General features: G+C 44.8%; 40 protein-coding genes (1 of these 40 cut by a window edge). 16 read left to right on the top strand and 24 right to left on the bottom strand.

Annotated elements, in window-relative coordinates:
* On the top strand, positions 1–372 hold a 372-nt coding region (locus DDR33_RS12070; RefSeq protein WP_238387779.1), incomplete at its 5' end, for a GreA/GreB family elongation factor.
* Between the two features lie 100 nt (positions 373–472).
* Entirely contained in the window at positions 473–814 is a 342-nt protein-coding gene (locus DDR33_RS12065; protein ID WP_238387778.1) for a GreA/GreB family elongation factor, read from the top strand.
* Positions 815–898: 84 nt separating this feature from the next.
* Here the strand turns inward: DDR33_RS12065 and DDR33_RS12060 are convergent, their stop codons facing one another.
* The 9 genes from DDR33_RS12060 to DDR33_RS12025 all read right to left on the bottom strand — a co-directional run bounded on the left by DDR33_RS12060 (position 899) and on the right by DDR33_RS12025 (position 10,154).
* Positions 899–1,384 carry a c-type cytochrome gene (locus DDR33_RS12060; RefSeq protein WP_238387777.1) on the bottom strand — a complete coding sequence of 162 codons (486 nt, stop codon included), beginning with the start codon at positions 1,382–1,384 and terminating at the stop codon, positions 899–901.
* A 10-nt stretch (positions 1,385–1,394) separates the two neighbouring features.
* Positions 1,395–2,759 carry a cbb3-type cytochrome c oxidase subunit I gene (locus tag DDR33_RS12055; protein ID WP_109416048.1) on the bottom strand — a complete coding sequence of 455 codons (1,365 nt, stop codon included), beginning with the start codon at positions 2,757–2,759 and terminating at the stop codon, positions 1,395–1,397.
* A gap of 6 nt (positions 2,760–2,765) precedes the next feature.
* Positions 2,766–3,242: a c-type cytochrome gene (locus DDR33_RS12050; RefSeq protein ID WP_238387776.1), complete on the bottom strand. Its 477-nt coding sequence runs from the start codon at positions 3,240–3,242 to the stop codon at positions 2,766–2,768.
* A 79-nt stretch (positions 3,243–3,321) separates the two neighbouring features.
* Positions 3,322–4,494, bottom strand: coding sequence for a methionine aminotransferase (locus DDR33_RS12045; protein ID WP_109416047.1), 1,173 nt, complete (start codon positions 4,492–4,494; stop codon positions 3,322–3,324).
* A 139-nt stretch (positions 4,495–4,633) separates the two neighbouring features.
* Positions 4,634–5,443, bottom strand: coding sequence for a methionine ABC transporter substrate-binding lipoprotein MetQ (gene metQ, locus DDR33_RS12040; RefSeq protein WP_109416046.1), 810 nt, complete (start codon positions 5,441–5,443; stop codon positions 4,634–4,636).
* A 1-nt stretch (position 5,444) separates the two neighbouring features.
* Positions 5,445–6,101, bottom strand: a complete 657-nt coding sequence (metI, locus tag DDR33_RS12035; RefSeq protein ID WP_109416045.1) for a methionine ABC transporter permease MetI — start codon at positions 6,099–6,101, stop codon at positions 5,445–5,447.
* Positions 6,094–7,125, bottom strand: coding sequence for a methionine ABC transporter ATP-binding protein MetN (gene metN / locus DDR33_RS12030; RefSeq protein ID WP_109416044.1), 1,032 nt, complete (start codon positions 7,123–7,125; stop codon positions 6,094–6,096). Before metN ends, metI begins: the two co-directional genes overlap by 8 nt.
* Before the next feature lie 141 nt (positions 7,126–7,266).
* Positions 7,267–7,416 carry a hypothetical protein gene (locus DDR33_RS25840; RefSeq protein ID WP_158280731.1) on the bottom strand — a complete coding sequence of 50 codons (150 nt, stop codon included), beginning with the start codon at positions 7,414–7,416 and terminating at the stop codon, positions 7,267–7,269.
* A gap of 233 nt (positions 7,417–7,649) precedes the next feature.
* A complete protein-coding gene (locus DDR33_RS12025) occupies positions 7,650–10,154 on the bottom strand; it encodes a glutaminase family protein (RefSeq protein ID WP_109416043.1) in 2,505 nt (834 codons plus the stop codon).
* 405 nt (positions 10,155–10,559) lie between these two features.
* Between DDR33_RS12025 and DDR33_RS12015 the strand changes: the two genes are divergently transcribed.
* The 5 genes from DDR33_RS12015 (at position 10,560) to DDR33_RS12000 (ending at position 14,987) form a co-directional block, all read left to right on the top strand.
* Positions 10,560–11,540, top strand: coding sequence for a TolB family protein (locus DDR33_RS12015; protein WP_109416041.1), 981 nt, complete (start codon positions 10,560–10,562; stop codon positions 11,538–11,540).
* A 17-nt stretch (positions 11,541–11,557) separates the two neighbouring features.
* Positions 11,558–12,196 (top strand): hypothetical protein, encoded by a 639-nt coding sequence (locus tag DDR33_RS12010; RefSeq protein WP_109416040.1) that lies wholly within the window; start codon positions 11,558–11,560, stop codon positions 12,194–12,196.
* A gap of 4 nt (positions 12,197–12,200) precedes the next feature.
* On the top strand, positions 12,201–12,323 hold the full coding sequence (locus DDR33_RS26870; RefSeq protein ID WP_262509939.1) for a hypothetical protein: 123 nt from the start codon (positions 12,201–12,203) through the stop codon (positions 12,321–12,323).
* A 77-nt stretch (positions 12,324–12,400) separates the two neighbouring features.
* Positions 12,401–14,374, top strand: coding sequence for a tetratricopeptide repeat-containing sensor histidine kinase (locus DDR33_RS12005; RefSeq protein WP_158280730.1), 1,974 nt, complete (start codon positions 12,401–12,403; stop codon positions 14,372–14,374).
* A complete protein-coding gene (locus tag DDR33_RS12000) occupies positions 14,367–14,987 on the top strand; it encodes a response regulator transcription factor (protein ID WP_158280729.1) in 621 nt (206 codons plus the stop codon). Before DDR33_RS12005 ends, DDR33_RS12000 begins: the two co-directional genes overlap by 8 nt.
* 53 nt (positions 14,988–15,040) lie before the next feature.
* Here the strand turns inward: DDR33_RS12000 and DDR33_RS11995 are convergent, their stop codons facing one another.
* Both DDR33_RS11995 and DDR33_RS11990 read right to left on the bottom strand, forming a co-directional pair.
* Complete coding sequence (locus DDR33_RS11995) at positions 15,041–16,330, bottom strand: thioredoxin family protein (protein WP_109416037.1); 1,290 nt, start codon at positions 16,328–16,330, stop codon at positions 15,041–15,043.
* Between the two features lie 129 nt (positions 16,331–16,459).
* Complete coding sequence (locus DDR33_RS11990) at positions 16,460–18,676, bottom strand: helix-turn-helix domain-containing protein (RefSeq protein WP_109416036.1); 2,217 nt, start codon at positions 18,674–18,676, stop codon at positions 16,460–16,462.
* Between the two features lie 107 nt (positions 18,677–18,783).
* On the opposite strand from DDR33_RS11990, the gene DDR33_RS11985 reads away from it, so the two are divergent.
* Positions 18,784–19,590, top strand: coding sequence for a class I SAM-dependent methyltransferase (locus DDR33_RS11985; protein ID WP_109416035.1), 807 nt, complete (start codon positions 18,784–18,786; stop codon positions 19,588–19,590).
* Between the two features lie 18 nt (positions 19,591–19,608).
* On the opposite strand, the gene DDR33_RS11980 is transcribed toward DDR33_RS11985, so the two are convergent.
* The 4 genes from DDR33_RS11980 to DDR33_RS11965 form a co-directional block, all read right to left on the bottom strand.
* On the bottom strand, positions 19,609–21,048 hold the full coding sequence (locus DDR33_RS11980; protein ID WP_109416034.1) for an AcvB/VirJ family lysyl-phosphatidylglycerol hydrolase: 1,440 nt from the start codon (positions 21,046–21,048) through the stop codon (positions 19,609–19,611).
* Positions 21,049–21,068: 20 nt separating this feature from the next.
* Positions 21,069–21,788 carry a DUF1003 domain-containing protein gene (locus DDR33_RS11975; protein WP_109416033.1) on the bottom strand — a complete coding sequence of 240 codons (720 nt, stop codon included), beginning with the start codon at positions 21,786–21,788 and terminating at the stop codon, positions 21,069–21,071.
* 232 nt (positions 21,789–22,020) lie between these two features.
* Complete coding sequence (locus tag DDR33_RS11970; protein ID WP_202913728.1) at positions 22,021–23,481, bottom strand: alpha/beta fold hydrolase; 1,461 nt, start codon at positions 23,479–23,481, stop codon at positions 22,021–22,023.
* 60 nt (positions 23,482–23,541) lie between these two features.
* Entirely contained in the window at positions 23,542–24,348 is an 807-nt protein-coding gene (locus DDR33_RS11965) for a helix-turn-helix domain-containing protein (RefSeq protein ID WP_109416032.1), read from the bottom strand.
* 328 nt (positions 24,349–24,676) lie between these two features.
* Here DDR33_RS11965 and DDR33_RS25835 point away from each other — a divergent pair, with 328 nt between their 5' ends.
* From DDR33_RS25835 to gap, 3 genes are all read left to right on the top strand, one after another.
* Positions 24,677–24,844 (top strand): hypothetical protein, encoded by a 168-nt coding sequence (locus tag DDR33_RS25835; protein WP_158280728.1) that lies wholly within the window; start codon positions 24,677–24,679, stop codon positions 24,842–24,844.
* Between the two features lie 140 nt (positions 24,845–24,984).
* On the top strand, positions 24,985–26,016 hold the full coding sequence (locus tag DDR33_RS11960) for a GlxA family transcriptional regulator (RefSeq protein ID WP_109416031.1): 1,032 nt from the start codon (positions 24,985–24,987) through the stop codon (positions 26,014–26,016).
* Between the two features lie 27 nt (positions 26,017–26,043).
* The gene (gene gap, locus DDR33_RS11955) at positions 26,044–27,021 is read left to right on the top strand and encodes a type I glyceraldehyde-3-phosphate dehydrogenase (RefSeq protein ID WP_109416030.1); all 978 of its coding nucleotides are present in this window, start codon (positions 26,044–26,046) and stop codon (positions 27,019–27,021) included.
* Between the two features lie 114 nt (positions 27,022–27,135).
* On the opposite strand, the gene DDR33_RS11950 is transcribed toward gap, so the two are convergent.
* From DDR33_RS11950 to DDR33_RS11910, 9 genes are all read right to left on the bottom strand, one after another.
* Positions 27,136–27,924 carry a hypothetical protein gene (locus DDR33_RS11950; RefSeq protein WP_109416029.1) on the bottom strand — a complete coding sequence of 263 codons (789 nt, stop codon included), beginning with the start codon at positions 27,922–27,924 and terminating at the stop codon, positions 27,136–27,138.
* 6 nt (positions 27,925–27,930) lie between these two features.
* The gene (locus tag DDR33_RS11945; RefSeq protein ID WP_109416028.1) at positions 27,931–28,704 is read right to left on the bottom strand and encodes a hypothetical protein; all 774 of its coding nucleotides are present in this window, start codon (positions 28,702–28,704) and stop codon (positions 27,931–27,933) included.
* 17 nt (positions 28,705–28,721) lie between these two features.
* Positions 28,722–32,150 (bottom strand): TonB-dependent receptor domain-containing protein, encoded by a 3,429-nt coding sequence (locus DDR33_RS11940; RefSeq protein WP_109416185.1) that lies wholly within the window; start codon positions 32,148–32,150, stop codon positions 28,722–28,724.
* A 230-nt stretch (positions 32,151–32,380) separates the two neighbouring features.
* The gene (locus tag DDR33_RS11935; protein WP_109416027.1) at positions 32,381–33,502 is read right to left on the bottom strand and encodes a FecR family protein; all 1,122 of its coding nucleotides are present in this window, start codon (positions 33,500–33,502) and stop codon (positions 32,381–32,383) included.
* 79 nt (positions 33,503–33,581) lie between these two features.
* A complete protein-coding gene (locus DDR33_RS11930) occupies positions 33,582–34,187 on the bottom strand; it encodes an RNA polymerase sigma factor (protein ID WP_109416026.1) in 606 nt (201 codons plus the stop codon).
* A 220-nt stretch (positions 34,188–34,407) separates the two neighbouring features.
* Positions 34,408–34,749 carry a YciI family protein gene (locus DDR33_RS11925; protein ID WP_109416025.1) on the bottom strand — a complete coding sequence of 114 codons (342 nt, stop codon included), beginning with the start codon at positions 34,747–34,749 and terminating at the stop codon, positions 34,408–34,410.
* Positions 34,750–34,903: 154 nt separating this feature from the next.
* Positions 34,904–35,419 carry a type VI secretion system tube protein TssD gene (gene tssD, locus DDR33_RS11920; RefSeq protein WP_158280727.1) on the bottom strand — a complete coding sequence of 172 codons (516 nt, stop codon included), beginning with the start codon at positions 35,417–35,419 and terminating at the stop codon, positions 34,904–34,906.
* Between the two features lie 160 nt (positions 35,420–35,579).
* Entirely contained in the window at positions 35,580–36,149 is a 570-nt protein-coding gene (locus tag DDR33_RS11915; RefSeq protein WP_109416024.1) for an outer membrane beta-barrel protein, read from the bottom strand.
* 308 nt (positions 36,150–36,457) lie between these two features.
* Entirely contained in the window at positions 36,458–37,321 is an 864-nt protein-coding gene (locus tag DDR33_RS11910) for an alpha/beta hydrolase (RefSeq protein ID WP_109416023.1), read from the bottom strand.
* A gap of 402 nt (positions 37,322–37,723) precedes the next feature.
* Here DDR33_RS11910 and DDR33_RS11905 point away from each other — a divergent pair, with 402 nt between their 5' ends.
* The 5 genes from DDR33_RS11905 to DDR33_RS11885 form a co-directional block, all read left to right on the top strand.
* Positions 37,724–38,329, top strand: a complete 606-nt coding sequence (locus tag DDR33_RS11905; RefSeq protein ID WP_109416022.1) for a hypothetical protein — start codon at positions 37,724–37,726, stop codon at positions 38,327–38,329.
* Positions 38,330–38,374: 45 nt separating this feature from the next.
* Entirely contained in the window at positions 38,375–38,962 is a 588-nt protein-coding gene (locus DDR33_RS11900) for a Crp/Fnr family transcriptional regulator (protein WP_109416021.1), read from the top strand.
* 121 nt (positions 38,963–39,083) lie between these two features.
* Positions 39,084–39,701, top strand: a complete 618-nt coding sequence (locus tag DDR33_RS11895; RefSeq protein ID WP_109416020.1) for an RNA polymerase sigma factor — start codon at positions 39,084–39,086, stop codon at positions 39,699–39,701.
* Between the two features lie 84 nt (positions 39,702–39,785).
* A complete protein-coding gene (locus DDR33_RS11890; protein ID WP_146198756.1) occupies positions 39,786–40,970 on the top strand; it encodes a FecR family protein in 1,185 nt (394 codons plus the stop codon).
* Between the two features lie 274 nt (positions 40,971–41,244).
* A protein-coding gene (locus DDR33_RS11885; protein ID WP_158280726.1) for a TonB-dependent receptor crosses the window boundary here: on the top strand, positions 41,245–41,541 show its 5' portion. It continues 3,096 nt past the right edge of the window; only the first 297 of its 3,393 coding nucleotides appear in the window; its start codon is at positions 41,245–41,247; its stop codon lies beyond the right edge, outside the window.

Below are 41,541 nucleotides of genomic sequence, written 5' to 3'. Positions count from 1 at the left end.
GAGCTGGATATATTAAAGAAGCATCTTGAAGCATCAGATCTTTCGGATTTTAATAAAAAGAAGCTTAGACAGGAGCTTGACTCAGCCAAGGTGGTAGATGAGGATGAATTACCAGATGACGTGGTCAGGATCGATTCCCTGGTTGAAATTAAAGAAGAAGGGTCGGGACGGATCTATAAATTTCAGATCGTATTTCCCGCAGAAGCAAATATGAAAATGAACAGGATCTCCGTTTTTGCCCCGATTGGAATCGCTTTATTAGGATACAGAGCGGGCGCGACCGTGGAATGGGAAATGCCCGGTGGTTTAAGGGCTTTCCGGATCCTGAACGCCGTTCAGGCGCAAAAGAGCGCGCTTGTCGGAGATGTTTGAAAAAAAATAGAGAATTTACACAAAGAAAGGGAATGAGATGGTAAGAGAAACGCGATTGATATTAACAGAAACTGATTTCAGGTTACTTACAGAATTCTTAATGGAGGATCTGCATATGCCGGTTTACAACAGAAAAAAGCTTCAATGGAAACTGAAAACCGCCAGGATCGTAGATAAAGAATGGCTTCCTCTTAACGTGGTAACTACCAATAGCAATGTGCTGGTGTTGAATACCACGAAAAATCAAACATTCACAGTTCATATTGTGTCTCCCGAAGATTATGACGGAAGCAGTCATCAGATCCTGGTTTCTGACCCACTTGCGGTCGCCCTTCTCGGGTATTCCAGGGGAGAAGACGTTGAATGCGAACTACCTTCCGGAATAAACAGGCTTAAAGTGCTTTCTGTATGTCAGTTAAGCACCGGAGAGGTATTAGTTTAACTTCCAGGGTTACAGAACATGCAGGACACCTGAAGATGACATGTCCGGGTGTCACTGCTTTGTTCGCGTATTATTCAGCCCACATTATTTTTGATCGTTAGACCTTAAATATTCCAGAACTGCACGGCATTCTTCATCCGTAATTCCGCCGGAGATCATCATCGGAAGTTTATACTGATCTTTTAATGCCTTTGCCACAGGATCCTTTTTTACCATTTCTTCCGGATTATAAATCATGTTCATGATCCATTCGGGTGTCCGGATAGTGGTAATCCCTTTCAACCCGGGGCCAATACCCTTTTGATCTGTTAGAGTATGGCAAGAAATACATTTAGATTCAAATACCGAAGCCCCCTTTTCTGAAATCTTCTTATCGATGGCAGGTAAAGTTACCGCAGTGAATTTTCCGACACCTTTGCTGTCACTTTTAGCAGCAGGGTCAATCCCTGGTATACTTGTATTTTCAGATGCCGGAGCATTTTCATTCGCCGGAGGTCTCTGATTCGCGGAATTACAAGAGCTTAAAATAAAAAGGCTAATTAACAAACTTGATAATAGTGGAGATTTCATATTTATTTTACTATTCGGCATATACAGGAAGTTCGTCTCTCTCTGCAGCATTTGATGCTTTATCTTTTTGTTTCCCGGATTCTGCCGGTATCCTTATAAAGATAAATGCAATCAGTCCAAGTGAAGGAATTAACAATATGCCTGATATTGCCATAATCAGTATAAAGGGGGTTACATGCTGCATTACATCTGTAAAAGACATCTCCGGATGATTTATTATGAGATATCCTTTAAGGATCCCTGCAACAACAAGTGCCGACCAGAATACCCAAAGACTGGCGTTGGCAAACCACAACGAACGTTTGATTGTTCTTACAGATCTGTCACTCATATCGTCTGCATGCAGAATATAGCCAACGGCCGCCAGAAGAATCATGGTATTGATACCGATCGTTGTGCCCATCGCGTGTGCAACAGTAATATGAGTACCATGTGTATAACGGTTAATGGCAGGAATTGACATCAGTAAAGCTAAACCAAGATTAGCCAGGATCCAGGTCTGTGCAGAGCTGATGAACCGGTAAGAAAGACTATGCTTCAGCTTCCTGCCTTCCTGAATGTTTCTTTTAAAGTTTCTGATGAGAATAACCAGAATAACCCATTCAGTCATACTCACCCCATAAGCCACTCCGCGCATCCAGTTGGCGTTGGGTAAATTGTAAACATGATGCCCCCAGTTGAACATGAGGTTGAAAAGCCCCAGGAAGAAAAGGAAGAATGTCATTTTTGAGTAAGCGGTCTCCTTATTTCCGCTTATCCTGATGATAAGAAAAACTGAAAGCCCGTTAATCATCTGGTTCCAGGCTCCTACCATAGAACCATTGGCTTTCCATTGTACAGTCACTTCCCGGATATACGATTCTCTGAACCAGGATAAGTGCCATAAGTTTTGTTCCGTAAAGGTGATCAGAAAGAAGATTACGCCTGTTATCCACATCCATTCATAGGCAGGTGCGCTTTTTTTAAAAATAGCCAGCATGACGATGGCGAACAGTACCCATCCTGCGAGAAGCGGCAGGTTAAGAAAAGGTGGAAATTCCCAATACTCCCGTCCTCCGTAATCATTGATACAATAACATGCGAATACTACCATTATTACAAGCATCCAGGTTAGCTTAAAAGCTGACAATAATTGCCTGAGAGCACGGGCATCTAAGATATGTCTGCTTTGAAAATGGCAAACACAGGCAGCTGCACCCGAAATAATCCAGAATAAGGCGGCAGAGGTATGCATAGGCCTCATCTGCTGAAACGGGAGCCATTTATTAAAATGTTCAGGATAAAGAAATGCAAACGCGGCAGCAGTACCGAATAGGAGGGCTGCAATTAACATTGCAAGGGAGAACTTAATAAAGAACCTGTTGATTGAAAACATGTGATATTAGTTTATCAGGTAATTTCCTGTCCAGTGTACATTTGCCGGACTGACTATATTTTTTCCGCTTTTGTCAACCCAGGACAGAAAGCTCAGTATGTCGTTAATTTCTTTATCGCTCAGTTGAAACGAGGGCATACTATTGGTTCCATATTTTATAAATGCGCGCATATATTCCCGACCTTTTCTGGGATCAGAAGCAGCATTGGTAAGGTCTGGTCCCATATATCCGCCAAGCCCGTAAAGCTGATGGCAAGTGTGACAGTTATTTTTCTGCCAGGCTTGCCAGCCTCTATTCACGCTGGCAGAGGGGAGCGACTCGCGGTGTTGTCCATCACTGTAGATATATACAGCGACCGAATAGGCTGCAAATAGAACGAACAGTACTATCCAAATTCTCGTTATCATTGTCGAAAAAGGGCTTACTGCCGCAAATATATCTCTTACCCTGGTACCAAATAAATGATCCTGGTCACTTTGCATATTTAATCTATGAGCTATGTAGGGTAATTCTCAATTGCCTTTATTCGTCATTTTGAGCTTCTTTAATAATCAGGCATTTTTAGTCCACAACGTTTTTTAGCCTTTCTCCAGCACTTTTCAGCGTTTCATCTTTTTTGGCAAAACAGAACCTGATAATTTTATCATCTTTCCTGTTTCTGTAGAATGCACTGACTGGTATGGCCGCCACTCCGTGATTTTTGGTGAGCCATGCAGCGAACTCGTAGTCCGGGAGGTTACTTATCCTGCTGTATCCGGCCAGTTGAAAGTAACTGCCCGCAGAGGGCCGGTGAAAAGTAAATGGAGTGTCCCCTAATAATGAAAGGAAAAGGTCTCTTTTTTGTTGAAGTAATATGTTTGCAGGCTGAGAGGGCGGCTGTTGCAGCACTCGGGCCAAAGCGTACTGAGCGGGGGTATTAACAGAAAAGGAAAGGAACTGGTGTATTTTACGGAAGGCATTTGTCAAAACCGGGGGCGCAATACAATAGCCGATTTTCCATCCCGTGATATGAAATGTTTTGCCGAATGAATAAATTGCAAATGCGCGCCTGCGTAATTCCGGATGTTGCAGAACACCTGTATGTTTTTCGTTGTCATAAACCAGTTGCTCGTAAACTTCGTCTGATATAATGATAATCGATGTATTTCTTACCAACTCAGCCAAAGTGTTCCAGTCGTTTGGCTTTAGAGTTGCTCCGGTTGGGTTATGAGGAGTAGTCAGGATTATTGCTTTTGTTCGTGCTGAGATCGCATCTTTTACTAAATTCCAGTCTATAGAGAAATCGGGAGCCGACAATGGAATAGTGACAGCACGGGCGCCGTTAATTTCTATATTGGGAATGTAACTGTCATAAGCCGGTTCAAAAACAATTACTTCATCTCCCGGCTGTAATATAGACGTGAATGCTGTAAAAATTGCGCTGGTTGCTCCGGGAGTTATGGTTATTTCCGCATCCTCATCCACCCGAACCTCCTGTGTGCTGAAAATATATTCTGAAACTTCATTTCTGAGCATCGGAAGACCTGTCATGGGAGCATATTGATGGAATCCGTGAGAACATGCCTCCAGCAGAAACTCCCCAAGCCGTCCGTCTGCATCGAAATCCGGAAATCCCTGCGATAGATTGATAGCATTATATTGCTGGGCCATCGAACTCATGACGGTAAAAATAGTTGTTCCTGAATCCTTATATCTGGGTGCAGGGAAAATGCCGACAGGATTAATTTTCTCCATTTTTCTAAGATAGCGTTTTAATTAGTACAGGAAATTCAAACAATATCACGATACATTTCAGCGTGCCGAAGAGAATTTATAGAGGCTCAAATACAAGCCGAAGAAATCGGTAAAAACAATCACAAACAAGCTGGTGACATCACCAACCTTTAACAGCGCCGCCTTTGAACACTTTCTCAGCTGTTTTTGCAACTTCGTCTGATTGATACGACTCAACAAATTTCTTTAAGCGGGGATCTTCTTTATTGTCCTGCCTTGATACAATAATATTGACGTATGGCGAATCTTTATCTTCTACAAACAGGCCATCCCGGTTGGCAACTAGTCCCGCCGGTGCAGCAAAAGTGTTATTGATAACTGCTACATCCACATTGTTGTCATCGAGCGCTCTCGGCAATTGAGGAGCCTCAAGTTCCAGAATTTTTAAACCTTTGGGATTGCCGGCGATATCGTTAACTGTGGGCAATAAGCCAACTCCCGGTTTTAAATGGATAAGACCAGCATTTTGAAGCAGGAGCAGTGCCCGCCCGCCATTCGTAGGGTCGTTGGGAATAACGATTGTGCTCCCGTTTGCAAGCTCCGTAGTCTTTTTAATTTTTCGTGAATATCCGGCAAGGGGAAAAACAAACGTGTTGCCCAAGATAGCGAATTTGTAGTCTCTTTGCTTAGCCTGAACATCCAGATAGGGTTTGTTCTGAAATACATTAGCATCAATGTCTCCCTGGTGCAATGCTTCGTTAGGCATAACATAATCATTAAACGACACCAGTTCAACATCGAGGTCATACCGCTCTTTCGCTACTTTTTGTGCAGCAAGGGCTACTTCATATTCTGGTCCCGACTCGACTCCTATTCGGATAGCTTCTTTGTTTCTGCTTTGATTGCCTGTGCAGGCTGCTTGTACAAAGCCTATAACGGCCAGTACGAGGATTTTTATACTTATTCTCATGTTATTTTCTGTGATCAGTTTTTGCGGCAAGAAAATCTCCCGCCGTCTGAATGATAAAAACAATTATTACCAGTAGTACCAATACAACATTCATCACGACAAAGTCGTACCCGACATATCCATACTGGTAGCCTATCTGACCAAGTCCGCCGGCCCCAACCGCACCTCCCATTGCTGAGTAACCTACTAAAGCGATCAGGGTGATAGCGGCACTATTGATGATAGAAGGAAGCGCCTCGGGCAGTAAGACCTTTCTTACTATCTGCATAGGAGTAGCGCCCATAGCACGTGCGGCTTCAATCAAGCCATGAGGTACCTCAAGAAGGCTGTTTTCTATCATACGGGCAATGAAGGGAGCTGCCCCAACGCTCAAAGGCACAAGAGCTGCTTTTACGCCGATGGATGTTCCCACGATGGCCCTTGTGAAAGGAATCATCCACACGATCAGGATAATAAAAGGGATGGATCTGAAAATATTTACGAGCACAGACGCAGCCGTGTTCAGAAAACTATTCTCCATTATCTGCCCCTTCCTGGTCATAAAAAGAAATATGCCGGTGGGAAGCCCGATAACGAATCCGAAGAATCCAGATAAGAATGTCATCAGCAAAGTTTCGCCTGTACCACGTACAAGCATCCAGATCATTGGTTCAGACATATCCCAGCACCTCCGTTTGAATGTTATTGCTTTTGTAGTATTCTATAGCTTGCTGTACATTTTCCTGTGTGCCTTTCACCAGGATCAGAATAACTCCGAATTTTATCCCCTGGGCATAATCCATATTGGCCGCCACGATCTCATTATCTACTTCAAATAGCCTGCTGGTTTCCGAAAACACGGTTCCGGCATTTAATTTACCTGTAAACCTGAGCTTTACTAATGGATAATCTGTGCCATTCGAACTCTCTGTTAATACCTGTTCAAGCTCAAAAGGAACAGCTACATCATGAGAAGATGTGATAAACTCTCTTGTAACAGGAGAAGAAGGGTTAGAGAAAATATCACCAACACGTCCTTTCTCAATCAATTTACCATCGCTAATAACTGCCACTTCGTCGCAGATAGCTTTGATGACATCCATCTCATGAGTAATAAGGAGGATTGTTATACCGAATTTCCGGTTAATATTTTTTAGTAATGAAAGAATGGAACTGGTAGTTGCCGGGTCCAGGGCGCTGGTAGCTTCGTCACACAATAAGATCTTGGGTCTTGCGGCAAGAGCCCTGGCGATAGCTACCCGCTGTTTTTGGCCTCCGGAAAGATTGGAGGGAAAATCATTCCTCTTCTCTTCGAGTCCAACCAGGGCCAGGAGCTCGTCAACTCTGGTTTTAATTTGGCTGACTGGTGTTTTGTCCAGTTCAAGCGGCAGGGCGATATTTTCGTATACAGTTCGGGATGAAAGCAAATTAAAATGCTGGAAAATCATACCCATTTCCCGTCTCGAACGGGCAAGTTCAGATGATGAAAGATCCGGCAGATTTTTACCGTCTACTATCACCTTTCCGCTTCCGGGACGTTCCAGCAGGTTTACACACCTGATGAGTGTACTTTTTCCCGCTCCCGAGGCACCAATAACTCCGAAGATATTGCCTTTACCGACGGTAAATGATACATTATCAAGGGCTGTTACGCCGCCATTTTTTTTATGGAATGTTTTACTTACTTGTTGCAGTTCAATCATTAATGAGCTTTATGCAGGAGCGATAAACTTCGATGTCTCCTGGATGCTGCTGCAAAAATAGGAATGATTTTAAATAGTCTATTACTTAGGTAGTCTAATTTTCGTCAAAAAACAACATGATAATTTCACTGGACCGGAGTTTTAGCCCTCTGCTTCTTTAATGTCATTTGCAAATTCAACAAGAACAAAGCCCCTTAAGTTGCTGATATCAATTTTTCTGGTCAGCAAGAAATTTTTAGCATTCATATACCCTTCGAGGGAATAAGAAAAGAATGGTAGAACAGTTGCCATAATGTTATCAATTTATTTAGGTGTTTTTACGCTTAATAAATATCAGGGGTTACAACAAATTTATTCAAAGCTCTTGTATTCCGGACACTGCCGGTTCAGTTGTATGAAAGCCTCCCGGAAAAGGCACTCTGGTGTCCAGACCCTGGAAGGCTGCATGGTTGATCCGGCCCCAGGTATACGAAGCCTCGGGAAACTGCTTCGTATACCTGATATTGCGATCCGGACTATTTCATTTAATAATTTGAAGGGGCTTGGTGCATGGGGATACCCGCCTGATTCCCCTTTAGTTTGTCAGCGAAAAGCTTCATATAGAAACCGCCGACTACACTTCTCGCCTTAAAGTTTTCACGTATGCCGGTATTCGAATCGTAGAAATCGTTCAGGGGGACACGTGATTCTGTTTGGATAGCGTGGTTGTAAACGGGTTTTACAAAAGCCTCAAACTCTTCGCGGTTAGGAGCAAAAGTCGCGGTCCATAAAATCCAGTCATTTTTTGTGTAAGCTTTTCTGCTATCGAGGGGTAAACCAAACCTGTTCTGTTTCTTCAGATAAAAAGCAATCTCTGTATCGTAGATTTTCTGAGGAAATAGGTCTAACCCCAAAACCTTATCCCAAATAAGATTATACTTCTGGCTCCATGTGTTCTTATCATCGAAAGTTAAAGCATAATGATCACCGGCATCAGCCATTTCCATCCATTTCGGTACCATGCTTTCAGCTATCTGGCGATATTTCCTTGCGGTTTCTTTTTCACCCAGGGCTTCAGCTATTTGAGCATAGCAGGCTATCCCAACAATTGCTTTTACAGATAAATTGGCATTTCTCGCCAGGTGACCGGCAAAATCGTCTGTACATAGCTGTTTTTTAGGATCCAGACCCTCCTTTGTCAGGTAATCTGCCCAGGTAGTCAGGGTTTTCCAATGTTTCTTTGCATAATCAGCATTGCCCTGTGCTTTTGCAATTGCCGCTGTAAGAATAATCATATTGCCAGATTCTTCTACCGGCATTGGTTCACCATAAGTCTGTCCGTTAGCCAGGGGATAGGTACCCAGGTCATGAGCTGCCCATGGGTGCGGATATCTGCCGCTTTCACTAAAATAGAAAATGCCGTTCAGCATTCCTTGAAGTAACGAGGGATTATAGATCAGATAAAGCGGAGCAGAAGGATAGGTTACATCTACTGTATTAATGAACCCACCACTATTGTTTTCTTTGGATAACCATAAAATTTCCTGCTCCGGGCTTTTCACCAGCGTATGAGCTGCGATGCTTTGACGGTAGGCAAGCACACATAAATGTGCGTATTCTTTTCCGCCCGACTGCAGAGCCTCGGAATATACCGTTTTGTTGAAAGCATCACATTTCTTCATCACCTCTCTGTATTGAGTAGCGGCATCGGTTAGCTGACCTTCAATTGTTTCCCTGCCTGATGTATTCCACCAGGGCCTTAGGTTCCTTTTAAAATACTGGATAGAATAGATCTCGTCATAGCCCAGTTCAATAAAGCGTTCTACGGGTGTCTGTCCGACTGTTCCAAACGGAATAACGGTATTCAGTGCCAGTGATTTGCCGCGCGAAGCAGTAGATGCCGTTATCCCTTTTCTGAAAGCATCGGCAGCATTTTTACTACTGGTAATGAATTGAACCGCCTTGCTTGTCTTTGGAGCAGCTACATAGAAATATCCCCAGTCAATACGCATGTCATCAGCACCTTTTTCCAGTACAGGTTGTTCCACCGTTCCGGTTTTTAAAACAGATAATTTTGCAGTCGAATATTTCTGTGCAGTTACTTCCTGTGAAGGTTTGTATACTGCGATGTTAGACGAAGCACTCAGGAAGACCTTCACGGAATGAGTCTTTTTATCATTCGCTTTAATTGTGTAGGTGATATAAGAAACCGGCCTTGAAAGCAGGCCGAGATCGTTCATGAGCAGGGGAGAGGTAAATGAGAGTTTCAGGTCTACTTTACCGCAGGTAAAATCATAAACGGTCTGTGTTGCAGTTACCTCTACGCTTTTTTGCTTTGCCAGCCGGATACCGGCGCCGTTGCTCTTTTGTTTATCTACAAGGCCAAAGTCAAGGAACCTGCCTCCTGCGGTATTTGCCAGGTGGATAGCGATCACATTCTGACCGTTCTTCAAGTCACTTTTATTAATCGGATAATACTGAAAAGTACTGGTCCACCCTTCTTTCTCGAATACCCTTTTGCCATTCAGGTATACTTCGATGTTATCATCATGGTTCATTTTCAGAAACAGCTCGTTGATCCCTGCGGTGTTAGCAATATTGAATGACCGCCTTACCCAGATATCATTAGATTTCCAGAGAGTCTTTACCTGTTTTTCATCATCTCCTATGGGCGTACCTGCCGATTTCCAACCCTCGGCAGCATAAGTATTTGACGTCCATTCGCCTGATGGAGCAGATTCGGTATACTTTACAGTATAAGATGCTTCGTCTGACGTGCTCAGCACCGTTTTGTAATCAGGCTCTTCTTTCCCCAGAAAACGATAAATACTACCGTCTACATGGATCAGGCCCAGAAGTGAGTGGTCTGCACCTGTCCAGTGTGTAGTAGTCGACGAATGTAGTTCATCTGTGTTAGACCAGATGCTGAAATTAGGATTGTGTGTGATCAGCGGGTAGGATGGAGCCTTCCTGTCCTGAGCCTTGCTGTTTAGGAATCCTAAAAAGAAAGTCAGCAGGTACAGAAATTTTAATTTGTCGAATTTGTTCATCTTAAGTGTGTTTGATTAACATGTTCATTTACTCTTGGTTATTCGACGGTAAAATTAAGCCCTTAGCGATTATCGGATTTGAGATTTTGTATCAAGTTTTAGCATATGCGTCTCAATCTTTTGCAAAAACAGGACGTTTTAGGGAAAAGTGTAAAAAATGACTTTTACTTATTCATTTTAAGCCTGTCTAGTATCAGAACGATCTCCGTCCAGTGAAGGAATACTTAAAGCATCAGAAGGCAGGTCACTGTTGTCAGCTGATATAAGAAAACCGGACAGAACCTGAAAATTCATGGTTTTCGTGGATTGATGTGTTTCTGATTCCGGGATACCTTTGCATTTACAAATACCAGTCATTGTCTACTATCTGTAAGTAATAAGGTGTAAACTTAATAAGCAATAGATATGAAAACATTCAAAATATTATGGAGAACAGGTCTTATATTCTCCCTGTTTTTACTGGCCTGTTCAAAAGACCATGATACAGGCGAAGGTGATTCCGCTAATGGTCAATATCCATCCTCATTAACAGGAACGATCTACTACGATTGGGCTACGGAAGGTATTCTGCAGGTACAACTGCCTTCAGGAACTGGTGGTTCGTTTATCCCGGATAATACAAAGCTAAACAACTTCGACGTATCCCGTGATGGGAAGTACCGCCTTACTTCGGTCAATGCAAGCCGCGTTGGTAACAACGATGTGAGGTTTACGCTAAGTAATCTGAAAGATGGAAGCATCGTGCACGAATTTATCTACAACGCACCTGCTGGATATAATTACAGTAAAGGCTGGTTATCGCCTGATAACACGCTTATCCTGGTGCGGTCAAACGATAAAGAAGATGGTATCACTATCCTGAAAGTTAATGGTGAATTTGTCACCCGCATCACCGATATCGGCGGAGAGCCGTTCAGCATGCATGATATGCAGATGTGGCTGCCCAATAACGAGATATTGTTGACGCATGGTAAAAACATTATCCGTTCTGCACCTCCATATAAGAACGGGGCTTTGGTTAAGCAGATGGAATATGAAGGCTGGGGCGACTTGACCGTCAATCACCAGGGTACCCAGCTCGCCCTTCGTATCGATAAGCATATCTATACGATGAACATCGATGGCAGCGACCTAAAACAGGTAACCACCAGTAATTTCCAGGAAGCAGCTCCGGCTTTCTCCCCTGACGGGAAATACCTGCTTGTAGGAGCGGATTACCGTCAGGCAGGTGTATTTAGCTATATATGGGACCTCAAAATCATTCCCAACGATGGCAAACAGTACAACGTCGGCCCTGTTGAAGCCAATTCCCCGGAAGTGATTCCAGTCATTCTGAAAGGGAAAGACAAGGTAGAAAAGGCCGGAGGTCAGGTTATTTGGAGATAATAATAAGAAGGTAAATCATGAACAGGGTATTGAAAATGAGTTGCTTTGTTGCAGTAATCGCAATATTAGCGTGCGGTAAGAGCGAAAAGAACGAGCCTTCTGATGGAAAAAGCGGTTTTATCTCCCTCTATAAAGACGAGCCCTACATTGGAAAGGCAGATGCAAAAATGTATGTGCGAGGATATGAGCCCTTACCTTCGATCGAAGGAAAAGGTACATTCAGCCTTGATAAAATAAGGGGTGATAGCGTTATGATCATCATTGATGCTACTTTCGAAGGAGGCGATTCGTACAACTTCGCTTTGCCTGGCAAACAAAAAGGTAAAGAATGGGCATTCAAGGGCAATTTGGGTTCTTTCACTATTAATGACAAGGGTTCCATGACTGGTGAGGTTGCGGATGAAAAAAAACGCATACAGTGGAAAGGGAATTTATTTGACGACCGGCTGATGCTCGACGTTTCTATCAACTACCTTATAGCAGAAGGGAACATTCCCGAAGAGTCTATTCTCAGATCCTCACTTGATCTGAAAAGGCGGGGAAATGGCACCGGGGGTTCCGGCAGCGGCTGCGAAAAATTAGCCTGGGTCAATAAGGCTGTATTTAATTGGGGATCAGGGACAATGGATTTAGCTTTGTTGCCGGTTTGTCAATAAAAAGATGAAGTTTTTTGATATGAAGAATAGTGGATTTTCAGCTATTCATCCCCGATGCATCCTGAGGCTTGTACCTATATGGTGGCCGGACGGAATGACGATGGGGGACATGGCCGATTGCGATTAAAAGCCAAATGGTTTAAATTGCCCGAAATAGTTTTTTTGTGGATGAAGCCGCTTCTGTTTCTTTGGTACTTTTTGTTTATGTCTGCTGTACTTTTCGGGAAGGAGCGTGATCCCATAATGCAGCACTCTGACAGTCTGTTGAATAAAATTAAAAAAGCTGGCAAAACGGAATATAAGATCCACGGCTTGCTGGATCTCAGCTTCTTTTGGTCAGATTACGATACCGCGAAGGCATTTTATTACATACGGCAGGCAGAACGACTTATGCCGGTTCAGCGGATGGATAACTATCACCGGGGCCTTCTCGCTTTTTATCAGGGTGCGGCTTATTTCGATGCTGAACCCGAAATTGCCAAACGGAAGTACCTCGAAGCTGAAAAGTACCTGGTAAAGAGCCGCCGGCCACTTGCGCTTCGTTACCGTGTACGCCTGTGGGGTAGCTATGGGGCACTGCTTCAACGCGGGGGGCACGCGGATGAATATGTGCGGGTGTTACTTAATAAGGCTATACCTCTGGCTAAACAAATTGCCGATACCGCGTTGGTCGCCAATAACTACCAAAACGTTGCACTTGTGCTGATGAACCAGCAGCAGTACAATAAAGCCGGTGAATATTATTCGCAAGCGTTGATGTTACTGAGATATCAGTCAGCTGCCCACGAGGAGCGGCTGACGGCTTTTGTCAATTATGCCCGTAATGCACTGTTCAATAATCAACAGGAACTGGCACGAAAGCTTCTGGATAGTGCAGTGCTCATTGTGTCTAAAGTTCCTTCCTCTGCTTACCTGCCCATGTACTACAGTGTTGAAGGAACTTACTGGCAAAAAGCCGGGCAAAAACAAAAAGCATTATCCTGTTTTGAGAAGGGCTTGAATGCGGCAAGTCGTTTGGGCACAAATCACCTGACCAATTATATCCTTTATGAGGAGTTTAGGTTGCATAAGTCTTCTCATGACCTTGTTGCTGCGCGTAACGTTCTGCATCGTGTATTAGAGTATGTCAGCCGGGGCAATTCATTGCACGACAAACAGGCTGTTTACTACGACCTCGCGCAAACAGAAAGTGAAATGGGTAATTATAAAGTAGCAACTCACTGGTACGAACAATACAAGCTTGCAACAGATACCTTAATTACAAAGGCCGGGGCAGACCGGGTACTTGAACTGGAAAAAAAGTTTCAGACCGCAGAGAAAGAAAATGAGCTGCTAAAGCTCAAAACGCATAATCAGCACCAGCAAATAGCGCTCGAACGAAACAAAATGCTGGTTACTGTATTGACAGGGATTGCTTTGCTTGCCGTAGTGATAAGTATAATGATTTATAAGTCACACCAGCATAGAAAACGCCTTGCTATACAAAAGGAAAAATTGCTGAAGGAAGAGCTTAAAACGATAAAACAGCAGGAGCAAATACATTTGTACAACGCGATGGTCCAGGGACAGGAGAAAGAGCGTAACCGTATCGCGCGGGATCTGCACGATGGTCTTGGAGGTATGCTCGCCGGCGTAAAACTTAAATTATCGGCCTTTGCCACAAAGATAGAATCGAACACCGTCAACAATACAGATATGGAACTTTACCACGTCATCAGTCAACTGGATCATTCGGTAAGCGAACTCAGACGGATCGCCCGCAATATGATGCCGGAATCGCTGCTCTATATGGGACTGGAACCAGCGTTGAGAGATCTATGCCAATCGATGAATACTGAAAGCCTTCGTGTTACGTTCGAGGCGTTTAATTTGCGGACAGACTATCATCAGCCATTTTTAATCGCCATATATCGCATCGTACAAGAGCTGTTGACTAATGCCGTTAAGCATGCCGAAGCATCTGCTGTTATGGTGCAGGCCAGCGAACACGAAGGTCGTTTTTATATAACAATTGAAGATGATGGAAAGGGTTTTGACCCGGATATCGCAGGGACTGATGGCGGAATCGGCTTTTCAAATATCAGGACCAGGGTTGAAATCCTCAAAGGTACAATGGAAGTTAAAACGGAGAGGGGAGTAGGGAGTACGTTCAATATAGATGTCAGTATTCATGAATAGACCAATTTCAGTCATCATTGTAGATGATCATCCGCTGGTATTAAGCGGGTTCACTCTCATTCTTGCCGGTACAGACGAGATAGTTCTCGAAGCTGTTTTTACTAATGCCTCAGATGGCATCCGGTACCTTGAAGAAAATCAGGTAGATGTTGTGCTTCTGGATATCCATATGCCTGGTACCGATGGTGTGACAGCCTGTGAGCAAATAAAAAGGCTTTATTCCGGATGCTATGTTATCGCTGTCAGCAATAACGACGAAGGCAGTATGATATCCAGGATGCTGCAGGCTGGCGCTTCAGGATATCTGCTTAAGAATTCTTCTGCCGGGGAACTGATCAACGGAATCAAGAATGCTGCAAGCGGCGCTACGGTATTAAGCCCTGCTATCAGGAAGATCATGGAAAGCAGTTTTACCCATGCTCCCTTGCTTACACGCCGCGAAAAAGAAGTTTTATTATTATTGGCAGATGGATTGACTACTCCTGAAATTGCCGCCAGGTTGTTTGTTAGCCCATTAACTGTAGAAAGTCACCGTCGAAACCTGTTGCAGAAATTTAAAGTTGTCAATTCTGCAGCCCTCGTCAAAAAGGCTGCAGAATTGAAATATATATAAAGAATAGCTCAGATAGGTATGGCATAGAGTATCGCAATTCTGAGCATTCTTACTCAGAAGACCTTTTCTCCTTTTTCCATTTTGTTAAGTACCTGCAAATAGCCTTCATTTTTATTTGAAAGCTTTACTAGATCTTTTTGAACCGATATAGCGTCTTCTCTTTTCCCCGATTTATATAGCAGGCTTGCATAGGTAAACAGGAACCCCGGATTCTTTTCATTCCTTCCTGATAGTGATAATTTCGACCAGGCAGTTGCGGTCTCCAAACATTTTTCATCATTGAGGTTAATCAGGATGTCCCAGGCATAAGAGTTTAAAGTGTCCCCGGATAAACGGTGTCCATACTTATTTATAAAAGAAGCGGCATATTCGGCATACTTAGGCCAGTCATTTTTAAATTGACAATACAGGGGCATAGCCGCCATTGTCACCTCATCTGAAAATTCCGGATATTGCTTATCCAGTTTTTCTTTAAGTACCTTCCAATCCGGATTATTATTGATTTCTCCCGTATACATCAGCATCGGACCATGTCTTTCAACGTGTCCGCCATTCCTCAGAAATGGAACTACAATTTCGTCTGTCAAAACTCCTCTGATTATTTCACCGCTTTTACCAACTCCTAACACAGCATCTGCCTTAGCCCGGTTATTCTTTAAAATGTTAAACCCCCGGTCAGAAGTTTTAGATGTGCCGATACTTATAATTCTGAGATTTTCATCAGTCAATTGATCCGTTTGTGTAATTAGATAGTCATTGACGATGTCTGGAATAGCCTTGTTTTCGTGTGCTACCTCAGCAGCTCTAATAAAAGATCTAAGGAATTCCGGGTCCCGTTTTACTCCAGATTCATACTGCTTCTTTAGCATGTAGTATTGACTGCCCGGATTTAATGCATCCTTTGCCATGGTAATAAATTCTTCAGGCGTAGGGGAGCCGCCAGCTATTCTGTGCACGAGTTCACCATTCGGGTTAAAGAAAAGATAAGTTGGATAGGAGTTTACTAGATAATCCTTTTGGATGGCCTCTGCATCCTTATACCAGTTTTTTACCTCATTGTTATCTGCTTTGGTAACATCAAACTGGACTTTAATATTCAGAAAACGGGAATTAAAGAAATCGCCGGTTGCTTTTTGCGAAAGTACGTTTTTCTCCATTGCGCGGCATGGAGCACACCATGTTGTAAATCCATCCAGGAAAATATATTTATTTTCCGACTTTGCTTTCTCTTTTACCTGATCCCAGCTAAGTCCATGGAGAAATTGAATACCTCCTTTATCCTGTGCTTTAGTAATAAAAGCAGAGCTCAGGGAAACGATTAAGATTATGAAAAATTTAGGCATATTGGTTTTAGTTACTGGTTAAAATTCAGACGACATCGCTTGGTATGAGAACACGTCATATATGGGCACTCGTCCTTTCATAAAGGTAATACTTATGTTATTAAATTGAAAATAAATTCGGTTCTGGTATCAGAAGAGTGTTGCGCTTCCGCTGCCTTTCTGCTCCGTATTAGATTGTATGTAAGCAATGACCGCGCGGATCTGGAAATAAGAAATCCCATCGCCGAGTTCTTTCTTTATATGATGGATCCCAGCCTGGCGATTATTCAGCTTTTCCTGTATAAGGGTGGTCGTTTCCGGCAGGAGGACTTCATCAATTGATATGTGACCGGTTTCAATGAATATGGTAATATGTTGTTCAACGGCCTGTAGAGAAAGATTACGGCTCTGTGCAATTTCTTCCAGAGTGCGTCCCTCTCTGAACAGTTTCAAGGTTGCTTTCTGAGCCTGCGTCAGGGTTGCTGTTGATGTCCGGTTGACGAGGTTTTCTTTCTTTGGGAGGGCCGTCTCTATTTCCCTTTTGGGTATAAGACCGGTGGTGTCAGCACCCGATATCAGGGTTTGCCAGATAGCCGCACATTTATTCATCGATCTTAGCTGGCTACTGCAGGCTTTTTCCAGGCCGCTATAGAACTGGATGATCTCCTTTGGCGCTCTCTTCATCAGCATGCCTGCGAGTTCCTGTTTCAATGGTACCACCAGTTTGGAATTTAGTTCCTCTGAAAAGTACGTCGCGGCATCTGCCAGCCTTTTAGTTCCTCCGGTCCGCTGAGCAGGTACTCCGCGCCAGAAGCCCTCAAGCGTTCTTATGAAAGTCTCCGCCACCTTATCCAGTCTCTCAAGTAAGGGCCTTATCTCAGTAGCAAATTTCAGATGATGATGATAGATCCCAAACCGAAATTTATCTACCTCCGGCTGCAGACGTTGTACATAGATGAGTAATCCGTAGAGCCTGAATGTATTACAGATGTATTGGAACACCGCGTCCTCCTTTGCCTGTTCCAGGAGGCTCTCTGGGGGAGATGCAGTTTCAATGCGGTGTGCAAATTCTACAACCTTCGGATTAGAAAACAAATTTTCCTTACTGATTGGTGTGTAAAGCACTACCCCGTCCAGCGTCCGTACGCGGCTCAGGGCCACATAAACCTGCCCCGGAGCAAATGCCCGTCCCGCATCGATAATTGCGCGGTCGAAGGTCAGCCCCTGACTTTTGTGAATCGTAATTGCCCAGGCAAGCCTCAAAGGATATTGAACAAATTCACCGATATTCACTTCATTAAACTGTCCCGCTGCTTCATTCGGCTGGTACTGGATAAATTGCCAGCGTTCCTGCACCACTTCTAAACTGTTCCCGTCCGGAAATGTCACTTCAACAGACGTGGCGCTCAGGGAAGTAACCACCCCGATCTTTCCATTGAAATACCGCCTGAAGCCACCTGAATCATTTTTAACGAACATCACCTGGGCTCCTTGTTTCAATGCGAGCTCCTGCTCAACCGGCAAGCTTTTAATATCAATGAGCCCGGTAACAGCAGCCTTGAAGACCGTCGATGCCCCTGGCAGTTTCTCAAGTTCAGCCATGTTAATCTGATCCGCTATCTTCCGGTGAGAAGTTAACCGAACATAGTGTTCTTCAGCAGCCGGCCGGAAATCCGGCAGATACTTTCGTTCGAGCAAATGAAAATCTCCTTCATCAGGAGTATTGTTCCGGATGTTATTTAACAATTTCAGAAACAGCGGGTCGGATTGCCGGAATACCTGTGTCAGTTCAATAAAAACAGGTTCAGCTTCCGCCATCACCCGGGCTTCAAAAAAGAAGGGCGACCGGTAATATTTAAGCAATCCCGCTTCCTCCTCAAAAGATGCGACAGGAGGTAACTGGTAAAGATCTCCGAAATATACCATCTGGACGCCGCCAAATGGTTCTGGTACTCCACGTATGTAGCGCAGTATATGATCAATAGCATCCAGGATATCTGCACGGAGCATGGATACCTCATCAATTATCAATATCTCCAGTTCCAGCAACAGCTTCTCCTTATCGGCAGACAAAATAAAACCATCCAGAAGCGTTCCGATAGTCTTAAAGGGAAGATTCTTGTCCATTACAGGCAGTATCGCTTCAGTAGGTAGTTTAAATAAGGAATGCAGGGTTACCCCATCTGCGTTTATCGCAGCCACTCCTGTAGGGGCTGCTACAACGATTTTTTTGCCGGTGTTTTGCCTGATTTCCCTTAGCAGGGTGGTTTTGCCCGTGCCTGCTTTTCCTGTAATGAAGAGATGTTTTTGAGTTTCATTGATAAATGAAATAACCAGTTCCTGTTTTGTCCGTCTGCCCTGATTCATTAAACACAAAATTAAACAATATCACGAAAGCATGCTGAACTGTGGAAAAGGTGTTGGGCAGAAATCCGTAAGATCATTAATTTTACGGATCATTAAGTAAAAGACAAATGACTGATCCTGATAAATACTTTTCTGCCAACAAAGCACTGTGGAACAATAAAACAGATGTTCACATGAAATCAGCATTCTATAGTCTGGATGAATTTAAAGCCGGCGGCACATCTTTAAACCCCGTGGAAGTTCGCGAATTGGGAGATGTTAACGGCAAAAAGCTTCTTCATCTTCAATGTCACTTCGGAATGGATACTCTTTCATGGGCCAGGTTAGGAGCCGTGACCACTGGTCTTGATTTTTCCGATAAGGCAATAAACGCTGCAAAGAAAATAGCATCCGAAATGGGGGTAGACTGCAGGTTCGTTTGTTGTAATGTTTATGATACCGGATTACATATTTCAGACAAGTTTGATATTGTATTCACTTCTTATGGAACCATCGGATGGTTACCTGATCTGAGTAAGTGGGCTGCAGAAATAGTGCAAAGACTTAAGCCTGGCGGGATTTTTTACATGGTGGATTTCCATCCTGTCGTATGGATGTTCGATGATGAGTTCTCTTACTTCAAATATTCCTATTTCAATACCGGGGAACCAATTGAAGAAGAAAAGACAGGTACGTATGCCGATAGAGATGCCGCTCTTAAGGATAAAGAATATGGGTGGAATCATAGTATCAGCGACATACTGAATGCTTTAATTGAAGCAGGCCTGACTATAAATTTCTTTAATGAACATGCCGAATCACCGTATGAATGCTTCAGCAACATGGTAAAAACAGGAGAAGGCGCCTACCAGATTGCCGGGATGGAAAACAAAATTCCGATGTTATATTCCATCAAGGCATCGTATGGCAGGTAAAGCAGCAGGGATACCTGTTTATTTTATCGTCAGGTGTTCAAACATTTTTTCGGCTATCAAGGTGTAGTTGTCATTAAAATGGTGATTGCCGGGAAGTATCAGGACATTAGTATCTGCTTTTTTAAATGCTTTAGTTATTGCTTCATCTTCCTCTTGCCCGAAACAGCATAAGGGATGGAATTTCCGGATCTTTTTCAGTTCATTGAGCACATTATACTGTTCATTATCGTTTCCTAAACCAAGCATGTCCGCTACATGAACTTCAAAGTCGGCTGTGACGTCGGGTGAAAGGGAAATCACCCCTGCCAGCCGGTGTTTGAGCTCGTCACTCAGACGAGACGCCACAAATGGTACTACACTGGCTCCGAAAGAATACCCCGCCAGCACAAATGATTCTTTATGATACTGCTGCATATAATGTACGACAGCACGGCTGATGTCAGAAGCTGTTTCTGCCGGAGATTGAGCATTCCAGAAGTATTTCTGGGCATCGAGACCGATCACGGTTAACTTTTTTTCTGCCAATGCTTCCGCGAGCGATTGGTCGAAACTGGTCCACCCTCCGTCTCCTGAGATCATAAACACCAGGGGGACATCACTTTTATCAGGGGAAGGAATAACCGCCAGCGGCATGTTTCCGGGCAGTTTCTCAGGACTTTCCCGCTTTAGTATTTCATTTCCACCCTCTTTAATCTGTGAAAAAGAGGGTGCATCTAAGATCTTTTTGAACGCAGCCTGAAACTGGGGCAGCCAGTCGGCCTGTTCCGAAAATCCGTGCCCAACCTTATTTAGGGTAACCAATTGAGCTTCGGGCATCCCGGACAAAAACTCTTTAGTAGCCTCATAAGGGCAAACCTGATCGGTAATACCATTCAGTGCTATGAATGGAGCTGTCAGCTTTGTGGTTCTCTCCAGGTAGAAAGTCCCCCTTTCCTTCATTTTGTGCGATTTGAGGCCGGCGCCTTCACATAATTGCTTCCATGTTTTAAGATCAGGGCAGAAACCCAGTGCGAGTGCCCCCTTGAAAGTATTGGCCGGCGCCTGCACCAGCATTCCGTATACCAGGGTTGCTCCCGAAGAATATCCGGTCAGCACCGGTTTATAATATACCGGGAAACGATACTTCTTCTGAAGCATCAGGCTAAGTTGTTCAAAATCCGCGGCCGGATAAAAACATGCGAGTTTTTTTTTATAAAGGGACTTAAGATAATAACGGATGTCAACACCCGCTACCATAGCTCCCTGTTCAGCCAGTTTTTCAGCCATTATTTTCACTCCACCATTCCAGCCTCCGTCTCCGGAAACAAAAAGAACCAGCGAAACAGGTTTTTCCCTGGGATGATAGATCTTAATGCTGGCGAACGGTCCATACTTTATTGAGTCGGTTTTTACATCAGCTTTTATGAACGAAGCCGCCATAAGCAGTATGGCGCCCAGGATATACTTCACGTTATTCATACGACGGGACTCAGGTCTGTTTAGTTTTCATTTTTAGGAAGGAACTGACAACCTGTTTTTTCGGCCATGCTTTCCAGGAGATCCATTTGCATTTCCTGCAGTTCCAGAAGCTTTTGAGTCTGGTGTATCATCAGGTGGTCCACTTTTTCATGGAGCATCCGGATTTCAAGTTCTGCTTTAAGATTAACCTTGTAATCATACTGGCTTCTTTGCCGGTCTTTCGCTTCCTGTCTGTTTTGGCTCATCATGATAACAGGAGCCTGCAGCGCAGCCAGGCATGAAAGGATCAGGTTTAACAGGATATAGGGATAAGGGTCGAACGCTTTTGTCGCAAGCATCAGAGAATTCAATGATATCCAGAGAGCCAGTATCACTGCAAACGAAATAATAAATGTCCAGCTTCCTCCAAATGCCGCAACTTTATCCGCCAGCCGCTGACCAAAGGTTGATTGTTCCGGGGAATCTTTGGCCAGGTTTTCCGCCAGGATGTCTTCACCCGCGATTGCCTGTACCACCTCCTTTTCAAGCTCTTCAAGTTCACCAGTTTCGCTTTTCAGCATCTCTTCCAGGTATTTTCCCCGGTACGTTTTAAGTGCTTCCTTACTGATCACATCGTCCTCCTTAAACAAAGGATGGTCCTTTCGAATGAAATCAGATAGGTTCTTTCTTAAAGTATTGGCAGGTATCAGCTCTTCAGGGTTAAGTTCCAGGCCTGTAACAGCACACTTTTGCTTCTGCATATTTAACTTAAACTACGTTAATGAATGAATAAATTTAACAACTCTTTTCCGGTTTTGATGAAAAAGACTTAAGGAAGGGCAGAGGTAAGACTGAGAAAATACTTTAAATAAAGCTATGCAATGAGGATCCCGTATCTTTTAAGAGAGCAGCATAGCCGATGGTTATGTAAATAGCGGTCCTCTAATCGTTTATTTCCTGAACCGGTTGCTGACTGAGCTTTGCCTGGCGGCGTTACTCGATACTAACGCCGCCTGAACCTGCCTTAAGCTGCTTCATCGGCGCTTTCATAAACTCATCCAAATAGTTGATACCTCCAGCTGTATAGCCCGCGCCATGACCCTTATTATGCAGGATCAGCAACTGTGCATTCGGCATTTTACTTTTGATCAGCCGGTTATAGGAAGGCCGGCACCAGGGATCTACATCACCGGCGGTGATCAGCGCCGGCACCAGGGAACTTATTTGTGTCCTGACCGCTTTTCCAACCGGTGGCACTTGCCAGCAATCACAGATCGGGTGATCTACATTGTTGAATACATAACCTGCCAGCCAGGGAAAACGCTTTTCCTGTTGCATTTCAGTTGCCTTATCCGCAAAGGCGATCTGCCCACTGCAGTACATAGAATAACGCATCGCCAGACTCACCGAAGTATTCCCCGCGAAATACCCGTCCAATACTTCACGCACATAGGGTTCCGCCCGGCCGCTGACTATCTCAAAGATCACAAATGGCACTGTTTTCACCAGGCCGGTATTGAGCCTGTTTATGATAACATCCAGTAATTCTTGTTTGCCGTAGTTGGTTAGCATCGAATCCTTCTTACCCTTTTCCAGATACATGATCGGAAACCTCCTGGTACCAAGTTTTGTGAAGTAACTTTGGAAGCTGACTTTCAAATTCTTGTATGCAATAGCAGAATCTGCTGCACAATTCAAAAACACCTGCTCCAACGCCTCGTTAATATTGTTTAACGCGGTTTCTTCGTAGGTGACAAAGGTTGGTAGTGGCGAATTGAGCAACAGTGTCCGAACTCCTTCAGGGTGTATCTGTGCCATTGACAGCATCATCCCACCACTGTAAGAAATCCCAACCAGGTTCAGTGAGTCAAGACCAAGGGCGAGCCGTAGGTCGTTAATGTCCTCTATGCTTTCCGCCGTGTTGTAAGCCGAGAGATCGATGCCTTGCCGAACCAGCCGCTCACGCGATTTTTTGACTGCCAGCAACACCAGGCTATCTTTGTTTCGACTCTCCCGGTAACTCTGTTTAATTGCTTCGTAAACCTCATCGGCTTCCAGATTCGGTATTGCACGTTTTGTTCCCCTCTGGTCAAAAGCTATAAATCCGCCGTACCGCAAAAAGCCCGAATGATAGCTGATACTATCGATACCGGCAGTAGTACTGTAACCCGGCCCGCCGGTCATATATAAGGAGATATTTTTGTGTGCATCCTGATCCGGACGCCTCACAAAGAAAAAAGGCAACTTTACTTTACGGCCCTCGGGCTTATTCCGATTCTCTGGCACCACCAGATAGCCCGTCTTCAGGATCAGCCGCGCGTCAGCCTTTACAAGTTGAGGATATGGCTCAATATAGACTGGGTTTTTTTGCGAAAAAGCGTGCCCTGCAGACATTATCAATGAACCAGCAACACAAAATGATAAATAAATGCGGATGAGAAAATTGCTTTTCATAGCTGCAAAATAACTACTATCATCCCCTGCATAAAGTAAAAAACGGACAATCTGTATCCGTTAAAGTACCTCACTGATCTTCCTGCCTGTAAACCTGAACACATCCTTGTAAAAATGTGCCGGATCATAGTAGCCATATATCCAGGGTTTAAAATCATTGCGGTTACCGACCATCGCCGTCAAAGCCGTTCTGGCCCGCAAAACAGAAAAGTAGCTTTTGGGTGCTACACCCACCACCCGGTTAAAGTAGCGGTTAATACTCTTCGATGAGATGAAAAGTCGTTCGGCGATTTTCGAAGTATTCAGTTGCATATCTGTGGTTGTATATTCACCAATGGCTGCGAGCACAATTCTGGAATAATAATCAGACGCAACTTTTCCCCGCATCGCTGTCAACAAAAATTTTTCCATGATAGTTATGCGGTCAATAAAAGAAACTGCTCCTTTCAGCATTGTCAGTAGCGTCTGCGGTAATATCCGGTTAAGGCTAACTACCCGGTCGCCCATAGATACCTGATTTAATCCCAGCACGGCCTCCAGTCCGCCTGGATAGAACTTGACCGTGAAAATCCGGTCACCTGGTTGATTATGCCGGGTCACTAGTCCATTGCGTAGGATCAGGATATCCTTTCCATTACCAATATTATGGTGTTTACCGCCCACATCAATCACATAGCCGCCCGTCAGGTTGATATAGAAAGTTGGCGTCCAGCTCTCAAACATTGTCACACTGGCATGCCCCCTGTCAAAATACAACTCACATTTCTCAGCTGAAGATTCTGAAAAGAACTCTATATAAGGCATCAACTCGCCGCATGGTGCGGTAAAATCGTAGATCTCCCGTATGTTCTGAAATATTTCGATCATAAAGCATTGATGTATATTTAGATGCCCGTTTAGCCGAAATGTTACGGTATGTTTATGAACCACCTTGAGCATCATATCATTATTGACACAGAAAATGCCGGCAATATATATGTTGAAAAACGAAACGATAAAGATTTAGCTGTAATCCTGGTTAGTGGAACTGAAATTCGCTTTACTCTCCTGTGAACACGTTTTAAAGATTCAACGGGGAATTGAATCTTTTGAAATCTTAGAACTTCTCTAACAGGGTTTGATTCTGAAATGTATTCAACCGAGGACAAAAGATAAAAACTCTTAAAATAAACCTTCTTTTATTAAGTTTGCCGTCATGAGAGATATGGACTTTCCCGGATTCATCGTTGTTGCCGTCACCGGATTCATCGTTTTGGTGCTGAACAGGGTATACCGGTTTGACGTACTGACCAGCGTTGCCATAGGAGGTGCAGTAGGCTTTTGCGGCGGGCTTGTATTAAAAGCCTGGAGAAAAAGAACCTGATAGTTTAAGCTTGAAGTAGCTGTTCGTTTGTTTGACTACCGTAACTGACATAGTTACGAGGAGTTAGTATTGTTATTAATGGCCTAAATTGTATAATTTATGTCCTTTTAGACTAATCCTTGATTCTGTAGATTTGGTTTATGAACCAGGATGATTTATTTATCGCAGAGGATAATCCCCAAAAACAAATAGTAATTGTCGCGATGACGGGTCATATGCTGCTTGATTTTGCCGGACCTGCCGACGTATTTAACTGTGCTAACCGGGCCCTTGAACTTCGGGGTAGGACCGATGGTTACAGGGTGCTTGTGGCGTCGCCCAATGCAAACAAGCAAGTAACCAATTCTGCCGGGATCGAAATCACCTGCACGTATTCTGTAATGGAGGTCAGCGGCCCTATTGATACACTATTGATCGCCGGAAGTAATGATGTTCAGAACCTGGACGACCCGGCTTATCAGGATTTTTATCACTGGCTTTCTGCAGTCGATCAGCATACCAGGCGGGTTGGCTCTGTGTGTGCGGGAGCATTTGCACTTGCCAAGGCCGGATTACTGAATGGAAAGAGAGCAACTACTCATTGGGACCGAAGCAGGCAGCTTCAGAAAAACTATCCGTTGATACAGGTAGATCCCAATCCGTTTTATACCCGCGACGGCAAGATTTATACTTCCGGCGGGGTATCTTCAGGGATCGACCTGGCGTTAGCCCTGGTGGAAGAGGATCATGGAAAAGAAATTGCAATGCAGGTAGCCAGAAGGCTGGTATTTTATCTCAACAGACCGGGTTTCCAGGTTCAGTTCGGAAATTTGTTGCCGGTATATGATCATCAGAACATCGCAGAAAAAATACGCTCCTGGATGATCGGGCATCTGCACGAACCGCTGGATGTTGTGCGGCTGGCAGATCATATGAACATGAGTCCGAGAAACTTCACCAGGGTATTTCACAAACAAACTGGCATACCTCCTGCAAAATACGTGGAAAAGCTGAGGGTAGAGGCCGCACGCAAATACCTGGAAGATACCGATAGTTCATTAGAAGAGATTGCTGAGAGGTGCGGATTGGGCGGACTGGTATCCATGAGGAGAACTTTCTTACGCCACTTAATGGTCACTCCATCCGACTACCGGAGGGCTTTTAGAACTTCTCTGGCGGATGTGATCACTTAATATTTTTTAATTTAAAAATTAATTTTTATGAAAATTGCAATTAATGGATTCGGCCGTATTGGCCGGATGACACTTCGCGCCCTTGAAAATAAACCGGAAGTAGAGGTTATAGCAGTCAATGATTTAACTGATATCAAGACATTGACTCATCTTTTAAAGTACGACACTGCTCATGGTCGTTATCCGGGGGAGGTTCTGGAAGATGGCGAAAACATTATTGTAAACGGAAAGAAAATACGCCTGCTCAGTGAAAAAGATCCGGCGAAACTTCCCTGGGAAGCACTGCAGATCGATGTTGTGATAGAATCTACAGGCCGGTTTACTGATAAATCTGCCGCCCAGTCGCATATCACTGCAGGTGCAAAAAAAGTGCTGATCACTGCTCCTGCAACCGGGGGGGTAAAAACTATTGTGCACGGAATAAATGACGACCTGATTGGCGGCGACGAAATCTATTCTACAGCATCCTGTACTACGGGAAGTATTGCGCCTCTGCTTTATATCCTCGACAGGGAATTTGGTGTAAAATCGGGCTATATGGTTACAGTGCATGCTTTCACTGCTGATCAGAACCTGCAGGACGCCCCTCACAGGGACTTACGCAGGGCGAGGGCTGCAACATATTCTATTATCCCAACTACAACCGGTGCAGCCAAAGCTATCGGAGATGTGCTTCCTAATCTGAAAGGCATAATGGACGGCTATTCTTACCGGGTTCCGGTGGTTGATGCATCGATTGTCGATCTTTCTGTTAACCTGAAGAAAGAAGTTTCGGCAAAGGAATTGAATGAACTGTTTAAACACTATGCCGAAAATTCGCTGAAGGGTATTTTAGAATATACAGAGGAACCCTTAGTGTCATCTGATATCCTGGGAAACACCCATTCTTCTATTGTGGACGGCAGCATGACTAAGAACATTGGCGATATGGTGAAGGTTGTTGCATGGTATGATAACGAGGTAGGAATTTCTAACCGGATTGCTGAGCTGGTGAGTATATTGTGATAGAACCTCCATGGCAAAACCAGGGCAAGGTTGATAACGTCTGATTTACAAATAAAAACGGATCCCGGCTTCAATGAAGGACCGGGATTCGTTTTGCTGTAGGCAGCAGATGGCTTACGACCTGTCGGGGTAAAAGAACAGGCGCGTATAGGTGAGCTTGCTGGTGGCATCATGCACGACAAAATAGGGCAGTACCAGGCCTTTTTCGCCTGCTTTAGGCAGGATTAAACCGGATGCGTCCAGTTTGCTCATATTTTCATCCTGGTTAAATGCCCACTGATCTGTTGTTCCGGTTTTCGTAAAGCATATACTGCCGGCCCGCACAGCGTTATAGTCGCTGAAATATTCATCCGGCACGTAATTCAGGTTGATCCAGGTCCGCGACTTCACGTTTCTGGCCAGGTACTGCCGGTGCTCAGTGCCGGTATCGTTATCCATCCTGTATAAAAAGATATCAAAGGGAGAATCGTCAGCAGTATACTGGATATAGAAAGACAGCTTGTTGGTGGCGGGGTCAGCAGTTGGCGTCTGGATCTCCAGCTCGTGGCCATCAAGGTAAACGAAATTGAAATTTGCTTTTGACCCGCTTACCGGGAGCGCTTTACTGTAAAGTACTTTTTGGGTGACCGTGTCTGTTATGGTTAACAGTCTTTCCTTTTGTGTAGTGTAGGTATAAACGGCATTTAAACCGATCAGCGAGGTGGGCTTTACAATGTCGTTTGTCCGGTTATACCGTGTGGTATCGATCGAGATCATGAGAGGACTGTCCCCAGCGTTGTACCCGCTGACGATGATGTGCATGGCTTTTTCCACATCCTGGTCTTCTTTATTACAGGCGGAGAGGGTGCTGATCAGCAAAACAGACAGCAAGGTGGTCCGGATATATTTCTTGAGTACTTTCATGGTATGTTATATTTCGAAATTTTTAGCGAACGCCATAAAGCTGGTTGGAGCCTCGCTGAATATGTATAATTTAGATGAAGCCGTAGTGGATGATGGCTTCGGAGCCGTTGATCCCGTCGGGCTCCAGGTATATCCCGTTCCCTGGGTATAAAGTTCATTGGTGCCTGCTTTGTAGATATACACCTGGAACGAGACAGCTGAGGGTTGACCGTTGTACTGTTGTCCTGTGATGGGAAATGTGGAAATGGTTACGGGTTCGGTAAACTCATTAGCCTTCACGTTCTTAATGCGGGTGATCTCTTCAAATACCTTAGGTGTAAGGTGAAATTTGCCCAATGCGATGTCTACCGGTTCGGAATAGTTGGTTTTCACCGGCCTGAACATATAGATGATCTTGATCTTACCTTGCTCAACGGGTGGCACCTGTGGAACTTTTCCTATTTCCCCGTTCATGTAAAAAAAGCTGATATCGGCACGCCCGTCCTCCTTTTTCAGTTCTTTTTCCATCACCGGTTTCCCCGTTTCTTTTTCGGTAATACTAAGTCTCATGCTCCGCTGCATACTTTGCAGCGGAAAAGCCCTGGTAATGTCGAAGCGCCCGGTGGGGATTTCCACCCGGAAGGTATCGATCATTGCTTCAAGGGGGGTATTGCCAACGTTCAGAATGCTGAACGATACGGCCAGTACATTCCGGGTATCCTGGATTTCACCGTCCTTTTTACAGGAAGACAGTGCAAGCAGACTGGTTATGAGTGCAAAAAATACTGTTGCTGTTTTCATGTTTTTGTACAAAGAGTTTAAAAATTATAGCTTACTGATAAGCTGAAAGATGTGCCTGTTCGGCGCATAAAAGTGTCCTTGTCACCTACGCGGGTCCTGGTCTTTCCGTCGGACGAGGTTTCATAATGACCTTCCTCGTAGTCCCGTGAAAAGCCTTCCTTCCATTTGTAAATATCTCCCCAGTCGAATGCTCCGGCCTCGTTGATCTGGTTAATACCCATGCCTTTCCACTTATCCTGGAGCTCGTAGGTGTCGATGCTGTTGACGTAGAAGCGGTAAGGGTCGTTGAGGATATTGCTTATATTGAACCTCGCCTGCAGCTTTTTGTCTTTCAGGAAGCGGTAGCTGAGCTGGGCATCAAGCTGATTGCGTGGCCGCTCGTACTCGACGATCTCCGGAGAAAGCCCCGTAACAAAGGTTTTATAGCCCATGTGGTTGAATGCTATGTTGCTTCCAAGGCGGCTGCCATTGTATTGAAGACCTATGTTATATACTTTAGGCACCTGTCCGTATAAGGGTCTTTTTTCTTTCTGCTGTACTTTGGTACGGTAAGAATATGTCTTACCATATTTATCGGAGTTCATGCCTTTACTGGTGAAGGTGCTGGCCTGCACTTCGGAAGTCTGCAGGGTAAGATTGCCGCTTACAAAAATATCCTCCATAAAGCGCCAGTTGTTGTTAATGAAGCCGAGGCTCTTGCGCACATCAAACTCCCAGCCGTCAACCTTCGCCCATTCGGAGTTTTGGGTGAGCAGGTATACGCGTCCGGTAGGGTCTGTCTGTGTTCGGTAAATCTCAGCCGGTTTATCGAAGTATTTGTGGAAGTAACCTGCAGATAAGACTTCGCCAGCCCTGGGATACCATTCCAGGCGAAGGTCGTAATGGTCTATCCGGGTTGACAACACTCCTTCGTTGCGGCGATAGCCTCCCACAACAGGATCGAAACGCATCATGCGTGAATTTTCGATCAGTGCGGGTCTCACGACTGACTGTGCGTAGGCTGCACGGATATTCAGGTCTTTCATTGGTGTAACTGTTAAACTGGCAGAGGGGAGATAACGCCATGTTTTCTCTTCATTCTCAGCATCGGCAAATGCTGTGACGATTTTTCCGGTTTCCGGGTCGACAAAAACTTCTCTTTCACTTCTTTCGATCAGATCGTTGGTGATTCGGTCGTTGGCGCCGTTCCTTATCCTATCGTATTTATAATATTCTGCCCGCAACCCCCAGACCAGGCGCAGCCAGTTGCTGAAGCGGTTGTCGAGCATGCCGTACACAGCCTGGTTGATGTTTTTGCCCCGGTAGCCGTTCTCTGAAAAACCGGCCGGATAGTAAAAGAGGTCGGTGAGCGGATATTTAAAATCCAGGAACTGTCCCCATTCCTGCACGGGTACACCGGCATAGACGCCGCCCAGTGTCGAGATAGGCAATATGGTCCAGTCGTAAATTCCCTCGCGCTGGAGGTATTGGTAACCTGATTTGATGATCTGTTTTTGCTTCAGCACTTCGAATTGGTAACTCAGGGCTCCCTCTGCTATTTTGTTAGTCTCAATATATTTGTATTGAGCCCGGTTGAATGTTCCGCCTCCCGGGTTGGTGGGTGAGCTGGGCGTGATAACATACTGTGAACTTCCGGCCTCTAAAGGCCTTAACCAGGCTTCCACAGCATCTTGTTCTGTGTTGGTTAACTTATTTCGGGCTATATTCCAGTCAAATCGAAAAGCTCCGAAACTGTGTTCGCCGTTTATACGGTTCTGCAGCAGGTCAATAAACTTGGGACGGTCGTAATCGCGGACCTCGGGAAACTCCAGCGGATCGGCTGTATAACCACTGATGCGCGAAAACTGGTTGCTGAACACCCGTGAATAGAAATTGCGTGAGGTGAGCTTGTGGTTTTTTGAGTTCCATCCGAAGTTGAGCAGCGCTCCCCAGGTGGTATTGAAGTTATATTGTTTGGCGGCGGTTGGCATCAGTTCTTCGCCCGTTTCGTTGTTATAGGTGACGTTGCCTAATTTTTCCCATTCCCCGCGCCCGAATTGAGCGATATCGTCTATCGACTGTTCATTGCGGTAGCTTAACGAGCCCACAAAGCCCAGGTGGTGGTTGCCCGCCTGGTAGCTGCGGCCAAGGCTGAGCTGGTAGCTTTGTCCGGGTGCCGCGGTATAGAGTCGCTCCCCGATTCGCTCCAGTCCGCCGATCCGTTTATTTTGTTCCCCGATCATAGCGGGGGTGATAGCTGTAACACCTGCCGGGGGGGTAGCGTAGGGGTTGGAGGGATTGTACTGGCCACTGGCAAATGTATTCAGGTTTTTTGGGAAATGATCCCTGCTGCCGTCGTCAAAGCCGAGGTAATCATATTTCCCGCGGCCATATCCCAGGAAATCTTTCCCGGTGCTGCCTTTAACATATTTGCTGCCGAAACTGAGTGTGGTAAAATTGTTGTCGGGCACAGCCATGGTATTGATCTGTACCAGTCCGCCCCCGAATCCAAAGCTCATATCGGGCGTGGACGTTTTGTTGACCACGACGTTGTCGATGAGGTTACTGGGGACGATGTCAAACTCAAAATCACGTACCTGGACGTCTGTACTTGGTAGGGTAGCGCCATCCATCATGGCGAGGTTATAGCGTTCGGCAATGCCTCTTACTACCACACGACGGTTGTCGTTGGTGCTGATCCCGGAGATGCGTTTGAGGGTTTCGCCAATATTTTTGTCGGGCAGTGCCGCCATCTGCTCGCGGCTTATACCATTAGTGAGGCCTGCTGCATTTTTTTGCCGTGTGTAGAGCGCTGCCGTGTTTTCCTGGCGATAGCTGGCCGTCACCGTTACCTGGCTAAGCTTGCTTGTAACGGCAATTAAAACAACGTTGAGGCTGGTTGGTTCGGCTGATCCTACCACGACTTGGGTAATCCGTTTTGTCTGAAAGGATACGTAGGTAACCTCGATAGTATACGTGCCCGGTGTTATGCTGAAACTGTAACTGCCATCTACAGCTGACCGCGTAGCCTGGCTGGTTTCCAGAACCCGCATAGTTGCCCCGGGCAGGGGTTCGCCCCGTTCATCGGTCACCTTCCCCACAATACGGCCGGGGAGGAGGGCCTGCCTGAAAACATTGTATCCCCCGTAGCTGAGCGGATCGCCGGACGGGCTTTCCTTCATAGATACAATGACGGTTTTTTCCTTGACGACGTATTTTAAAGACTGCCCTTCCAGGATGCTGGCGAGTACTTTCTCCAGTTCTGCATCCTTCACCCGGACGGTGACGGGTTTGGCTGTTTTCAGAATGGCGTTGCTGAACAGGAAGTCGTATCCGGTCTGCTCGCGGATCTTATCGAAAACTTTATCAATACGGGTGTAATTTTCTGATAAAGTGACTTTCTGGGCTTTCGCGCCGGCGCTGACCTGGATGATGGCGAAGATCATGAAAAGGGTCGTCAGCTTCATAATCAAAAGTGTTTTGTATAACGCGCGCTTCTGCCGCACTAACTTATTAGGGTAAATATTGTACATTTGTGGTTGCTTGGTATAATGCGATCTGCCTTCTACATTTCGACTTGCTGCAGGCATTTCGCGCTCCGGTAATTTTTTAATTATCAGGTATTCCAGGCTGAAGGTCATTCCGGTTAGCGCCGGTATGGCCTTTTTGCTGAATACCGAAGTGGTGATCCTGGCGTTTATTTCATCACGGTTACGCTCCTTCCTTCGATTTTAAAATGAACTGATCCTGTTTCTGTTAATACCGCCAATACCTGGCTGATATTCTTTGAGCGCGACACTGTTCCATAGTATCCTTCCTCCGGGACAGATGTGCCGTACTTTACTTCTATGTCGTACCAGCGGCTTAATTTGCGCATGATACTTTCGATGTTCTCTCCTTTAAAACGGAAGTAGCCATTCTTCCATGCCACCGCTTGCTCGGTGTCGCCTTCACTAACTGCTATTTGATCATTAATGAGTTCTGCCTGTTCTCCTGGTTTTAATACTTTTAATCCCTGTGCGTTGACCATGCTTACCTTCACTTTTCCTTCGATCAGGGTGGTCTTCATAGTGGGTTCGTCGTGATAAGCGCTGATGTTAAAATGAGTTCCCAGAACTGTAACGAGCTGCCTGCCGGTTTGTACCTTAAACGGCATAGACGCGTGATGGGCGACTTCGAAATAAGCCTCGCCGGTGAGGATGACCTGCCGGTCTTTTCCTGTGAAGCGGGTGGGGTATCGTAAAGAAGAAGAAGAATTGAGCCATACCTTCGTTCCGTCGGCAAGATCGACACGGAATTGTCCGCCTTTGGGAGTTTCGGTGGTATTATATTCTGCCTGGCTGCGGTTGTTTGGTGCAAGTACGGAGTATACCAGCTCACCCTGCTGAATTTTCCGGATACTGATACCGTCCTGCCTTGCGAGCTCGCCGTTGCCGGCGTCTGTGAGGATGATTTTTTTCCCGTTTGCCAGTGTCAGCATTGCCTGGTTGCGGCCGGGTTTTATGTCAGCGGTCTGCGACTTTTCCGGTTTGCCACTGAGATCAGGATATCTGTTGTAATATATGATAGCCGCCGCCGAAACAAACAGGACGAAGGATGCCGCAATGGCGATAAAATCATTTCTTTTAAAAAGTGGGCGCTGCCGGGGTAGCCTGCTATGGATTTCATGCCCGATTTCTTCATAGGGCTCCGCTTGCATGTGCTCAAATCTTTTTTGGGTCACCCGGTTGGATAGCTGTTCAAACAGCGTCCGTTCCTGAGGTGTCGCTGTGCCATCCAGGTACTTATCGAGTAGTTCACGGGCTTCTTGTTTCGTCATGATTTATAAACCGGCTTTACGGGCCGTTTATATTAAGAGGCTCGGCATGGCAGGATGTCAACAGGAAAAATGATTTTTTTTAGAAATACCAAAAAATTGCTGCGAGAGACAGGAGAGTGGTGAGTTTGGTCCGCAACGAGTTTACTGCCCGGTTCAGCAGGGTTCGCGAGCTGTGTTCGGTAATGCCGAGTTCGGCCGCTATCGAGCGGTGCGAAAGCTCCTCGTGTTTACTTTTGCGGTAGACGGCCTGCATAGTAGGGGGCAGGTTTTCTAAAGCATGGTCGATGATGGTGCAGAGTTCCCTGAAATTACAATTGTCATCGGTGCTGCTTGCCTCTTCACTGAAACTTTGTGCAAGCTCTGTTACATATTCATTAGCACGCGAGCTTTTGTAGATCATTCTTAAGGCCTGATGACGGGTAGCCGTTAATAAATAGGCTTTTAAACCAGTGTTGATCTGCAGATGCGGACTGCGGTTCCACAAGGTGGTGAAGATGTCCTGCACCACATCCGAGGCTTCGTCTGAATCTTTCAGAATAGACCTGGCATAGATATACAACGATTTCCAATGCCTGTTGTAGATCTCGCTAAATGCACCATGATCCCCGTTGGCTAGTTGTACAGCCAGTTCCATATCTGTCATTTTACTATAGTGGAGCATCTTTCTGTCACTAAATGGAGGCATGTTGATAGTTTCCTGTTGCCCGGATAAACTGTGGGTAAAGTTAACAGCCCAACTATATGAGGAGATGATGAAAACGTTAAGGAAATATTAAGAAGCATGGCTCGTGATGCCTCTATAAGGAAATCCCCGGAATAATGGCTGTGATATTGCCATTATTCCGGGGATTCTTGTCTGAGAAAATATAAGCCGAAGCTGCGGCAGCACCCGGCTCTTTGGTGTGCTAATCGCGTTTTAAAACTTCCCGCACTTCAATGCTTCCACCGATCTTAAAGATCGGGTTCCCTTTTGCCATTTCAAGTGCTTCGTCGATATCGACGGCCTTAACAACTACGTATCCACTGATAAAATCTTTTATTTCGATGCAGGGACCATCGGTCACAACTTCCTTCGATCTTAATGTTTTGGCACTTCCGGCACCGGGCAAAAGGGTGCTCCCCTTGTCGGCAAGTTTGTTTTGTGCGGCAATTCCTGCCAGCCAGTTAATGCGCTCCTGCATTTGTTCCGGAGACGGTTTAAAATCGGCTATGTTTTGCAGCCTGAAAATCAATGCGAATTCTTTCATGAGTTTACAATTTATTTATCCCCATGACGATTCGGTTTTTAAAACGGGGACACGCGCTTAAATTTATTTTGGTGCCTGTTGCTTCAGCCGGTTAAACGGAATTTTCCAATATTGCTGCATGGGGATACTTTCGTCCGATCTGAAGTGTTTGTTTTTACCGCTCAAGAGCAATGCCGTTAATAGATAGCTCTTTACAATCGAATGAAATAGCTGTTGATGCGTAACTGTCGGTATATGACATGGTGGAATACTGATCAGAATAGCTGTAGAGGGCAGCCTGCTTAAAGGCTATGGTACGGGTCGGTTTTTTTCCATAGGCATCCGTGATGGTAATGGTGCCGTCGAAACGGTTTTGCTTTCCTGCCAGTACTTTAAGAAGTTCATCGCTGATGCTTTTAGCATCCATATTAATATAATATTGTCCCTGGGTAGCGGACGCAGTCTGTAACGGTTTTTTAGTCGTATCCTTTGCCGCAGCAGACATAGGTGACGTGTCGTAATAACGGGAGAGGGACGTGGCTACAGAGTTAAGGTCTGTGATAATGCTTTTCCCTTTGAACATAATGGCCAGCTGTATCTTTGTACGGCTCTCATCAGACTGTGCATAAGTGGTTTTTCCCAGGCAAACAGACAGTGTGAATGTTAGTATCAGTGCTAATAATTTTCTCATGAATGTACTTTCAAAATTTATTCCTTTCAACAATTCCGGCCGGATGTTGTTCATTTCATGAAAAAAAAGGCCCAGGTAAATAACAAAAAAAACACCTGCCTCTTCATCATATAGAGACAGGTGCCGGATTATATATAGTTGGGATTATTGTATAAGATTCTTACAACTGAAAGGAGTAAGCTAGGCGAAGGCCGAAGAAATTGGCAGCGTCTCCTCCTTCAACAAATTTTGTATTTCCTTCAAAACGAATACCCGCATCCAAAAAGCTTTTATCGCTGAATGGCAGCTGGACTCCCACTTGCGGTGCATAGACGAAGGAAGCAGATTTTCCACTCACGAAGTCTGACTTGTTGGCAAGGAATGCAGCTCCGGCTTCTGCCTGAACATAGAACATTTTTGTGGGGAAGTATTTCAAACCTGCTTTTACAGGGATCAACTGCAGGTCGGTAACATCAATGCCTGCTTCTGACTTACCAAAGATATTATTGTAACCGGCATTAAGAGTGGCAAACAGGTCTTTTGCAACCGGGTAGTCGACCTGTAGAGATCCGCCGAAGCTCCAGTCGTGAGAATCAGACAAATTTCCAACAGGCAAACCAAATTCAGGAGCGATGCTCAGGCGTATCGCCCGGGAAGTGGCTGGCTGATCGGTTGTCTGAGCCATTACACCAAAAGATAGACCTGCTAATAGAAATGCTAATGAACTTGCTTTTATTATAACCTTTTTCATTTTTTTAAATTTTAGGGCCTGCCTGAAAAACGGCTGGCAATTAGTAAACGATATTGTTTGTGTTCGAACACGAAGCAAAATAATGCAATAAAAAAATGCGAAGAGTCATTATTGTGTAAATTGACTATTTTTATCAATTAGTCAGATGTTCAAAAGAGGCGTTTGAATTTTTAATTTGCTCAGATTTTAAAGTCCGTATTTAGTACCGGAAGGAAGATGGTAGGGGGAGAAGACCGGTACTGTAGGTTTATCGAAGATTAATGAATTACCAGATCTGATTTCGCATATAAGGAATTCGCTATATTCACTTATTTCGAAGATGCAGGTTTCGGATAAAGCTTTTTAAATGCATTATATACTGCCTGATGAATCACGGTCGAATGGAGTTCGTCTGGCATATAATCGAAACTTGCATGGATATTTCTGTTCTTGCTGAGTATTTGATAAAGCATTTCATTCTCTGCGAACATTTTCTTATCCTCATCTTTGTTCGGAACACCGATATAAACCCTTACTTTCTGCCTCAAATTTGTGTTCAGAAGTTGTTCTGCATTTTTTAACAGTGATTGTTCGCCCCACCAGAGGCTTGGACTGATGATGATATAATGGGTAAATAATTCAGGGCGTTTTAACAAGATCTCCGTATTTAAAAGCCCAGCCAGCGATTCTCCGATAAGGGTCTTGGTTTTGCATCTGCTGTAGTTTTTTTCAATGTATGGTTGTAGTTCTTTTTCCAGGAAACGGATATATTTTTCAGAGCCTCCATACTGCGGGAAGCTGGATTTTCGAAACCCTTCCTTCTCAATAAAGTCTGTATTGCTGACTGCAAATGTAAAGTCACGTCTTCTTACATTTCCCCCGATCCCCACAACAATAGAACGGGGAAATCTGGCGATCCATGGTTGCGTATCAAAACGAACAATGCCGGCAATATGCATGAAATCCTCATCTATCCCTCCGTCCAGTACATAAATGACCGGGTATGCTGTCGTATCGTTCAATTTGTAATCTTCAGGAAGATAAATATTAATAATACGGTCTTCATCTAAGATGCTTGAATGAAACAGATCGGACTTTCCGATACTTAAAACGTTGGTTTCAGTTTGAGCAACGCAAATGTTGCTGATGGAAAGAGTTATTAGAAGAAACAGCATTTTAGCACTTTTTTGCATGACCCTGTGGTTTTATGCCGGCGAATATAAGAAAAGCTCCTTTGTCCATTTACATGCGCCGACCATACTATTGGAAATGGTGTTTTCTTTTAATCCTGATTTTAGCAGGAGGGGTCTTACTGATGCGGGCAGGCGATCCCCATATTGAGAATGTAATTCAATGCCTGGGGCAATTCCTGTCAAGATTAACAGTTCCCTGTTTCCCAATTTCACTGTTTCCGTCCTTCCATTTTGATAAGATACTGCGTTGTTGCGGGCCGGTTATGGCTTTGCTTGTACCACCCTTTAAGAAGCGTCATAATTGTATGCGGGCTTCAGATGATTTTGGTAACAAATGTGGACCTGTCATATTTCGCTGTTTATCGACCTTTGTAAAACTTGCTTCAAGGCAGGTGCGATAAAATGAAACGTTATTTTTTTTATGTAATCTTATTGCTCCTGGTTTTCCAGGATCATTTATTGGCGCAGGAGGCAGCGGTGATCGATTCCGGCGAACAGAAGATGCCTCATTTTAAGGCGGGACGGGCATTCGAAGTGGAGTCTTTATTCCCCATGTTTTTTACCGGCGGCTATCACGCCGCAATAGGTTACAGATACGGCAAGATTCGTTTGAGAATAAGCATAATCAACGGGGGCAAGTGCAATGCAGAACCAGCAGGGGTGAAAAACAGCAGGGAAGCCTTTAAACGCTTTTATAAGACTTCCCCCGGAATCTTCCTTGGTTACAATGTTTGGAGAAATCTTGAAGTGTACACATTTTTGGAAATGCACACGTTTAAGATCGAACAGAAATTGACCGGGATGAGCCGGGATCTCCGGAGTGATGATTTCGGAGGTGGGCTGAGTTACCAGTTTTTCTTTGGCAGGCATCTCTACCTGCAGCCCGGGCTGCATCTCTACCTGAGGAGTGACGGGAGCGCCGACTTTAATGGAGAACGATATGATATTCCCCGGGCCGACCTTTCTCCTGTGATACGTATAGGGTGGAGAATTTGGGAAAAGAAATAAAACCTGTGGATGACTGAAAGATGAAGAGTATTATCTTTGGCTATTATGGGAAACACCATAGAGTTGAAAGATTGTGTTCTCAATCTTTGTCCCCTGGATAATAATGAATGGGATACAGTTTACGCTGAAGCTCTTTACCGAAAGATAGAAGCGGATGCCTCCCTGCTTCAGCAGGGAGGCATCTGCGATTTTGTTGCTTTCGTCAGATCAGGAAGTTTTGTTTATTCTACGTTCCTTGATAACGGCGATCGCTTCACGACGGATTTTGCTTTTGCCGGTGATTGGGTCTCCGATATTTACAGCCGCCTTAACCGTTCCCCTGCCTTTCTGAACATCATTGCCATGGAGCCCGCTGAAGTGTATGTTTTTGAAAATAATGTTCTGGAAGATCTGTATAAACGAATTCCCAGGCTGGAACGACTGGGCCGGATATTGACTGAAAATGCATTCATGCGAATGGTCAGACAGACCCTGAACCTGCAGATATCAGACGCAACAGAACGGTACCTGAACCTGTTGCAGGAGCAGCCTCAGATCATACAGAAGGTACCTCTTTACCATATTGCCAACTATTTGGGTATCGCCCCGAAATCGCTCAGCCGCATCCGGAAAAACGTGGCAGGCAGGCATTGACCGGGAGAGGTCGGGTGCGCGATTGCCTCTTCTGAAATATTGCCCCTCACCAGACAGTACAGGACGGTTGCCGGTAGATTTTTATATAATTTCAACCTGCAGAACACTCGTTTACTTACCAATGTACCAGAAAACGCTGACACCGGATAGTGAAAAATTTCAGTTAAAAAGACTGCGTGATGGTGATGAAAGAGCCTTCGATTATTTCTATAGCCACTACAGCTTGCCCGTTTACCGGAAATTGCTCAAGATGCTCAAGGTGGAGTTTGTTGCGGAAGAGATCCTGCAAACTGTTTTTATCAAGGTTTGGGAAAAGCGTGATCTGATTGATCCCGAAAAGGGAATGAAAGGATATGTTTACCAGATTGCCCAGAACCTGGTACATGATTTTTACCGGAAACTTGCCAGGGAACAGGAATTGCAGGAGCAGGTAAGATATGCCGTAGATGAAGTGACGGAAGACGCCGGCGCTCATTTGCTTCTTAAAGAAACCAATGAGCTCCTGGAGATGGCTATCGAGCAACTTCCCGAGCAGCAAAAGATTGTTTTCAGGCTTTGTAAACAGGAAGGCAAAAGCTACGACGAAGTTAGCCAGATGCTGGGGATCTCAACGTCTACCATTAACGGACATATTGTGAGGGCAACCAGGAAGATCAAAACCTTCATGTTCAAAACCCACCACATTTCCTATGGCCTCGCCTTGCCGGCCTTCCTGCATCTGATTCAAAAGAATCTGTAATCTCTATCTTTTCTTAAAATTTTTTCCCTCACAGTAGATGTCAGGTGATTTTAAAACGTATTAGCAAAAAAGGGGCTTGATATTTTGAAAGAGAACCATTCCATTTTGTATAAGAAATTTCTTAGTAATACCTGCAGTAAGGAAGACTTATCGGATCTTTTTCAGTTGTTCGGAACGGCAGATGAGAATTTACTGAGGGATCTTATCATGGAAGAATTGTTGTCAGCGGAAGCTGAGCTTCCTGCAAGCGCAAAAGAAGCAGATCGTCTCTACGCTGTTCACCATCAAGTCAAAACGGAGATCAGCCGGCGCAGGAACAGGATAAAGCGACTTATATATAAATCTAGTGCCGCTGCTGCGATCATAGTGGCGGTCACATCAGGCATCCTGCTCTGGAAGAACCCGGGTAAGAAACCGTATGCGGAAAAAGCGCAGACTGCAGTGAATATCAAACCGGGGGAATTTCAGGCGACTCTTACACTTGCCAATGGGAAAAAAATTACGTTGAAGAGATCAATGGCTGCCACAACGGCCAGGATTGGCCAAACAACCGTAAATGTGAGTCCCTCAGATGGTGTTTCCTATCAAAATAACGGAACCGGACGAGAATTAAACAACTCTACCAACACACTTGTTACCAGCCGTGGTGAGCAATCTCCGTACCCACTTGTACTTGCGGACGGCTCAAAGGTGTGGCTGAATGCCGCTTCATCCATTACCTTTCCCACGCAGTTCAGTGGTAAATCAAGGATGGTATCCGTTACGGGAGAAGCTTATTTCGAAGTGTCTCATAATAAATCGGCGCCTTTCAAAGTTCTTTCAGGCAGACAAGAGATCACGGTACTGGGTACCCATTTTAATATTAAGGCTTATGATGATGAGCATAACATCAGCACAACTCTGCTGGAGGGTAGTGTGAGGGTGAAGGATATGCCTTCGGGCGCATCAGGACTTCTGACACCTGGTCAGCAAGCTAAACTGGAGAGATCCAGTGGCAGTATGGCCATCGGAAAGGCAGACATGGAAGAAGTGGTCGCCTGGAAAAATGGCTTCTTTATGTTCAACGATCAAAAGATCACCAATATCATGAGGGCAGTAAGCCGCTGGTACGACGTAGACGTCGAATACAGGAATTTTCATAACAATGAGGAGAAGTTCGGAGGCACATTTTCCCGTTCCTCCAACCTGCCCGACATCCTGGGCAGTTTGCAGAGCCTGGGCCATGTTCAGTTCAGGATTGATAAACGAAAAATTATTGTCAGTAACTGATACCTATAAACAACAGCCACTATATACTACCTGAAAACTAACAATTAAATGGACAAACAACCAATGAAGAAAGGAGATGCTATAGAAAAAATGTGACCAGAAAAGCGAACTAAAACCAGGAACGCTCGAACCGCTCCTGGCTGATAAGCAATGCTATCAATTGATTAATTATTGCAGTTATCCACTAACACAATAAACTAATATTCAAATGTATAAAAATTTACTAAATTACTTTAGGTGGGATTCCTATGTAATTTCCAATCGTATCTTAAAAATGAAGCTCACGTGCTTTTTTATAGCTGTCGCCCTGATACAGGTGCGGGCGACGACATTAGCGCAGCGGGTTACATTGTCGGTTAAAAACGCACCGCTTTCTGCTGTAATTGCTCAGATCAAGATGCAAACGGATTACGACTTCGTTTACAATAATGCAGCTATAGAAGGTGCTAAACCCATTACTCTTGACGCACGTAACCTTGATCTGAAAAAGGTACTTGAGGAATGCGTAAAGGGACAACCTTTCGAATATCGTATTGTAAACAAGGTCATCTTGCTAAAACGTAAGGAAGAA

This window comes from Pararcticibacter amylolyticus (genome assembly GCF_003130405.1).
GTDB classification, from domain to species: Bacteria; Bacteroidota; Bacteroidia; order Sphingobacteriales; family Sphingobacteriaceae; genus Arcticibacter; species Arcticibacter amylolyticus.
The sequence above is the reverse complement of the archived record's forward strand: the minus strand, read 5'-3'. Positions and strand labels throughout refer to the sequence as shown.

Coding starts and splice junctions, on each gene's coding strand:
- DDR33_RS12060 (WP_238387777.1), bottom strand. CDS start 1,384: ATGAAATCTCCACTATTATCAAGTTTGTTAATTAGCCTTTTTATTTTA.
- metI (WP_109416045.1), bottom strand. CDS start 6,101: ATGTCTGAACCAATGATCTGGATGCTTGTACGTGGTACAGGCGAAACT.
- gap (WP_109416030.1), top strand. CDS start 26,044: ATGAAAATTGCAATTAATGGATTCGGCCGTATTGGCCGGATGACACTT.
- DDR33_RS11940 (WP_109416185.1), bottom strand. CDS start 32,150: ATGAAGCTGACGACCCTTTTCATGATCTTCGCCATCATCCAGGTCAGC.
- DDR33_RS11930 (WP_109416026.1), bottom strand. CDS start 34,187: ATGCCTCCATTTAGTGACAGAAAGATGCTCCACTATAGTAAAATGACA.
- DDR33_RS11995 (WP_109416037.1), bottom strand. CDS start 16,330: ATGCCTAAATTTTTCATAATCTTAATCGTTTCCCTGAGCTCTGCTTTT.
- DDR33_RS11915 (WP_109416024.1), bottom strand. CDS start 36,149: ATGAAAAAGGTTATAATAAAAGCAAGTTCATTAGCATTTCTATTAGCA.
- DDR33_RS11905 (WP_109416022.1), top strand. CDS start 37,724: ATGAAACGTTATTTTTTTTATGTAATCTTATTGCTCCTGGTTTTCCAG.
- DDR33_RS11980 (WP_109416034.1), bottom strand. CDS start 21,048: ATGAATAACGTGAAGTATATCCTGGGCGCCATACTGCTTATGGCGGCT.
- DDR33_RS11900 (WP_109416021.1), top strand. CDS start 38,375: ATGGGAAACACCATAGAGTTGAAAGATTGTGTTCTCAATCTTTGTCCC.
- DDR33_RS26870 (WP_262509939.1), top strand. CDS start 12,201: ATGAAGTTTTTTGATATGAAGAATAGTGGATTTTCAGCTATTCATCCC.
- DDR33_RS11925 (WP_109416025.1), bottom strand. CDS start 34,749: ATGAAAGAATTCGCATTGATTTTCAGGCTGCAAAACATAGCCGATTTT.
- DDR33_RS12010 (WP_109416040.1), top strand. CDS start 11,558: ATGAACAGGGTATTGAAAATGAGTTGCTTTGTTGCAGTAATCGCAATA.
- DDR33_RS11990 (WP_109416036.1), bottom strand. CDS start 18,676: ATGAATCAGGGCAGACGGACAAAACAGGAACTGGTTATTTCATTTATC.
- DDR33_RS12005 (WP_158280730.1), top strand. CDS start 12,401: ATGTCTGCTGTACTTTTCGGGAAGGAGCGTGATCCCATAATGCAGCAC.
- DDR33_RS11960 (WP_109416031.1), top strand. CDS start 24,985: ATGAACCAGGATGATTTATTTATCGCAGAGGATAATCCCCAAAAACAA.
- tssD (WP_158280727.1), bottom strand. CDS start 35,419: ATGAGAAAATTATTAGCACTGATACTAACATTCACACTGTCTGTTTGC.
- DDR33_RS11975 (WP_109416033.1), bottom strand. CDS start 21,788: ATGCAGAAGCAAAAGTGTGCTGTTACAGGCCTGGAACTTAACCCTGAA.
- DDR33_RS11935 (WP_109416027.1), bottom strand. CDS start 33,502: ATGACGAAACAAGAAGCCCGTGAACTACTCGATAAGTACCTGGATGGC.
- DDR33_RS12025 (WP_109416043.1), bottom strand. CDS start 10,154: ATGAACAAATTCGACAAATTAAAATTTCTGTACCTGCTGACTTTCTTT.
- metQ (WP_109416046.1), bottom strand. CDS start 5,443: ATGAGAATAAGTATAAAAATCCTCGTACTGGCCGTTATAGGCTTTGTA.
- DDR33_RS12065 (WP_238387778.1), top strand. CDS start 473: ATGGAGGATCTGCATATGCCGGTTTACAACAGAAAAAAGCTTCAATGG.
- DDR33_RS11895 (WP_109416020.1), top strand. CDS start 39,084: ATGTACCAGAAAACGCTGACACCGGATAGTGAAAAATTTCAGTTAAAA.
- DDR33_RS25835 (WP_158280728.1), top strand. CDS start 24,677: ATGAGAGATATGGACTTTCCCGGATTCATCGTTGTTGCCGTCACCGGA.
- DDR33_RS11910 (WP_109416023.1), bottom strand. CDS start 37,321: ATGCAAAAAAGTGCTAAAATGCTGTTTCTTCTAATAACTCTTTCCATC.
- DDR33_RS12050 (WP_238387776.1), bottom strand. CDS start 3,242: ATGCAAAGTGACCAGGATCATTTATTTGGTACCAGGGTAAGAGATATA.
- DDR33_RS11970 (WP_202913728.1), bottom strand. CDS start 23,481: ATGAAAAGCAATTTTCTCATCCGCATTTATTTATCATTTTGTGTTGCT.
- DDR33_RS12045 (WP_109416047.1), bottom strand. CDS start 4,494: ATGGAGAAAATTAATCCTGTCGGCATTTTCCCTGCACCCAGATATAAG.
- DDR33_RS11965 (WP_109416032.1), bottom strand. CDS start 24,348: ATGATCGAAATATTTCAGAACATACGGGAGATCTACGATTTTACCGCA.
- metN (WP_109416044.1), bottom strand. CDS start 7,125: ATGATTGAACTGCAACAAGTAAGTAAAACATTCCATAAAAAAAATGGC.
- DDR33_RS12055 (WP_109416048.1), bottom strand. CDS start 2,759: ATGTTTTCAATCAACAGGTTCTTTATTAAGTTCTCCCTTGCAATGTTA.
- DDR33_RS11985 (WP_109416035.1), top strand. CDS start 18,784: ATGACTGATCCTGATAAATACTTTTCTGCCAACAAAGCACTGTGGAAC.
- DDR33_RS12015 (WP_109416041.1), top strand. CDS start 10,560: ATGAAAACATTCAAAATATTATGGAGAACAGGTCTTATATTCTCCCTG.
- DDR33_RS25840 (WP_158280731.1), bottom strand. CDS start 7,416: ATGGCAACTGTTCTACCATTCTTTTCTTATTCCCTCGAAGGGTATATG.
- DDR33_RS12000 (WP_158280729.1), top strand. CDS start 14,367: ATGAATAGACCAATTTCAGTCATCATTGTAGATGATCATCCGCTGGTA.
- DDR33_RS11950 (WP_109416029.1), bottom strand. CDS start 27,924: ATGAAAGTACTCAAGAAATATATCCGGACCACCTTGCTGTCTGTTTTG.
- DDR33_RS11945 (WP_109416028.1), bottom strand. CDS start 28,704: ATGAAAACAGCAACAGTATTTTTTGCACTCATAACCAGTCTGCTTGCA.